General features: G+C 75.3%; 46 protein-coding genes, 5 pseudogenes and 1 riboswitch (1 of these 52 running past the window's edge). Of the genes and pseudogenes, 21 read left to right on the top strand and 30 right to left on the bottom strand.

From position 1 onward, the window contains the following. The 3 genes from ACTMS2_RS19360 to ACTMS2_RS19370 form a co-directional block, all read left to right on the top strand. Positions 1-241: the 3' end of a helix-hairpin-helix domain-containing protein gene (locus ACTMS2_RS19360; protein ID WP_441176641.1), read on the top strand. The gene continues 998 nt to the left of window position 1, outside the view; 241 of the gene's 1,239 nt are visible here — the last part of the coding sequence; its start codon lies beyond the left edge, outside the window; it ends in the stop codon at positions 239-241. Between the two features lie 259 nt (positions 242-500). After that, positions 501-707: a hypothetical protein gene (locus ACTMS2_RS19365; protein ID WP_101410499.1), complete on the top strand. Its 207-nt coding sequence runs from the start codon at positions 501-503 to the stop codon at positions 705-707. 437 nt (positions 708-1,144) lie between these two features. Further along, positions 1,145-2,104 carry a TIGR03557 family F420-dependent LLM class oxidoreductase gene (locus ACTMS2_RS19370; protein ID WP_441176642.1) on the top strand — a complete coding sequence of 320 codons (960 nt, stop codon included), beginning with the start codon at positions 1,145-1,147 and terminating at the stop codon, positions 2,102-2,104. 139 nt (positions 2,105-2,243) lie between these two features. On the opposite strand, the gene ACTMS2_RS19375 is transcribed toward ACTMS2_RS19370, so the two are convergent. The 5 genes from ACTMS2_RS19375 to ACTMS2_RS19395 form a co-directional block, all read right to left on the bottom strand. Next, positions 2,244-3,785, bottom strand: coding sequence for a hypothetical protein (locus ACTMS2_RS19375; RefSeq protein ID WP_441176643.1), 1,542 nt, complete (start codon positions 3,783-3,785; stop codon positions 2,244-2,246). A 194-nt stretch (positions 3,786-3,979) separates the two neighbouring features. Next, positions 3,980-6,073 (bottom strand): amino acid transporter, encoded by a 2,094-nt coding sequence (locus ACTMS2_RS19380; RefSeq protein WP_441176644.1) that lies wholly within the window; start codon positions 6,071-6,073, stop codon positions 3,980-3,982. Positions 6,074-6,158: 85 nt separating this feature from the next. Then, positions 6,159-6,560, bottom strand: a complete 402-nt coding sequence (locus ACTMS2_RS19385; RefSeq protein WP_441176645.1) for a hypothetical protein — start codon at positions 6,558-6,560, stop codon at positions 6,159-6,161. Positions 6,561-7,006: 446 nt separating this feature from the next. Beyond that, on the bottom strand, positions 7,007-7,777 hold the full coding sequence (locus ACTMS2_RS19390; protein WP_441176646.1) for a DUF5995 family protein: 771 nt from the start codon (positions 7,775-7,777) through the stop codon (positions 7,007-7,009). A 109-nt stretch (positions 7,778-7,886) separates the two neighbouring features. Further along, on the bottom strand, positions 7,887-10,781 hold the full coding sequence (locus ACTMS2_RS19395) for a helix-turn-helix transcriptional regulator (RefSeq protein WP_441176647.1): 2,895 nt from the start codon (positions 10,779-10,781) through the stop codon (positions 7,887-7,889). 186 nt (positions 10,782-10,967) lie between these two features. Here ACTMS2_RS19395 and ACTMS2_RS19400 point away from each other — a divergent pair, with 186 nt between their 5' ends. Next, positions 10,968-13,034, top strand: coding sequence for an AAA family ATPase (locus ACTMS2_RS19400; protein WP_441176648.1), 2,067 nt, complete (start codon positions 10,968-10,970; stop codon positions 13,032-13,034). Positions 13,035-13,153: 119 nt separating this feature from the next. Beyond that, positions 13,154-14,047 (top strand): aldo/keto reductase, encoded by an 894-nt coding sequence (locus ACTMS2_RS19405; RefSeq protein ID WP_441176649.1) that lies wholly within the window; start codon positions 13,154-13,156, stop codon positions 14,045-14,047. 67 nt (positions 14,048-14,114) lie between these two features. Here ACTMS2_RS19405 and ACTMS2_RS19410 read toward each other — a convergent pair whose 3' ends face one another. Both ACTMS2_RS19410 and paaI read right to left on the bottom strand, forming a co-directional pair. Beyond that, complete coding sequence (locus ACTMS2_RS19410) at positions 14,115-15,221, bottom strand: nucleotide disphospho-sugar-binding domain-containing protein (RefSeq protein WP_441176650.1); 1,107 nt, start codon at positions 15,219-15,221, stop codon at positions 14,115-14,117. A gap of 94 nt (positions 15,222-15,315) precedes the next feature. After that, entirely contained in the window at positions 15,316-15,759 is a 444-nt protein-coding gene (paaI, locus tag ACTMS2_RS19415; protein WP_441176651.1) for a hydroxyphenylacetyl-CoA thioesterase PaaI, read from the bottom strand. A gap of 181 nt (positions 15,760-15,940) precedes the next feature. Here paaI and ACTMS2_RS19420 point away from each other — a divergent pair, with 181 nt between their 5' ends. The 3 genes from ACTMS2_RS19420 (at position 15,941) to crcB (ending at position 17,635) form a co-directional block, all read left to right on the top strand. Further along, entirely contained in the window at positions 15,941-16,699 is a 759-nt protein-coding gene (locus ACTMS2_RS19420; protein WP_441176652.1) for a class I SAM-dependent methyltransferase, read from the top strand. Positions 16,700-16,778: 79 nt separating this feature from the next. Further along, positions 16,779-17,276, top strand: a complete 498-nt coding sequence (locus ACTMS2_RS19425) for a fluoride efflux transporter FluC (protein WP_441176653.1) — start codon at positions 16,779-16,781, stop codon at positions 17,274-17,276. Then, complete coding sequence (gene crcB, locus ACTMS2_RS19430) at positions 17,273-17,635, top strand: fluoride efflux transporter CrcB (protein ID WP_441176654.1); 363 nt, start codon at positions 17,273-17,275, stop codon at positions 17,633-17,635. Before ACTMS2_RS19425 ends, crcB begins: the two co-directional genes overlap by 4 nt. An 80-nt stretch (positions 17,636-17,715) precedes the next feature. Here the strand turns inward: crcB and cobA are convergent, their stop codons facing one another. The 15 genes and pseudogenes from cobA to ACTMS2_RS19505 all read right to left on the bottom strand — a co-directional run bounded on the left by cobA (position 17,716) and on the right by ACTMS2_RS19505 (position 37,572). Next, positions 17,716-19,473, bottom strand: a complete 1,758-nt coding sequence (gene cobA, locus ACTMS2_RS19435) for a uroporphyrinogen-III C-methyltransferase (protein ID WP_441176655.1) — start codon at positions 19,471-19,473, stop codon at positions 17,716-17,718. Next, positions 19,470-20,060 carry a precorrin-8X methylmutase gene (locus ACTMS2_RS19440; RefSeq protein ID WP_441176656.1) on the bottom strand — a complete coding sequence of 197 codons (591 nt, stop codon included), beginning with the start codon at positions 20,058-20,060 and terminating at the stop codon, positions 19,470-19,472. The genes cobA and ACTMS2_RS19440 overlap by 4 nt, the downstream gene beginning before the upstream one ends. Further along, positions 20,057-21,088 (bottom strand): HoxN/HupN/NixA family nickel/cobalt transporter, encoded by a 1,032-nt coding sequence (locus ACTMS2_RS19445; RefSeq protein ID WP_441176692.1) that lies wholly within the window; start codon positions 21,086-21,088, stop codon positions 20,057-20,059. The genes ACTMS2_RS19440 and ACTMS2_RS19445 overlap by 4 nt, the downstream gene beginning before the upstream one ends. A gap of 30 nt (positions 21,089-21,118) precedes the next feature. Beyond that, positions 21,119-21,342 (bottom strand): annotated as a pseudogene (locus ACTMS2_RS19450) (DUF362 domain-containing protein); the annotation flags it as partial. After that, a complete protein-coding gene (cobJ, locus tag ACTMS2_RS19455; protein ID WP_441176657.1) occupies positions 21,330-23,126 on the bottom strand; it encodes a precorrin-3B C(17)-methyltransferase in 1,797 nt (598 codons plus the stop codon). The pseudogene ACTMS2_RS19450 and the gene cobJ, both read right to left, overlap by 13 nt. Then, complete coding sequence (cbiE, locus tag ACTMS2_RS19460) at positions 23,123-24,364, bottom strand: precorrin-6y C5,15-methyltransferase (decarboxylating) subunit CbiE (RefSeq protein ID WP_441176658.1); 1,242 nt, start codon at positions 24,362-24,364, stop codon at positions 23,123-23,125. The genes cobJ and cbiE overlap by 4 nt, the downstream gene beginning before the upstream one ends. Further along, positions 24,352-25,497: a cobalt-precorrin-5B (C(1))-methyltransferase gene (locus ACTMS2_RS19465; protein ID WP_441176659.1), complete on the bottom strand. Its 1,146-nt coding sequence runs from the start codon at positions 25,495-25,497 to the stop codon at positions 24,352-24,354. The genes cbiE and ACTMS2_RS19465 overlap by 13 nt, the downstream gene beginning before the upstream one ends. Beyond that, positions 25,497-26,375, bottom strand: a complete 879-nt coding sequence (gene cobM, locus ACTMS2_RS19470; protein ID WP_441176660.1) for a precorrin-4 C(11)-methyltransferase — start codon at positions 26,373-26,375, stop codon at positions 25,497-25,499. The genes ACTMS2_RS19465 and cobM overlap by 1 nt, the downstream gene beginning before the upstream one ends. Beyond that, on the bottom strand, positions 26,372-27,115 hold the full coding sequence (gene cobI / locus ACTMS2_RS19475; RefSeq protein WP_441176693.1) for a precorrin-2 C(20)-methyltransferase: 744 nt from the start codon (positions 27,113-27,115) through the stop codon (positions 26,372-26,374). Before cobI ends, cobM begins: the two co-directional genes overlap by 4 nt. Positions 27,116-27,222: 107 nt before the next feature. Next, complete coding sequence (locus ACTMS2_RS19480; protein WP_441176662.1) at positions 27,223-28,686, bottom strand: cobyrinate a,c-diamide synthase; 1,464 nt, start codon at positions 28,684-28,686, stop codon at positions 27,223-27,225. Continuing rightward, positions 28,680-29,291: a cob(I)yrinic acid a,c-diamide adenosyltransferase gene (gene cobO / locus ACTMS2_RS19485; RefSeq protein WP_441176663.1), complete on the bottom strand. Its 612-nt coding sequence runs from the start codon at positions 29,289-29,291 to the stop codon at positions 28,680-28,682. Before cobO ends, ACTMS2_RS19480 begins: the two co-directional genes overlap by 7 nt. Positions 29,292-29,470: 179 nt before the next feature. Then, a pseudogene (locus ACTMS2_RS19490) lies at positions 29,471-31,669 on the bottom strand (VWA domain-containing protein); the annotation flags it as partial. Beyond that, positions 31,666-35,334 (bottom strand): cobaltochelatase subunit CobN, encoded by a 3,669-nt coding sequence (cobN, locus tag ACTMS2_RS19495; protein WP_441176664.1) that lies wholly within the window; start codon positions 35,332-35,334, stop codon positions 31,666-31,668. The pseudogene ACTMS2_RS19490 and the gene cobN, both read right to left, overlap by 4 nt. 130 nt (positions 35,335-35,464) lie before the next feature. After that, the gene (locus tag ACTMS2_RS19500) at positions 35,465-35,641 is read right to left on the bottom strand and encodes a hypothetical protein (protein ID WP_441176665.1); all 177 of its coding nucleotides are present in this window, start codon (positions 35,639-35,641) and stop codon (positions 35,465-35,467) included. 46 nt (positions 35,642-35,687) lie between these two features. Beyond that, a riboswitch (cobalamin riboswitch) is annotated at positions 35,688-35,817 on the bottom strand. 414 nt (positions 35,818-36,231) lie between these two features. Continuing rightward, positions 36,232-37,572, bottom strand: coding sequence for an FAD-binding oxidoreductase (locus ACTMS2_RS19505; protein ID WP_441176666.1), 1,341 nt, complete (start codon positions 37,570-37,572; stop codon positions 36,232-36,234). 196 nt (positions 37,573-37,768) lie between these two features. Between ACTMS2_RS19505 and ACTMS2_RS19510 the strand changes: the two genes are divergently transcribed. Then, positions 37,769-38,665 (top strand): LysR family transcriptional regulator, encoded by an 897-nt coding sequence (locus ACTMS2_RS19510; protein ID WP_441176667.1) that lies wholly within the window; start codon positions 37,769-37,771, stop codon positions 38,663-38,665. A gap of 54 nt (positions 38,666-38,719) precedes the next feature. On the opposite strand, the pseudogene ACTMS2_RS19515 reads toward ACTMS2_RS19510, so the two are convergent. From ACTMS2_RS19515 to ACTMS2_RS19530, 4 genes and pseudogenes are all read right to left on the bottom strand, one after another. Beyond that, positions 38,720-38,917, bottom strand: a pseudogene (locus tag ACTMS2_RS19515) (hypothetical protein); the annotation flags it as partial. An 11-nt stretch (positions 38,918-38,928) separates the two neighbouring features. Continuing rightward, complete coding sequence (locus ACTMS2_RS19520; protein WP_441176668.1) at positions 38,929-40,185, bottom strand: MFS transporter; 1,257 nt, start codon at positions 40,183-40,185, stop codon at positions 38,929-38,931. Between the two features lie 30 nt (positions 40,186-40,215). Next, positions 40,216-40,551, bottom strand: a complete 336-nt coding sequence (locus ACTMS2_RS19525; RefSeq protein WP_441176669.1) for a hypothetical protein — start codon at positions 40,549-40,551, stop codon at positions 40,216-40,218. Between the two features lie 90 nt (positions 40,552-40,641). Then, positions 40,642-41,862 (bottom strand): MFS transporter, encoded by a 1,221-nt coding sequence (locus ACTMS2_RS19530; protein ID WP_441176670.1) that lies wholly within the window; start codon positions 41,860-41,862, stop codon positions 40,642-40,644. 156 nt (positions 41,863-42,018) lie between these two features. Here ACTMS2_RS19530 and ACTMS2_RS19535 point away from each other — a divergent pair, with 156 nt between their 5' ends. The 8 genes and pseudogenes from ACTMS2_RS19535 to ACTMS2_RS19570 form a co-directional block, all read left to right on the top strand. Next, on the top strand, positions 42,019-43,005 hold the full coding sequence (locus tag ACTMS2_RS19535; protein WP_441176671.1) for a LacI family DNA-binding transcriptional regulator: 987 nt from the start codon (positions 42,019-42,021) through the stop codon (positions 43,003-43,005). An 84-nt stretch (positions 43,006-43,089) separates the two neighbouring features. Further along, positions 43,090-43,533, top strand: coding sequence for a hypothetical protein (locus ACTMS2_RS19540; protein WP_441176672.1), 444 nt, complete (start codon positions 43,090-43,092; stop codon positions 43,531-43,533). Between the two features lie 23 nt (positions 43,534-43,556). Then, positions 43,557-43,787 carry an alpha/beta hydrolase gene (locus ACTMS2_RS19545; RefSeq protein ID WP_441176673.1) on the top strand — a complete coding sequence of 77 codons (231 nt, stop codon included), beginning with the start codon at positions 43,557-43,559 and terminating at the stop codon, positions 43,785-43,787. A gap of 256 nt (positions 43,788-44,043) precedes the next feature. Beyond that, a complete protein-coding gene (locus tag ACTMS2_RS19550) occupies positions 44,044-48,243 on the top strand; it encodes a SpoIIE family protein phosphatase (protein WP_441176674.1) in 4,200 nt (1,399 codons plus the stop codon). Positions 48,244-48,273: 30 nt separating this feature from the next. After that, a pseudogene (locus tag ACTMS2_RS19555) lies at positions 48,274-48,414 on the top strand (HD domain-containing protein); the annotation flags it as partial. Between the two features lie 95 nt (positions 48,415-48,509). Continuing rightward, on the top strand, positions 48,510-48,908 hold the full coding sequence (gene tnpA, locus ACTMS2_RS19560) for an IS200/IS605 family transposase (RefSeq protein ID WP_441176675.1): 399 nt from the start codon (positions 48,510-48,512) through the stop codon (positions 48,906-48,908). Further along, positions 48,909-50,126 (top strand): RNA-guided endonuclease InsQ/TnpB family protein, encoded by a 1,218-nt coding sequence (locus tag ACTMS2_RS19565; RefSeq protein WP_441176676.1) that lies wholly within the window; start codon positions 48,909-48,911, stop codon positions 50,124-50,126. A gap of 53 nt (positions 50,127-50,179) precedes the next feature. Beyond that, positions 50,180-50,647, top strand: a pseudogene (locus tag ACTMS2_RS19570) (HD domain-containing protein); the annotation flags it as partial. Between the two features lie 61 nt (positions 50,648-50,708). On the opposite strand, the gene ACTMS2_RS19575 reads toward ACTMS2_RS19570, so the two are convergent. After that, positions 50,709-50,894 carry a hypothetical protein gene (locus tag ACTMS2_RS19575; protein WP_441176677.1) on the bottom strand — a complete coding sequence of 62 codons (186 nt, stop codon included), beginning with the start codon at positions 50,892-50,894 and terminating at the stop codon, positions 50,709-50,711. Positions 50,895-50,932: 38 nt separating this feature from the next. On the opposite strand from ACTMS2_RS19575, the gene ACTMS2_RS19580 reads away from it, so the two are divergent. Both ACTMS2_RS19580 and ACTMS2_RS19585 read left to right on the top strand, forming a co-directional pair. Continuing rightward, positions 50,933-52,090 (top strand): hypothetical protein, encoded by a 1,158-nt coding sequence (locus ACTMS2_RS19580; protein WP_441176678.1) that lies wholly within the window; start codon positions 50,933-50,935, stop codon positions 52,088-52,090. A 30-nt stretch (positions 52,091-52,120) separates the two neighbouring features. Next, positions 52,121-53,311, top strand: coding sequence for a restriction endonuclease (locus ACTMS2_RS19585; protein ID WP_441176679.1), 1,191 nt, complete (start codon positions 52,121-52,123; stop codon positions 53,309-53,311). Between the two features lie 72 nt (positions 53,312-53,383). Here ACTMS2_RS19585 and ACTMS2_RS19590 read toward each other — a convergent pair whose 3' ends face one another. The 3 genes from ACTMS2_RS19590 to ACTMS2_RS19600 form a co-directional block, all read right to left on the bottom strand. Next, positions 53,384-53,707, bottom strand: a complete 324-nt coding sequence (locus ACTMS2_RS19590; protein WP_441176680.1) for a hypothetical protein — start codon at positions 53,705-53,707, stop codon at positions 53,384-53,386. After that, positions 53,704-55,953: an EAL domain-containing protein gene (locus tag ACTMS2_RS19595; RefSeq protein WP_441176681.1), complete on the bottom strand. Its 2,250-nt coding sequence runs from the start codon at positions 55,951-55,953 to the stop codon at positions 53,704-53,706. The genes ACTMS2_RS19590 and ACTMS2_RS19595 overlap by 4 nt, the downstream gene beginning before the upstream one ends. Positions 55,954-56,170: 217 nt before the next feature. Then, positions 56,171-56,749 (bottom strand): DUF6642 family protein, encoded by a 579-nt coding sequence (locus ACTMS2_RS19600; RefSeq protein ID WP_357720543.1) that lies wholly within the window; start codon positions 56,747-56,749, stop codon positions 56,171-56,173. A 201-nt stretch (positions 56,750-56,950) separates the two neighbouring features. On the opposite strand from ACTMS2_RS19600, the gene ACTMS2_RS19605 reads away from it, so the two are divergent. Together ACTMS2_RS19605 and ACTMS2_RS19610 are read left to right on the top strand one after the other, a co-directional pair. Continuing rightward, entirely contained in the window at positions 56,951-57,202 is a 252-nt protein-coding gene (locus ACTMS2_RS19605; protein WP_441176694.1) for a DUF7662 domain-containing protein, read from the top strand. Further along, positions 57,199-57,540, top strand: coding sequence for an 8-oxoguanine DNA glycosylase OGG fold protein (locus ACTMS2_RS19610; protein ID WP_441176682.1), 342 nt, complete (start codon positions 57,199-57,201; stop codon positions 57,538-57,540). The genes ACTMS2_RS19605 and ACTMS2_RS19610 overlap by 4 nt, the downstream gene beginning before the upstream one ends. Positions 57,541-57,666: the final 126 nt, after the last annotated feature.

The following is a 57,666-nucleotide window of genomic DNA, read 5'->3' on the forward strand; positions in this document are numbered from 1 at the left end:
CTTCCGTCGGATCCAGGGCGTGGGCCCGAAGATGGCCGCGGCGTTGCAGGCGGCCGGCATCCGCACGTACCGGCAGCTCGCGGAGCTGGACGAGGCCGCCCTGCGGGAGACGATCCGGGCGGCCGGGCTGCGGGCCGCGCCGAGCCTGGCGACCTGGCCGCAGCAGGCGAAGGTGCTCGCCGGCGCCCCGCAGGAGGCGGCCACCGCCCTGCCGACCCCGGTGGGCGGCACCGACGCCTGACCGGCGTGACCCCGGCCGCCGTACTCGCCGTCGGCGCCGGGGCGGGGGCGCGTACCCCCGCACGATCGAGCCGACATCGCGGCGTCCGTCTCCCGGGCGCCGCGATGTCGTCCTTCCGGCCCGGGGCGCGGGCGGAAGGTGTGCCCGCGTCGGCCGCACGCGTGGTCCCCGGCAGGGCCACCGGCGGGCCGTTAGCCGTTCATCGCGATTGGGTACAACGCCCAGCACCTCGATCCACCACACCCTTGCGGAGGCAGCGATGCGCGGCACGTCGATATTCGGAGTCCTGGTCGTGATCTGGCTGATCATCGGCGCGGTCGCCGCCGGGCAACGCGGCTACTACAACAACGACGACACGAACTGTGCCGAGGCCGGCACGATCCTGGTGACGATCGTGGCCGGGCCGCTCAACTACATCGGCGCCAACCCCAAGGTCGACTGCGAGCTGCCCCAGCCGTCCAAGTAGGACCCACGCCCTCCGGCCCGCGCCCGCTCGGGGCGCGGGCCGCGCCATGTCCGGAGCAGTCCGGGCACTCCCCCCTCCTTTCCGGGCCGTCGTGCCCGCCGCTGTCGTCGCGCTCTCCGCCGCGTCGCGCCGTACCTCGATCCCTCCGCCCGCCCGGCCGCGCTCCTGGCACCTGCCGGGCAGCACGCGTTGGCGTCGCCGTGGCGGCCCACACACCACGTAGAGCGTCCTAGGAGGCTGGGGTTGTCGTCCTCGGCGCGCCGCGTGGAGTGGCGGTGCCGATCGACGGTGGCGGTGTGCGGTGCCTGTCGACGGTGGCGGCGAGGTGTGGAGGCGCCGCCACGTGCGGCCGCCGGCGCGGCGCCGCGACGTTTGCCGGCCCCGGCCACGGGAACCGGCGTTGCGCCACCACTGCCGCACGGGACGGGAGCACCGGGATGAGGATCGGCTACAAGCTCGCCGCCGAGGGGTACGGGCCGCAGGAGATCATCCGGCAGGCCGTCCGGGCCGAGCAGGTGGGCTTCGACTTCGTCGAGATGAGCGACCACTTCCATCCGTGGCTCGACACCCAGGGGCACTCGTCGTTCACCTGGAGCGTGCTCGGGGCGGTCGCGGCGAAGACCGAGCGGATCGGCCTGGCCACCGGGGTCACCTGCCCGACCGTCCGCTACCACCCGGCGATCATCGCGCAGGCGGCGGCGACCATGGCGCTGGTCTCCGAGGGCCGGTTCACCCTCGGCGTCGGGGCCGGGGAACGCCTCAACGAGCACGTGGTGGGGCAGGGTTTCCCCAGCGTACGGGGCCGGCACGAGCGGCTCCGCGAGGCGCTGGAGATCATCCGGCTGCTCTGGCAGGGCGGCTACCGGTCGTACGAGGGCAAGCACCTGCAACTGGAGGACGCCCGGGTCTTCGACCTGCCGGAGACCCCGCCCGTGATCGCGGTGGCCGCCAGCGGCCGCTCCTCGGCGACGATGGCCGCCGAACTCGGCGACGGCCTGTTCGTCACCGAGCCGGAGGCGTCCATCGTCGAGCACTACCGGCAGGCCGGTGGCGACGGCCCCCGCTACGCCGAGGTGCCGATGGCCTGGGCGACCGACGACCAGCAGGCCGTGCAGGCGGTGCTGGAGACCAGCCGGTGGATGGTGACCGGATGGAAGGTGATGAGCGAGCTGCCGAACCCGGTCAACTTCGACGCCGCCAGCGCGTACGTCGAGGAGCGGCACGTGCGGGAGCTGTTCTCCGTCGGGCCGGACGCGGAGGCGCACGTGGCGCACGTGCGTGCCTACGTCGAGGCGGGCTACGACCACGTCGTGCTCCAGAACGCCGGCCCCGACCCGGACGGCTTCCTCGACTTCTTCGCCGGCGACCTCGCCGCCCGGCTGCGCGCCCTCGGCTGAGCCGCCCACGCGCCCCGCCGGCCGGCGCCCCCACGACGCGAGAGGGCGCACCCGGCCGCCGCGATCGCGATGATCGACCGGCGGGGCCGGATGCGCCCCGGGCGGCGGGCCGCCCCTGCCGGGACGGCCCGCCGACGGGTCAGCGGAAGCAGTTGGCGACCGGCACCCTGCTGCCCTCGCAGTTGGTGGGCTCGTTGTCGATGATGTCGGTCTCGTCGTCGACCCTGACGCGGGCCTTGTCGGCGAAGAGGCCGCCCGGCTTCACGGTGGCGACGTTGCCGGCCACCCGGCTGGAGTAGAGGGAGACCTGGCCCAGCGTCGCGAAGATGCCCCCGCCCGTGGACTTCGCGCCGACGGCGTGGTTGCGCTCGACCTCGCTGCGGCGCACCAGGAGGTTCGACTTCTGGGCGTGGATCCCGCCACCGGAGCCCCGCGCCGTGTTCCCCGAGACGACGCTGTCGTCGAGCGGGACCAGGCCCTGGAAGGTGGAGATGCCGCCGCCGTTGCCCGTGGCGGTGTTGTCGCGTACCTCCAGGCCGCGCAGGAAGATCAACGCGTCCGAGTTGGCGATGCCGCCGCCGGTCTGGGCGGTGTTGCCCACCACCTTCGTGTCGGCGACCCGGGTACGCGCCGAGAAGCTGGCGACGCCGCCGCCCTGCGCCGCGTTGTTGTGCGCGAAGGTGCTCGAGTGCACCTCGGCCGCGCCCCGGTAGTTGGCGAGGCCGCCGCCGTACGCCACGGCGCTGTTGCCCCGGAACTGCGAGGTCTCCAGGCTCAGCACGCCACCGTTGAGCAGGCCCCCGCCCTTGCCCGCGGTGCCGGCGGCGTGGTTGTCGACGAACGTGCTGCCGGCGACCGCCAGGTGCCCGTCGTTGAAGATCCCGCCGCCGCCCCCCTCCGCCGAGAGGGAGGTGCTGTCGACGATCGTGGTGCGCTCGACCACGGCGGAGGCGCCGTGCACGACGTGGATGCTGCCGCCCTCGGCGGCGGAGAGGCCGTTGCGCAGCACCACGTCCGACAGCGTCAGCTCCCCGCCGTCGCGGACGGTGAAGAACCGGAACGCCTCGGCGTGCACGTCACGCACGATGGTCGCGCCCTCGCCCCGGATGGAGATCGGGTGGTAGATGACGGGCAGTCCGGCCCGGTCGTGCTGCGGGTTGCGCGGGGGCGCCTCGGCGTCGCCGGGGTTCTCCGCGCTGTCGGCGGCCTCCCGGGCGTCGCGGATCCCGCCGTCGTACTCGTCGGGCTGCTGGAACGCGTGGGTCAGCTCGTACGTGCACTTCGACGCCAACCGCAGGTCGGCGCCGCCCTCGGCGTTGGCCCGGACCAGCGCCGAGATCAGCTTCGCCGAGTCGCACGGCACCGGGACCTCCGGGCGCTGCCCCTGCCCCGGGCGTGCGGGCCGGCCGTCCGGCTTGCCGCCGCGCCGCTCCTCGCGGGCGTGGTCGCGGTCCTCGACGGCGTCGCCGCGGTGGCCCTCGTCGGAGCGGTCGTCGGCCCGCAGCGCCAGCGCGGGCACGTCCGAGGCGGCGGACAGGTCCCGGTCGGCGGCCACGGCGGAGACGCCCGTCAGCCCGGCCGCCCCCGCCACCAGGCCGCCCGCCACGAGGCCGCCGGCTAGGAACCACCGCGACCGTCGTCTGGGTGGTGCTGCCCGTCGGCCCCCTTGATTTGTCGTCATCACGCTTTCCTGCCTCTCGCGCGTGCGTGTCACGGCCGCGTCGAACCGGACGCGGGACGGCTGACGTCGCGACAACCGCCGAAGGCCACGATACGGACGAGAAACGGGCAAGTCCCTCGAACATGAATAAACGTACCATTCGCCTTCACGGGTACGAATGGGCGCGGGCCTCCCGGCGCCGCGGCGGGCGCCGGTCAGCCGCCGACGTGGATGCCGGGTCGACGGGTCGGGTCCGGCTCGGACTTGCGGATGATCTCCCGTACGACGGGCGGGGTGTCGCCACGGCCGAGGATGAGGTAGCGCAACAGGTGCGCCAGCGGGTTGCCCTCCGACCACTCGAAGTGGGCGTGCGGGCGTACGCCGGTGGCGTCGCGCAGCGCCAGCAGGATCGCCGCGATGGCGTTGGGAACCGCCGGGCTGGCGGCCCGCAGCACCCGGAAGCCGCCCACCTGGACGCCGCGCACCCGCAGCACCTGGCTGAACTCCGACGGGTCGACCACGTCGATCTCCAGGAAGAGGATGTCGCCCTCGCCGGGCACCGGGTTCATCCCCCGCTGCGCCCGCTCCTTGACCGTGTACTCCTTGACCGCGCCACCGGCCCGCTTGTGGGCGATGAGGTGCAGCCGGCCGTCGTGCGCCAGCGACTCGGCGATGAACCGGCGGGCCGGCTCGTCGAACTCGATCCGCTCCGTACGCAGCTCGGTGGTGCGGGTCACCCGCGAGACCAGCGAGACGACCACGATGGCGAGGATGAACAGCGCGGAGATGGCGATGCCGTCGGGCTTCGCGACGACGTTCTCGACGAGGGCGTACAGCAGGACCACGGTGAGCACGGCGAAGCCGCCGGCCACGACGCGCTCCCGGCGGCGGGCCGCCGAGATCGTGACCGCCACCGCGGCGGAGACCATCATGGCGAGGATGCCGGTGGCGTACGCCCCCGCCTGGTCGTTGACGTCGGCCCGGAACACCACCGTGATCGCGACGCTGACCAGCGTGTAGACGATCACGACCGGCCGCACGGCCCGGGCCCACTCCGGCGCCATGCCGTAGGTGGGCAGGTAGCGGGGCACGATGTTGATCAGACCGGCCATCGCGGAGGCGCCGGCGAACCAGAGGATCAGCGCGCTGCTGGCGTCGTAGACGGTGCCGAAGCCCTCCCCGAGGCGCTCGTGGGCGAGGTACGCCAGCGCCCGGCCGTTCGCGGCCCCGCCCGGCTCGAACTCCCGGGCGGGGATGAGCACCGTGGTGACGAGGGTGGTCGAGACCAGGTACACCGACATGATCAGCGCGGCGGCGGTGAGCAGCCGGCGGGCGTTGCGGATCCGCGCCGCCAGCCGTGCCTCGCGGTCGGCCCCCGCACCGGCGACCAGCGGCATCATGCTCACCCCCGTCTCGAAGCCGGAGAGCCCGAGCACCAGCAGCGGGAAGGCCAGCACAGCGGTCAGCGCCACCTCGCCGGGGCCGGCACCGGCGGTCAGCGCGGCGGTCCAGTCCGACAACGTCCCCGGGTTCGCCGCGATCCCGGCCAGCCCGTCGGCCACGATCAGCGCGTTCAGGACCAGGAAGACCACGACCAGCGGGACGGCCACCGCGACCGCCTCCCGGAAGCCGAGCAGGAAGACCCCGCCGAGGACGAGCAGCAGCACGACGGTGACCCCGACGGCGACGCCCGTGCCGCCGACGCCCTCGGGCACGTACGGGTTCTCCAGCAGGTGCACGGTGGCGTCGGCCGAGGAGAGGGTGATCGTGATGATCCAGGAGGTCGCCACGAACCCGAGCAGGACCAGCACGAAGATCTTGCCGCGCCAGAACGGCAGCAGCCGCTCCAGCATCGCCACCGAGCCCTGCCCGTGCGGGCTCTCCCGGGCCACCCTGCGGTACATGGGCAGCATGCCGAACAGCGTCAGCGCGACGATGAGCAGGGTGGCCAGCGGGGAGAGCGCCCCGGCGGCCACCGCCGCGATCCCGGGCAGGTACGACAGGGTGGAGAAGTAGTCCACCCCGGTCAGGCACATGACCTGCCACCACGGGTGCGAGCGGGCCTGCCCCTCCGCCGCCTCGGGACCGACCGGCTGCACCCGGTGGGCGAACAGCCAGCGGCGCAGTGGGCTCAGCGGCGCGGCGGGCCGGGTGGGGCTGGCCTGCGCCTCCGGGACGGCGACCGGGCGCCGGGCCCGGCCGTCGGGACGGGTCGGGTCCCGGGCCGCGCGCAGGTCCCGGGGCGGACCGGCGGGCGGCGGGCGGCGACCACGCGTGCGCCGCGACCTCGGCCCGTGCTCGTCACGCATGCCCCGTCCCCACCCTCGGCGGTCCTGACCCGACCGTAGGCGGTCGCCGGCCGCCCGCCCGCCGGAACGGTGAAGCCGGGAGGACTCAGTCGCCGTCGGGCGCGGCCAACGCACGGGCCAGGGCGTCGGGGTCGGCGACGGTCACCGTCGCCCCGGGGTGCCGCAGCCACCCGCCGGGCAGCAGGGCCGGCACCGGCTCGGCGAAGCGGAGGCAGAGCCCGGCGGCGGTGCTGCTGGCGAAGGTGACGCCGGCGTCGGCCAGCGACAGGCGCGTGCCGATCCCCCGCCACCAGCGGTACGGCCCGGTGGGCGCGACGCCGACGACGTTGCGCCGGGCGGTGCGCAGCCGCCACGGGCCGAACCGGATCACCAGCTCGGCCGCGTCGACGTCGACCCAGGCCGTCGCCGGCCGCACGCCGACCAGGGCGAGCGCCGGCCGGAACACCGGATCGAAGCGGAACCCGAACCGGCGGGCGCCGCCGGTCATCGCGGGATCGCCCCCACCGGCGCCAGGTGCCCCGCCGGTCATCTCAGGCCGTCCCGCCCGCGCAGGATCCCCTGTCGGTCATCTCGGGACCGTCCCGCCCGCGCCGGATCCCCCGCCGGTCATCGCGGACCGCCCCGGCCGGCAGGGCGGGCCTCGCCCGGGCGGGCGGGGCGGGACGGGGCGGCGGGCCGGGGGCGGGGTCGGGCGGCGGGTCGCCGGGCCGGATCACTCATGGCGCGGGCGTACCCCGTGCGGGCCGGCCGACACCCCCCGGGCCGGCCGACCCGCGAACCCCCCGCGCCCCGACCCGGCGTACCCCCGGCCGGTCGGACCGCCTGACCACGGGCCCGGCGCCCCCCCGACGGGCGAGCCCTGGTCAGGCGGGGGGACGCGTCCCCGCGCTCCGCCGATTGCCGGATGCGAAGCGCGGGGACCCCCCGTCCCGGCTACTGCAGGAACGCCCCGAGGGGCGAGAGCAGCAGCCGGCCGAGCGCCGCGGCGGTCTCGTCCAACCGCGCGCGCTCGCACTCGTGGGCGGCCGGATCGTGCCGGCACCGCCAGATCTTCTGCGCGTTGCGCCAGGCGACGTCGCGGGTGTACTCGACCAGTTCCCCCTGGTACCAGTCGTCGATGTCGCCGTTGAGCATGTCGATGAGCAGCTGCCACCGCTCCAGGTAGCCGCGCCGCAGACCGGGGATCTTGTCCGCGAAGATGTCGTTGATCTTCAGGTAGTCGCGGTGCTGGTCGGTGCCGTCCACCGGCTCCGACTCCAGGCTGTCGAACGTGGTCACCAGCGCGAACGGCAGATCGAAGTTGATGTGCGCGTTCACCCCGGCGGCCGCCGACGGCAGCGGGCGTGCGTCCGGGCCGCGCATCCGCTGGAACAGGCAGGCCCACGCCTTCGGCGTGCCCGGGCTCGCGTCGGTCCACAGCCGCATGGCGTCGAAGTAGCGGGCGGCGAACTCCACGTCCAGCCGGGACAGGAACACCGGGTCGGCGAAGCGGTCGTCGTAGAGGCCGTTCAGCACGCTCTCGGTGATCGTCAGGTACAGCCGGTTGAAGTCGGCCAGCGGGCAGCTCGCCTCCAGCGGAGGCAGCCGGACCAGCAGGTCCTGGAGCTTGGTGAGATGGTCGACGACCGCCGGCACGTCGGCGGGATGATCGGCGAGCAGGTCGACGATGTCCCGATGCACGGGCCCCCACACCGGTTCCGTCATCTCTCCTCCACAGTGGTCCCCGACAGCCCCGTGCCGTCGGCGACGCAGCACAGCCTGCCAGCCGGCGGCAGCCGGCCGGATCAGTAGAACGACGTATCCCCGCCGCGCGTCAGCCGCGCCGGTTGCGTAGGAAGATCGCGCTGGCCTGCACCCGGGTGCGGACGTGCAGCTTGTCGAAGATGTGCGAGACGTGCACGCCGATGGTGCGTTCGCTGATGAACAGCCGCTGGCCGATCTCCCGGTTGGTCAGCCCCTCGGCGACGGCGGCGAGGACCTCCCGCTCCCGGGCGGTCAGCGCCGCCAGCTCGTCGCCGTCCGCGCCGACGGCCGGGCCGCCCGCGGCCGGGCGGTCCTCCAGCGGCACCCGCGCCCGGCCGGCGAGCGTACGGATCTCCGAGGTCAGCGGCACCGCGCCGAGCCCCTGCGCCACCTCGTACGCCTGCCGCAGCAGCTTGGCCGCCGTGGCGCTGCGCTTGCGCCGGGCCAGCAGCGCCTCGGCCTGCCGCAGCCGCGAGTACGCCGCCGGGTAGGGGTGGTGCCGGCGGTCCCACTGCGCCACCGAGCGGGCCCACAGCTCCGGGTCGCTGCTGTCCAGGCGGCTCACCTCGGCGGCGCACAGCGCCAGGAAGCCGTCCACCACGTCGCGCACCGGCCGGGCGGCGTGCTCGCTCTTGCGGGCGACCCGGTCGGCCACCTCCCGCAGCCGCCGTAGCGCCGTCGGGTCGACGGGCACGGCGCGGCTGACGTGCGCCTCGGCCTCGGCCCGCAGCCCGTGCCAGACCAGCGCCGCGAGGATGCCCACGTCGTCGGAGCGGCTCTCGGTCAGGCCGCGCTGCACCGCCTGCCGGGCCAGGTCGTGCCGGCCCTGCCACATGGCCAGCCCCGCCCGCAGGGTGAGCAGCGGGATCACGTGCCGCGCCCCGCCGCCGGCGAGCACCGTGGCGACCGCGTCCAGGTCGCGGTCGGCGGCCTGGATGTCGCCGTAGCCCACCGACAGCCGGCAGCGCGCCAGCAGCAGTTCCACCGCGTCGGCGCCGGAGGGGCGGTGCCGCAACGCCGCCGCGACGACCTTCTCCGCCTCGGCCCACTGGCCGACCCGGAACAGCCCGTTGGTGGCGATGGCCAGCAGCCGGGTCTCGTACGTGCGGCCCAGGCCGAGCTCGGCCACCCGCTCGGCGCCGCGGCGGGCGACGACGACGCCCTCCTCCAGCACGTTCAGCGGGCCGGTCAGCAGCTCCGCCAGGTGCAGGTACGCGCACGCCACGTCCTCCGGGCGGCCGGCGCGCTCGGCGGTCTCCAACGCGCGGCGCATCACCGCCAGCCCGGCGTCCGGGTCCTCGAGGTAGGCCTCCGAGAAGCCGAGCGCGGCGCTGGCCAGCACCACCTCCGACGCGGAGCCCGGCACCTCGGCGGAGAGCTCCAGCGCCTCCCGGGCCCGCCGGCCCGCGTCGGCGTAGCGGCCGAGGTGCAGCAGCAGCTCGGCCAGGTGCGCCGCGGCGGTGGCCCGTTCCCGAGGGGTGCAGTCGGCGGCCTCCAGGGCCCGCTGGTACTCGGCCTCCGCCAGGGCCGACCGACCGGCGGCGGCCAGGTAGCGGGCCCGGCGGATGTGCAGCGCGCACGCCGACGGGTCGGCGTCGGCGGCGGCCAGCTCCTCCAGCAGCGTCAGCGCCCGGGCGTGCTCGCCGCAGTGGTGGGCGGCCTCGGCGGCGTGCCGCAGCAGGGTGACCCGGTCCACGTCCGGCGCCGCGACGCCCGGCGCGGCGGCCAGCTGCAACGCGACCGACCAGTGCCGGTGCGCCTCGGCCCAGCCGTGCAGCCGCTCGGCCTCGCGGGCGGCGGCCATCGCCGCCGGCAGCGCCCGCGCCGGCTCGCCGGCCAGCCGCCAGTGGTGCGCCAGGCGCGCCTGGTGCAGCTCGGCCGGGGCCGCGGTGAGCGCCTCGGCGTAGCGGCGGTGCAGGGCGGCGCGCTCGGCCGGCAGCAGTTCGTGCTCCAGCACCTCGGCGACCAGCCGGTGCCGCAGCCGGTAGCCGTCGTCCGCGCTCACCAGCAGCCGGTGCGCGACGGCCGCGCGGACCGCCTCGATCACCTCGTCCTCGGGCAGCCGCACCACCCGGGCGAGCAGCCAGTGCTGCACCGGCTCGACGCCGGTCGCCACCGCGTGCACCACGGCGTGCGCGTGCTCCGGCAGCGCGTCCACCCGGGCCAGGAAGATCTCGCGCAGCGTGTCGGAGAGCCCGTGCCTGCCGTCGCGCAGGTCGCGGGCCAGCTCCTCCACCACGAACGGGTTGCCGCCGCTGCGCTGCCACACCAGCTCCGCCGCCTCACCGGCGAGCGGCCGGCCGACCACGGCGGCGGCGAGCTGGTCGGTGCCGGCCCGGTCCAGCGGGGCCAGGTCGAGCACCCGCACCGTACGCAGCCGGCGCAGCTCGGTGAGCACCCGGCGCAGCGGGTGCGCGCCCTGCAACGACTCGGCCCGCACCGCAGCGAGCACGGACAGCTGGAGGTCGCCCAGCCCGGCCAGCAGGTAGAGCAGCAGCTGCCGGGTGCTGCGGTCGACCCACTGGAGGTCGTCCAGGACCAGCACCAGCGGGCGGCCCTCGGCGATCAGGTGCAGCCCCTGCGAGACCCGCTCCAGCAGCGCCCCGGCGCCGTCCGGGCCGGCGGTCTCCTCGGCGAACGTCCGCAGGAGCCCACGGACCGCCGAGGAGGTCTTGGCGTGGGCGCCGGTCAGCTCGACGTCGAGGCGGCGCAACGCCTGCAGCAGCGGGTGCAGGGGCGACGCGTCGCCGATGTCCAGACAGGAGCCGGTGAGCACGAGGGCCCCGGCGTCGCGCAGCCGGTCGCCCACCTCGCGCAGCAGGCGGGTCTTGCCGACGCCGCTCTCGCCGGTGAGGAACACGGCGGCGGTGTGCCCCTGCGTGACGTCGTCGAGCAGCACGGACCGTACCGTCGTCACGAGGTCGGCCCGGCCGACGAGTGGTGCCGTGTCCACGTCGCTGGCCATGGCACGCAGCCTAGTCACAGGTCCCCGCACCGTTCTACGGGTCTTTCGCGCCTGTGGTACTCCTCGCGTCGACTTTACGACCGAAGGTTGCGCACGGTCGACATACGTCGTTCGGCAGATCCCCCACCGGCCGATCGGTGACAGTGTCCGAGGCGTCGTCAGCCACCGCGGGGAAAGGCGGGTGCGATGCCCATACCCACCATCGTCGCTGGTCCGCAGCGGGTCACCTCGGCAGGCTGGCCGGTGCCGGAGGAGAGACGCCTGGTCACCGTGCTGTTCGTCGACATCGTCGGGTCGACCACGCTCGTCGACCGGCTCGACCCGGAGGACGTGCGGGCCCTGCAACGGGCGTACTTCCACACCGTCGGCGGGGTGCTGCGCCGCTGGCAGGGGGTGGTCGAGAAGTACGTCGGCGACGCGGTGCTGGCCCTGTTCGGGGCCCGCCGCTCCGACGGCTTCGACGCGTACCGGGCCGTGCGGGCGGCACTGGAGATCCAGGGCGCCCTCGACCGGCGGCCGCCGCCCGGGGCGCCGCGCCTGCGGGTCCGGGCCGGGGTGGCCACCGGCGAGGCGCTGGTGGACCTCGCCGCCGCGCGCGACGGCTGGCACGGCGTGGCCAGCGGCGCGGTGATCACCACCGCCGCCCGGTTGCAGGAGTACGCCCCGCCGGGCGGGGTGGCGCTCTGCGCGGCCACCCACCGCGCCACCGTGGGCCTCGTCGCGCAGCGCCGGGTGCCGCCGGTGGCCCTGGCCGGCAAGGCGCTGCCGGTCGACGTGTGGCACGCCACCGGCGCGATCCGGCCGGCCCCGGCCCGGCACGAGGGACCCCTGGTCGGGCGGCGGCGCGAGCTGGCCGCCGCCCGGGACCTCATCGTCCGGGCCGTGCGGGACCGCAGCCCGCGCTGGCTGTCGCTGGCCGGTCCGGCCGGCAGCGGACGCAGCCGGCTGCTGCACGAGCTGACCCGGGCGGTACCGACCGTGGACGGGGCGCCGGTGCGGTGGTGCGTCGCGCACTGCCCCCCGTACCCGCAGCCCCTGGCGCCCGTCGCGGACCTGGTGCGCGGGCTCGCCGACCTGCGCGACGACGACGCGCCGGCGACGGTCCGGCGCCGGCTCACCGCCGCCCTCACCGACCTGGTGCCGCCCACCGGCCTGACCGGGGCGGTGTCCGCGCTGGAGGCGCTGCTGGCCGCGCCGGACGAGTCCCGCGCGGCGGTCCGGGGCGCCGAGGTGGCCCGGGAGGTGCTCCTGGGGCTCGCCGCCCGGCAGCCGGTGCTGGTGGCGGTGGACGACCTCGACCGGGCCGCGGTGGCGCTGAGCCACTTCCTGCGCCGGCTCTTCGCGGCGGCCAGCGCGCGGTCGCTGCCGCTGGCGGTGGTGACGCTGCACCGTCCGGAGTGGGCGGACGTCCTGCCCGAGCCCCGGGACCGGTGGCACCGGTTGACGGTGCCGCCGTTGCGCCCGGTGGAGACCGGACGGCTGCTGCGCCACCTGCTCCAGCGGGCCGGGCGGCCGACCACGGCGGTGGCCCGGCTGCTGCCGCTGGTCGGGGGCAATCCGGGGCGGGCCGCCGCGTACGTCGCGTCGCTCGGCGCGGCGCAGTCCGTGCCGGAGGAGGTACGCCGGGAGGTCGACGCCCGGCTGGACCGCCTCGACGGGGCGCGCCGGGCCGTGCTGATGGCCGCCGCGACGGTCGGCGCGGGGCTTCCCGCCGCGACGGTGGCGCGCCTGCTCGACTGGGCGCCCGGGCGGGCCGCCCCGGTGCTGCGCGCCCTGGTCTCGGCGGGTCTGCTGGTCACCCGCCCGGACGGCCGGTACGCCGTCGCCGACGCGGTGGTCCGCGAGGTCGCGTACGCCCGGCTGCCGAGGGCGGCGCGGGCCGCGTTCGCCCGCCGGGCCGGACGGTCGGCGGAGGCGGGCGCACCGCCGGTGCCCGCGGTCGTCGCCGACCCCACCGGCCGGCCGCCCGGTCCGGCGGGGCGTCCCGCGCCCGCGCCGGTGGTGGCCGCTACCGGGCAGCGCGGCGGGGCGGAGCGGGTGGTGCGGCTGCGCGGTTGGACCCCGATCCGGGGTCGCAGCCTGTCGTCCGACCCCGACCGGGTCGTCGTCCCGGGTCGCGCGGCCCCGCCGGACGGTGCGGCGGATGGTCGGGGCGTCGCGGCCGCCGCCCGGCCAGGCGGCTCGGCGCGGCGACAGGGTCGCTGGCGACGGCGCAGCTGGATCCTGCCGCGCGGTACGCCGATCGCGGCGTGAGCGGGCACGCGCCGGACGGGCGCACCTCCCCCACGATCCAAGCTAACAGGGGCCGGAACCGGGCGGTATCGGGCGCCCGGCCGAGTGCGCGGGGCACGCCGGCTGGCTAGGTTCGCCCGATGCCTGTCAAAGAAGTCACCGCCTCCGCCGCCGGCACCTGGACGCTCGGGGACCGGACCGTGCGCCGGATGGGGTTCGGTTCCATGCGGCTCACCGTCCACCCGGACCGGGCGCGCGCCGTGCGCGTCCTGCGCCGGGCCGTCGAGCTGGGCGTCAACCACATCGACACCGCCGCCTTCTACGTCTCGCCGGGCGGACCGCTCGGCGTCGGCACCGGCTCGCCCCGCTACGCCACCGAACTGATCCGCGAGGCCCTCGCGCCGTACCCGGACGACCTGGTCATCACCACCAAGGTGGGGCCGTCCTTCGACGAGGCGAGCCGGCACCGCGAACTGACCCCGTCCGAGCTGCGCCGGGAGGTGGAGGAGAACCTGCGCCGGCTCGGCCGGGACCACCTGGACGTGGTGAACCTGCGGATCGTCCGCAAGCCCGGGCGGGACTCGGTGGCGGAGCGCCTCGCCGCCCTCGCCGAGCTGCGCGACGCCGGCCTGATCCGGCATCTCGGACTGTCCAACGTGCGGGTGGACCACCTGGACGAGGCACGCGACATCGCGCCGGTGGTGTGCGTGCAGAACGCGTACGCCCTCGACGTGAACCGGTGGGCCGACGAGCTGCTGCGGGTCTGCGGCGAGCGGGGCGTCGCCTTCGTGCCGTTCTTCGCGATCGCGGGCGCCAGGCGGGAGGCGGGCACCGGCGACGACCACGACGAGGCCCTCCGGGCGGTGGCGCGCGCGCACGGCGCGACCCCGCAGCAGATCCGCCTGGCCTGGACGCTGCACCAGGGGCCGCACGTGCTGGCCATCCCCGGCACCGGCGACCCCGCGCACCTGGCGCAGAACGTGGCGGCCGGGGCGATCCGGCTCACCCCCGAGGACCTGGCCCGCCTCCGCTGACGCCCGGCCGGCTGGCGTGGCGGGGTGGCGGGATGACGGCGGTGACGGGGGTGGCGGCGGCGCCGGGTCAGCGCAGCGACTCCAGGCACCGCACCAGCTCGTCGGGACCCGGCATGGCGGCGATCTCGGCGCCGACCTGCCGCGCCGCGTCGCGCAGCCCGGTGTCGGTGACGAGCCGGGCCAGGGTGTCGGCGGTGATGTCGCGGGCCCGGGCCGCGATGCCGGCGCCGCGCGCGGCCACCAGCTCGGCGTTGTGCCGCCGGTCGCCCGCCCCGACGGTGGCCAGCTGCGGCACCCCGGCGATCAGCGCGCTGAGGACGCTGCCCGCGCCGCCGTGGTGCACCAGCGCCGCGCTCGCCGGCAGGGCCGCGGGGATCGGGATCCAGTCGACCGTACGCACGTTGCCGGGCAGTCTCCGGCGGGCCAGCCGCGCGTCCGGGCGGACCAGCACGAACTCGGCGTCGACCCGGTCGGCGACGGCGACGACGGCCGGCATCGGCCCGGCGCTGCCGGGGCCGGCGAGGGTGCTGCGGCTGACCAGCACGCGTGGCCGCTCGCCCGGCTCGCGCAGCCAGTCGGGCAGCTCGCCGCCCGCTTCGGTGGCGTAGCGCATCGGCCAGCCGTGCTGACGCAGCACGCTGGGCGGGGCGACGGCGATCGCGGCGGCCGGGGGCGGCAGCTCGGCGAGGCCGTGTCGGCGCAGGGCCGGGCCCAGCCGCGCGAGGGTGGCCCGGGCCAGCTCGCGGCCGTCGAAGAGGGCGTTCTCCTGGCGTACGGCGGGCACGTCGAGCGTCGCGGCGGCGAGGGCCCCGGCCACCGCGAACGGCTCGTGGACCACCAGATCGGGCCGCCACTGCCCGGCGAGGGCGACCACCGCGTCGGCGAGCTGGTCGTTGACCGCGCCGAAGAGCAGCCCGGCGCCCCGGGTGCCGGCGGTGCCGGCCAGCTCGGCCCGGGCGATCAGCGGGTGGCGCAGCAGCACGCGGCGGGCGATCCGGCCGAAGTCGAACCCCGGCGCGACGTCGCGCGACGCCAGGCCGGGCCGCACCGCCCGCAGGCCGTCGGCGGCGGTGGCGACGAGCACCTCGTGCCCGGCGTCGCGCAGCGCGGCGGCCAGCGGCAGCAGCGGGGCGACGTGCCCGATCAACGGCGCGGACACCACCAGCACTCGCACGGCGCCGATGCTAGCGGCGGCGCGGCCCGTCGTGGGGGCACGCGGTGCGGCCCGTCGTGGGGACACGCGGTGCGGCCCGGCCGGCGGCGAGGGTTCAGCGCGCGGTCGGGGGCAGGGTGCGGCTGCGGCCCCGGAACTCGGCCACCACCTCGCCGTCGTCGCGGGTGACGGTGACGTCGTAGATGCCGCTGCGGCCGTAGCGGGTGCGCTCGGTGGCGTGGGCCGTGAGCAGGTCACCCTCGCGGGCGGGACGCACGAAGGTGATCTCGCCGCCGGCGGCGACGGTGGCCGGCCCGTGGCTGTTGCAGGCGAGCGCGAAGGCGGTGTCGGCGAGCAGGAACAGGAAGCCGCCGTGGGCGATGGCGTGGCCGTTGACCATCGCGCCGGTCACCCGCATGCGGGCCACCGCCGCGCCGGCGGCGGCGTCCACCAACTCGATGCCGAGGCCGCGGGAGGCGACGTCGGCGGCGAACATGTCGTACGCGGCGTTGCGCCCGGCCACCTCAGCCGTCCCGCCGCTGCTCGACGATCCGCCCATCGGCCCGCCGCACCCCCGTCCACAGGCGGTCCCCGCGACCGCCGACCCCGTACCGTACGCCAGCCCCGGGCCGTCGCGGGGCGCACCGGTCACGGACGTGCGGACCACCGGGCGCAGCTTGTTGCAAATTCTTGGCAACAAGGGCTGGACGCGCGTCGGCTCCGTAACTAGCCTGACCCACATGAGTCCTTACATCACGGATGCGGCGGCCTGGCAGGAGAGCTGGGACCGCCAGCAGGAGGCCTACCTGCCGGACCGGGAGCACCGGTTCACGGCGATGCTCGACGCCGTCGACGCGGTCCGCGACGACGACCGGCCGCGGCTGCTCGACCTGGCCGGCGGCACCGGCACCATCTCCGAGCGGGCGCTGCGCCGCTTCCCCCACGCCCAGGTGACCCTGGTGGACCTCGACCCGGCGCTGCTCGCCCTCGCCCGTGCCTCGCTCGGGGACCGGGTCACCGTCGTCACCGCCGACCTGGGCCGTCCCGACTGGCACGCCGCGCTCCCCCACCGCGACTACGACGCCGTCCTCACCGCCACCGCGCTGCACTGGCTGCCGGCCGAACGGCTCGAACGGCTCTACGCCGAACTGCGCGACCTGCTGCGGCCCGGCGGCATCCTGGTCAACGCCGACCACATGCCCGACGACGCGCTGCCGCAGCTCACCAAGCGCCTGCTCGACCGGGCCCGGGACCGGCGGGCGGCCCGGTACGCCGCCGGCGCCGCGCTGTCCTGGTCGGAGTGGTGGGACCGGGCGGAGGCCGACCCGGCGCTGCGGCCGCTCGTCGCGCAGCGGCGCGACATCTACCCGAGCGGGCACAGCCCGGAGTGGACCCCGCCGGTCTCCTGGCACCTGTCCGCGCTGAGCGCCGCCGGCTTCGCCGAGGTGGGCACGGTGTGGCGGGGCGGGCCCGACGCCGCCGTCGCCGGCGTGCGCTGACGCCGCCGGACGCCCCGCCGGGCGCTAGGCTGACGGGCGCGCACCGGGTCCCCGCCGAGGCACCGGTGGGGAGGACGAGGTGACCGGACCGGATCCGCGGGTCGACCCCGACGTCGACCTGCGCGTACCCGCCGACCGGGGCGAGCTGGCCGCCCGCCCCGGCGCGGTGCTCGGCTCCGTCGCGGCCGGCGGCGCGCTCGGCGCCCTGGCCAGGGCCGGCCTCCAGCACGCCGTCCCACACGCCCCGGCGGGCTTCGCGTGGGCAACCTTCGCCGTCAACCTGACCGGGTGCCTGCTGATCGGCGTCCTGATGGCGGCGCTCGAGCGCTCCGGTGGTGGCCGACCGCTGCTGCGCCCGTTCCTCGGGGTGGGGGTGCTCGGCGGCTACACCACCTTCGCCACGTACGCGGTGGACATCCGGCTCGCCGTCGGCGCCGGCGCACCGCAGGTGGCCCTCGGCTACCTGGCGGCGACCCTGCTCGGCGCGCTGGTCGCCGTCTGGCTCGGCGACGCCGTGACCGGCCGGCTGCTCGACGCCGCCCGCCACCGCCGGCCGGGACCGGGGGCCGGGCGGTGACCGTCCTGCTGATCGCCCTCGGCGCGGCCGTCGGCGCGCCCCTGCGCTACCTCACCGACCGGACCGTCCAGGCCCGGCTCGGCGGCGTCTTCCCGTGGGGCACGCTGACGGTCAACGTGGCCGGATCGCTCCTGCTCGGCCTCCTGGCCGGGCTTCCCGTCGGTCCGACCGCCGGCGCGCTGCTGGGCACCGGTTTCTGCGGCGCGCTGAGCACCTACTCCACCTTCGGGTACGAGACGCTGCGGCTGGCGCGCCGGGGCCGGCGGTTCCTCGCGCTGGTCAACGTGCTCGCCAGCGTGGCCGCCGGCCTCACCGCCGCCGCCGTCGGCTTCGCCCTGGCCCGGGCCGCCACCGGCTGAGCCGCCAGCCACGGCGGCACCCCAGACGGACCGGCGGCCGCCCCACCGCCGGCGTCCGGTGGCGGGCCGATCCGGGCGGGTCAGCGGTCCGGGTCCGGCGGCGCGGCCGGGAGGCGCACGTCGACCACCGGGCCGAGGACGAAGACGGCCGGCGGGGCGATCCGCTCCCGGACGGCCACCGCGCCGATCTCGTCCAGCCGGGCGGTCACGGCGCGCTGGTCGGGATGCCCCGCGTCCTGCACCGCGAGGACCGGGGTGTCCGGGGCCCGGCCGTGCTCGACCAGCACCGCGGCGATCTTGTCGACGGTGTCCACGGCCATCAGCAGGACCAGGGTGCCCCGGGCCCGCCCGAGCGCCGCCCAGTCGACCAGCGAGTCGGGGTGCCCGGGCGGCAGGTGCCCGGAGACGACGGTGACGTCGTGCGCCACGCCCCGGTGGGTGACCGGCACCCCGGCCAGGGCCGCCGCGGCGACCGCGCTGGTCACTCCGGGAACCACCGTCACGTCCACCCCGGCCGCCACGCAGGCCTGCACCTCCTCGTGGCCGCGCCCGAAGACGTACGGGTCGCCGCCCTTGAGCCGGACCACCCGCCGCCCGGCGCGGGCGTGCGCGACGAGGGTGGCGTTGATCGCGTCCTGCCCCATCGACGGCCCCCGGGGCACCTTCGCCGCGTCGACCACCTCGACACCCGGGCGCAGCCCGGCGAGCAGCCCACGCGGGGCGAGCCGGTCTACCACCACCACGTCCGCCGCCTCCAGCAGCGCCCGGCCCCGTACGGTGATCAGATCGTCCGGCCCGGGACCGCCGCCGACGACGGCGACCTGGCCGGGGCGCGGACCGTGCTCGTGGTGCTCCCCCGGCCCGTGCCGATGCTCGTGCCCGCCGTGCCCGTGACCGCCATGCTCGTGCCCGCCGTGCCCGTGGCCGCCGTGCCCGTGCGCATGACCGCCGTGTCCGTGGTCGTGGTCGTGGTGGTGGCCGCCGACCGGGTCGTCGGGGTGGTCGTGCGGGGTCTGCGGCCGGCCGACCTTGTCGGCGAAGCCCGGCATCAGCACCCGGTACGCGCAGGTGTCGCAGTTCATCCGGATGTCCCCGCGACGCGCCTCGGCGTGCCGTTCGAGGACCAGGTCGGCGAGGGCGTCGCAGTCGCCGATCAGGTCGGCCACCCGCACGTCCAGGTCGGGGTGGGCGGCGGCGAACGCGGCCGACTGGGCGACGATCCGGTCCGGCAGCACCCCGGCGAAGAGGAAGTACGGCGCGACGACGATCCGCCGGGCGCCGAGCCGGCGCAGCCGCTCCAGCACCGCCGGCACCGACGGCTCGGCCAGCGAGACGAAGCCCGGCTCGACGCCGGCGTAGCCGCGCCCCTCCCAGAGCAGCCGGGCCACCTTGGCGACCTCGGCGTTGGCGTCCGGGTCGGTCGAGCCGCGCCCGATCAGCGCCACCCAGGTGCCGGCCCGGTCGGCGCCGGCCAGCGCGGCGTCGACGCGCTGCTCCAGCGCGGTGTGCAGCAGCGGGTGCGGGCCCAGCGGCCGGCCGTAGACGTAGCTGAGGCCGGGATGGCGCTCCCGCTCGCGGGCCAGCGCGGCGGGGATGTCGCCCTTGCCGTGCCCGGCGGCGGTCAGCACCAGCGGCAGCGCCACCAGCGAGCGGTGCCCCCGCTCGACGAGCGCGCCGACCGCGTCGGTGAGCGGCGGGCGGGACAGCTCGATGAAGCCGCCCTCGACGTCGCCGAGGGTGCCGGCGGCGCGGCGGCGTACCCGCTCGACGAACGCGATGAACTGCTCGACCCCGGCCGCGCTGCGCGTGCCGTGCCCGACGATGACCAGAGCGCTCACTGCTCCTCCTCCACGTACAGCAGGGCGTTGAGGGCGGCGGCGGCGACCGCCGAGCCGCCCTTCTCGCCCCGGTTGGACACCCCGGGCAGGCCGCTGGCCCGCAGGGCCGCCTTCGACTCGGCGGCGCCGACGAAGCCGACCGGCAGCCCGACGACCAGCGCCGGTCGGGCGTCCAGGGTGATCAGTTCCTCCAGTGCGGTCGGCGCGCAGCCGACCACCCACACCGCGCCCGGGCCGACCCGCTCCAGGGCGATCCGCACCGCCGCCGCCGACCGGGTGATGCCGGCCGCGCGGGCCAGCTCGGCGGCGGCGGGCTCGGCGACCGGGCAGACCGTCTCCCGGCCGGTGATGCCCGCGGCGACCATCGCCACGTCGGTGACCACCGGCGCGCCGGCGCGCAGGGCGGCCAGCCCGCCGGCCAGGGCCGCCTCGTCGCAGACCAGGTCGGCGACGTAGTCGAGGTCGGCGCTGGCGTGCACCACCCGCTCGGTGACGGCCCGGGTCAGCGGCGGCAGGTGCGCCAGGTCGACCCGGGAGCGCAGGATGCGGTACGACTCCCGCTCGATGGGGTGCACGACCCGGCTCACGCCCGCACCTCCGTCGCGGCCACGCCGTAGCGCTCGTCGTAGCGGCGCAGCTTCCACAGCGCCACGGCCCCGGCCCAGGCGAGCACGAACAGGGCCACGACGGCGTACCCGAGCTGCTCGAAGTGCCCGGCGATGCCCGCGTACCCGGACAGCACCGACACGCCGAGATGGTCGACCAGCAGGCCGGCGGCGTAGACGCTGGCGACGAGGGCGCCGACGAGCACCGTGACGGCGGTGGTCGCCAGGTTGTAGTAGAGCCGGCGGGCCGGCTGCCGGTACGCCCACGAGTAGGCGCGGCTCATCAGCAGGCTGTCGGCGGTGTCCATGGCCGACATCCCGGCGGCGAAGAGCAGCGGCAGGGTGAGCAGGGCGAGCACCGGCAGGCCGCCGGCGGCGGCCGTGCTCGCCGACAGGGCGAGCAGGGTCACCTCACTGGCGGTCTCCAGGCCCAGGCCGAAGAGGAACCCGACGGGCGCCATGTGCCAGGAGGAGCGCACCAGCGCCCGGGCCCGGGAGCCGAGGACCCGCTGCACCAGCCCCCGGTTGAGCAGGTGCATGTCCAGCTCCCGCTCGTCCAGGTCGCCGTGGCGCAGCCGCCGCCAGAGCCGGGCCAGGCCGGCCAGCACCGCCGCGTTCAGGGCCGCGACCAGGGCGAGGAAGACGGTGGCGGTGAGGATCGCCACCGTGGCGCCCACCTCGCGCGCCTCGGCCAGCCCCGGCCCGGCGAGATTGGCCGAGGCGAGGCCGACGACCAGGGCCAGCAGCAGCACCACCGCGCTGTGCCCGAGCGCGAAGAAGAAGCCGACGCCGACCGGGCGCCGCCCGCGCAGCAGCATCAGCCGGGTGGTGTCGTCGATCGCCGCGATGTGGTCGGCGTCGAAGGCGTGCCGCACCCCGAGCAGGTACGCCAGCGTGCCGGCCCCGGCAAGGCCGCCGGCCGCGGCGGGCTGGTCGTTCCAGTACAGGTAGAGGCTCCAGCCGGCGACGTGCAGCACGGCGACGGCGAGCACGATGCCGCCGAGGCGCACCCGTTCGGCGCGGCTCCACGGGCCGGCCGGTGGTGCGGTGCTGAGCGCGGTCGAACTCATCGGGTCCCTCCACGTTCGTCGGTGTCCGTGGCGCGGATCGCGTCCACCGGGCAGATCTCCAGGCATTCCAGGCAGCCCGTGCAGCGGTCGGCGCGTACGGCGAGGCCGCCGGGCACCGGCCGGATCGCGTGCGTCGGGCAGGTGAGCAGGCAGGCGCCGCAGCCCTGGCAGGCGCCGATGGTCACGGCCGCCACCGGTACCCCCTCGGGGTGACCATCCGGCCGGCGACGATGCGGGTCTGGCTGCTGCCCACCACCACGACGCTGTACATGTCGACCAGTGCCGCGTCGAGGGTCGCCAGGGTGGCCAGGTGCACCCGCTCGCCGGCCCGGCTGGCGTTGCGCACCACCCCGACCGGGGTGTCCGGCGGCCGGTGCGCGGCGAAGACCTCCAGCGCCGCGCCGAGCTGCCAGTCCCGGGCCCGGCTGCGCGGGTTGTAGAGCAGCGCCACGAAGTCGCCCTCGGCCGCGGCGGCCACCCGGCGGGCGATGACCTCCCACGGCGTGTGCAGGTCGGACAGGCTCAGGTAGGCGTGGTCGTGGCCCAGCGGCGCGCCGAGCAGCGCCCCGGCGGCCAGCGCGGCGGTCACCCCGGGCACGCCGAGCACGTCGATCCGCTCGTCGGCGTACTCGAGGGCGGGGCTGGCCATCGCGTACACGCCGGCATCGCCGGAGCCGACCAGCGCCACGGCGTGACCGGCGGTGGCCTCGGCGACGGCGGCGCGGGCCCGTTCCTCCTCGGCGCCGAGCCCGCTGGCGAGCACCCGGGTGCCGGGGCGCAGCAGGTCGCGGACCTGGTCGACGTACTGGTCGAGGCCGACGACCACGGCGGCGCGGCGCAGCTCGGTCACCGCGCGGACGGTGCGCAGGTCCGGCGCGCCGGGCCCGAGGCCGACGATCGCCAGCCGGCCGCGCGGGGCGTGCCGGGCGACGGCGACGGTGGCCATCGCCGTCGCGGTCTTCGGCACCAGCAGCTCGGCGCCGCCGCCGAGCAGCGCCGCCGCCTCGGCGACGCTGGGGGTGCCGACGGCGGCGCGGACCACCTCGCTGGGGTGCGGCACGTCGACCGCCGCCAGCGCCGCCGCCGGATGCGTCACCAGCGGTACGCCGAGCGCGTCGGCGGTCGCCCGGATGCCCGCCTCGTCGGCCTTGATGTCGGCGCTGGCCAGGTGCCGCAGGCTGGCCGGGCTGAGGCCGGCCTCGGCGAGCACCCGCGCCAGCAGGCCGCGCACCTCGTCGGCGGGTACGCCCCGGCTGGCGCCGACGCCGACGACCAGCGACGGGGGCCGCAGCACGGCGGTCCGGTCGTCGAGCGGCACCACCCGGTCGGTGACCAGCAGCCGGTACCCGCCGCCGTCCCCGGGCGGCCCGTCGGGGGCGGGCCGCCCCTCGGAAGCGGACACCCCGGACGCCCCGGGTGCCCCGGCGGGAGCGGGCGGCCCGGCGGGGCGCACGTTGTCGGGCAGGGCGGGCAGCGGCCAGGTGGCGTCGGCGACGAGGGTCACCGGCTCGCCGTCGAGGATGGCACGGCTGACGGCCGCGACGGCGCCCTCGACGGGCCAGCCGAGGGTGTCCAGCCCCGGCAGGCCGGCGGCGTCGGTGGCGGTGGTGACCACCGGGGCGGCGTCGAGCAGCGCGCCGACCTGCCCGGCGAGGTCGTTGGCGCCCCCGGCGTGGCCGCCGAGCAGCGCGATCGCGTGCCGGGCCGCCTCGTCGACCACCACCACGGCCGGGTCCGTGCGCTTGTCGCCGAGCAGGGGCGCGAGGACGCGTACGACCGCCCCGGTGGCCAGGAACGCCACCACGGCGTCGTACCCGGCCCAGGCGGCGCGCAGCGCGTCCGCGACGGTGTCCGCCGTGACGACGCGGGCGTGCGGCCAGGCGTCGGCGAGGGTGCGGGCGTGCCGCCGGCCGGCGGCGGTGGCGGCGACGAGCCCGATCCGGGTCGGCTGGTCCGTGGCGGCGGGCGGGTGGTTCACGGGCGCTCCCCGGTGAGGACGACCACCGGGTTGGTGGCCGCGAGTCGGATGGAACCGCCGGGCAGGTCGGCGAGGCGGGCGGCGGAGAGCTGGACGCCCTGCACCGCGTAGCCGGCGGCGCGCAGCAGCCCGAGGGCGGGGGCGACCCGGTCGACGGCGGCGAGGGCGGCCACCACCCGGTCGGGCCGGCGGTGCGTCACGGCGGCGAGCACGTCGGTGCCGCCGCCCCCGACGAAGACGGCGTCGGGATCGGGCAGCCCGTGCAGCGCCCCGGGGGCGGCGCCGACGACCACCCGCACGTCGACGCCGTGCCGGGCGGCGTTGGCGCGCACCGGTGCCGCCGGGTCACGCTCCACCGCGATCACCGCCGCGCCGAGCAGGGCGCACTCGATGCCGACCGAGCCGCTGCCCGCGCCGACGTCCCAGACCAGCCGGCCGAGGCGGGGACGCAGCCGGGCCACGGCGAGGGCGCGTACCTCCGACTTGGTGATCATGGAATCGCGGTGCGCGTAGGCGGACTCGGGCAGCGCCCACCCGCCGGGCGGCGCGGCGGCCGGCTGGTTGTCCGCCCGCATCCCGGCCGCGCCGGGCTCGCCGGCGAGGCTGAGCAGCACGTGCGGGTCGGCCCAGTCGCGCCCGGCGGCCTGCTCGGGGGTGGTCTCGGTGAGCCGTTCGGCGTCGGTGCCGAGGTGTTCGGCGACGACCAGGCGGCGGGTCCAGCCGACCAGCCCGGCGCCCAGCTCGGCGGCCCCGGCGCCCGGGGCGGTGAGCACCGCGACGGCGGGCAGCGCCCGGCAGGCGTTCAGCGCGGGTCGCGGGTCGCGGCCGTGCGCGGTGACCACGGCTGCCCCGTCCCAGGGCAGGCCGGCGCGGGCGAACGCGGCGGCCACGCTGGACACGGCCGGCAGCACCCGCAACGGCAGCCCGGCCGCCCGCAACGCCCGGACCACCCCGAACAGCCCGGGATCGCCGCTGGCCAGGACGACGGCGGGACTCCCGGCGGCGACGGTGTCGGCCAGCCGCCCCAGCGCGGGCGCCAGCGGCCCGAGGGCGACGGTGTCGGCATCGGCCGGCAGGCGTACGGCGGCCAGGTGCCGCGCCGCGCCGACCACCAGCCGGGCCGCGGCGAGCGCGGGCGCGGCGGCGGGATGCGCGGGCCCGCCCGCGGCGTCGATCCCCACCACGGTCACCGCCGGACCCGTGGCACCGCCCGGCCGGTCGCCGGTCACGCCGCCCACCGCCCCGACGAGGCGACCACCCGGTCCCCGGCGAAGTCGACCATGGCGACGTCGACGGAGACGGCGTCGCCGGCGAAGCGCAGCAGCACCTGCCGCACCCGGCGGCAGAGCAGGTCGCCGGTGGCGCCGAGCAGCCCGGCGGCCTCCCACAGCTCGTACGCGTGCCGCCCGGTGTTCGCCGCGGTGACCGCCGCCACCAGTTCGGGGTCGCCGCCCGCCTCGGCGGTGACCGCCCCGAGCAGCGACAGGTCCACCTTGGACCGGGTGTAGTGGGTCATCAGGATGCCGGCCGCGAGCTTGGCCAGCTTGCCGGCCATCCCGACGAAGACCACGCCGGTCATCCCGTCGCCCACGGCGGCGGTGACGGCCGCGCCGGTGAAGTCGCCGACCTCCACGAAGCACACCTCGGGCAGCTCCGGCAGCAGCGCGCGGGCGGCCCGCTCGGTGCGCCCGCCGGTGCAGAGCACCACGGTCCGCTCCCCCTGGGCGGCCATCACGTGCACCGCCTGCACCACGCTGGCCCGCCAGGAGGCGGTGGAGAACGGGCGGACGACGCCGGTGGTGCCGAGGATGGAGATGCCGCCCAGGATGCCGAGCCGGCGGTTGGTGGTCTTGCGGGCCATGATCTCGCCGCGCGGCACGCTGACCACCACCCGGACGCCCACCTCGCTCAGGTCGACGACCTCGGCGACGGCCTGGCCGATCATGCGGCGCGGGGTCTCGTTGATGGCCGGCCCGCCGACGGGCAGGCCGAGGCCAGGCCTGGTGACCGTGCCGACGCCCGGCCCGCCGTCGAGGCGCAGCCCGGGCGCGTCGTGCCAGCTCACGGTGGCGGTCAGCTCGGCGCCGTGCGTGACGTCCGGGTCGTCGCCGGCGTCCTTGACCACCACCGCCTCCGCCCACGAGCGGCCGTCGACCTCGCAGCGGGCCACCGGGAAGCTGACCCGCCGCCCGGCGGGCAGCCCGATCTCCACCTCCCGCTGCGGCACGCCGGTGACCAGGGCGGTCAGCGCCGCCTTGGTCGCCGCCGTCGCGCAGGCACCGGTGGTCCACCCGGTGCGCAGCGCGGTGGGCCGGACCTTCGCCGTACGCGGCAGGTCCGGCTCACGCAGCGGCGGCTCGGCGTACGTCATCAGGCGCGCCCGTCCCCCGGTGTCCCGCCGCCCGCGCGGGCGCGGCGCAGGTCGGCGCGGGCGGCCGGCTCGGCCCGGCGGAAGGTGTGGAAGTGCCCGGGGTGGTAGAGGTGCGAGCGGGTGCCGACGGCGGCGAGCGCCGGGCCGACCAGGAAGAGAGTGTGCTTCCAGAGCTTGTGCTCCTTGACGGTGGCCTCCAGGTCGCCGAGCGCGCACCGCACCACCAGCTCGTCGGGCCAGGTCGCCTGGTACGCCACCACGACCGGGGTGTCGGCCGGGTACCCGCCGGCCAGCAGCTCGGCCTGCGCCTGGCCGGAACGGGCGGCGGAGAGGAACAGCGCCATGGTGGTGCCGTGCCGGGCGAACTCGCGGACCCGCTCCCCCGGCGGCATCGGGGTCTTCCCGCCCTCCAGCCGGGTGAGGATCACCGACTGGGCGACCTCGGGGATGGTGAGCTCCCGGCCGACGATCGCCGCGACGGCGGTGAACGACGACACGCCGGGGACGATCTCCACGGCCAGGCCGAGCGCCCGGCACAGGTCGAGCTGCTCCTGCACCGCGCCCCACAGCGCCGGGTCGCCGGAGTGGATCCGCGCCACGGTCAGCCCGTCGGCGGCGGCCCGCTGGTAGAGCGGCAGCACGCCCTCGATCGGCAGCCGCGACGAGTCGACGATCTCCGCGTCACCGCGGGCGTGGGCGAGCACGTCGGCGTGCACCAGGCTGGCGGCCCAGACCACCACGTCGGCCGCGCCGATAACCCGGGCGGCGCGCAGGGTCAGCAGGTCCGCCGCGCCGGGGCCGGCCCCGACGAACCACACCTTGCCCGTGCTGGTCGGCGTGCCCTCGTCGGCGTGCCCCGCGATCGGCGTGGTGCTCAAAGCTTTCCTCCCCTACGGTCCCGGCGGGCCGGGACGAGCAGCGTCGACAGGTACGGCAGGTCGTCGGCCGGGTCGGTGACCGGGCCGATCCGCTCGCCGGGCAGCCCGAGGCCCCGGCCCAGCACGGCGTCGCCGAGGCGGCCCTGCCGGCGCAGCTCGGCGACCAGCTCGGCGTGCCGCCGCCAGCCCTTGTAGGCCACGACGGTGCCCGGGCCGGCGAGCGCGTCGGCGAAGAGCGCCAGCCCGGCGGTGGCCGGCAGCAGGGTCAGCGGCTCCCGGCCCTCGCACAGCGGCACGCCGCTGCGCGCCGCGAGGTCCTGCATGGCGGTGATGCCGGGGACCGTGCGCACCCCGACCCCGGGGCGCAGGGCGCGCACGCCCTGCGCGAGGTAGCCGAAGGTGGAGTAGACGTTCGGGTCGCCGATGGTGGCGAAGACGATCGCGCGGGCGCCCCCGTCGACCGCGTCGGCCACCGCCCGGGCGGCGTCGTCCCAGGCGCGTTCCCGGCGGGCGGTCACCCCGCCCCGGTCGTCGAGGGCGAACGGCAGCCGGCGCAGCCGCCCCGGCGCGACGTGCGCGGCCACGGTGACCTCGGCCCGGCCCGGGGGCGCGTCGCCGTCCGCGGCGAGCCGGTCCATCACCGGTACGAACACCACGTCGGCCTCGGCCAGCAACCGGGCCGCCCGCAGGGTGAGCAGTTCGGGGTCGCCGGGACCGACGCCGATCCCGGTCAACGTCACGCCACCGTCGCCACCGTCGGGCACGGCCACCGGCGCACCGCCGTCGGGCGTCCTCCCCGGCACGCCGCCCTCGGGCACGGCCACCAGCGCGCGGTTGTCGTGCGCGGTCACCGGCTGGCCGCCTCGACCAGGCGGCGGGCGGCGTGCGGGTGGCCGGCCCAGTGGGTGTGCAGGTAGGAGGCGTGCACCCCGCCGGCCACGAAGCCGTGCTCGGCGCCGTCCCAGCGCCAGGCCGGCCGGTCGCCGTGCCCGGGGTCGGTGACGGTGCGGTGGAACTCGTGGCCGCGTACGGGGTCGCCGGGGCGGTGCAGCGGGGAGCCGGTGACGGCGACGGCGTCGCGGTAGCCGAGGGTGAGCCGGTCGGTCATCCGGGCGGTCAGGTCGAGCCGGCCGCACATGGGCACCCCGTCGAGCTGCCGGCCGAGGTAGAGCAGGCCGGCGCACTCGGCGACGACCGGGCCGTCGAAGTCGGCCAGCTCGGCGCGGAGCGTGGCGTTGTCGGCGAGCTGCGGCGCGTACGCCTCGGGGAAGCCGCCGCCGACCACCACCGCCCGGGTGCCGGCGGGCAGGCCGGGGTCGCGCAGCGGGTCGAAGGAGACCACCGTGGCGCCGGCCGCGGCGAGCAGTTCGGCGGTCTCGGCGTACGAGAAGGTGAAGGCCGGCCCGCCCGCGACCGCGACCACGGGACGCCCGGTGCCGGCGGGGCCGCCGACGGCGGCGACCGGATCCCAGGCCGGCGCGTGCAGGGGGCCGGCGGTACGCGCCAGGTCGAGCACGGCGTCCAGGTCCACGGTGGCCGCCACGAGGTCGGCGAGGGCGGCCACGATCGCCACGGACTCCGGTGCCCGCTCGGCGACCGGCACCAACCCGAGGTGGCGCGCCGGGGCGGCGACCTCGGCGGCGCGGGCGACCGCCCCGAGCACCGGTACGCCCACCTCGGCGAGCGCGTCGCGCAGCAGCGACTCGTGCCGGGGCGAGCCGACCCGGTTGAGGATCGCGCCGCCGATGCGCACGTCGGGGTCGAACGCGGCCATCCCCAGGGCGAGCGCGGCGGCGGAGCGGCCCTGCGCGGTGGTGTCGAGCACCAGCAGGACCGGGGCGTCGACCAGGCGGGCGACGTGCGCGGTGGAGGCGTAACCCCGACGGCCGACCGCGCCGTCGTGCAGCCCCATCACGCCCTCGATCACGGCGACGTCGGCGGGCGTCGGGCTGGCGGCGCCGTGGCGCAGCAGCGGCGCGACCCGCTCCTCGCCGACCAGCCACGGGTCGAGGTTGCGCCCGGGGCGACCGGCGGCGAGGGCGTGGTAACCGGGGTCGATGTAGTCGGGGCCGACCTTGTGCGGGCTGACCACCAGGCCGCGGCGGCGCAGCGCGGCGAGCAGCCCGGTGGCGACGGTGGTCTTGCCGTGCCCGCTGGCGGGCGCGGCGACCACCACGCGCGGCAGCGCCCACGGCGCGGCCGGGTCGAGGGGAGGCGCGGCGGCGGCCGGACCGGCGGGCGGGTGCCCGGCGGGCGCGGCGGGCCCCGAGGGGCGCCGCTGGTCGGCGCGCCGGCCGGGGGCGGTCACCATTCGATGCCCTTCTGACCCTTCTGGCCGGCGTCCATCGGGTGCTTGACCTTGGTCATCTCCGCGACCAGGTCGGCGGCGTCGACCAGGCGCGCGTCGGCGTCCCGGCCCGTGATGACGACGTGCTGGAAGCCGGGACGGTTCGCCAGGGTGTCGACGACCTCGTCCACGTCCACCCAGCCCCACTTCATCGGGTAGGTGAACTCGTCGAGCACGTACAGGCCGTAGCGCTCAGCGGCCAGGTCGCGCTGGATCTGCCGCCAGCCCTCCAGGGCGTCGGCGGCGTGGTCGGCCTCGCCGCCGCGCTGGATCCAGGACCAGCCCTCGCCCATCTTGTGCCAGGCGACCGGGGCGCCCTGTCCGGTGCGCTCGTGCACCTCGCCGAGGGCGCGGAAGGCGTTCTCCTCCCCCACCCGCCACTTGGCGCTCTTGACGAACTGGAACACCCCGATCGGCAGCCCGGCCGTCCAGGCCCGCAGCGCCAGCCCGAACGCGGCGGTCGACTTTCCCTTCATCTGTCCGGTGTGCACCATCAGCAGCGGCCGGTGGCGCCGCTGCCGGGTGGTCAGCCCGTCGGCGGGCACGTGGGACGGCTTGCCCTGCGGCATCAGGCAACGCTCCTGTTCTCCCCGCCGCCGACGCCAACGACGGCGGTGGTGGTGGTCGCGGCGGTCGAGGTCGCGGCGATCTTGGTAGGAAAGGGCCCCTCTGGGGGCCGTTTCTCGCCAAGATCTGCGGCGGACCGCCCGTGCGGGGCTCGGCGGGACGCCGGCGCGGGGGTGGGGCGGGCGGCGGCGAGGGTGGTGAGGGGGGCGGTGGTCACCTCGTCGAGGCGGTGGTGGGCGGCGTCCAGTTGGGCGGCGAGGCGACGGGCCAGGCCGAGGCGCACGGGACCGCTCTCGCAGTCCACGACGACGCAGGGCGCCCCGGTCGCGGCCAGCACACCCGCCGCGCGGGCCGCCCGGTCGAGCGGGCGGTCGCCGGCGGTGGCCCGGCCGTCGGTGACGACCAGCACCAGGGGACGGCGGCGCGGGTCGCGCAGCCGCTCGACCCGCAACAGCCCGGCGGCGGCCAGCAGGCCTTCGGCCAGCGGGGTGCGCCCGCCGGTGGGCAGCTCGGCCAGCCGTGCGGAGGCGGCGAGCACCGACGAGGTGGCCGGCAGCAGGGTCTGCGCGGCGGCGCCCCGGAAGGCGACCACCGCGACCTTGTCCCGGCGCTGGTAGGCGTCGGTGAGCAGCGCCAGCACGGCGCCCTTGACGGCGGCCATCCGCGTGCGGGCGCCCATCGAGCCGCTGGCGTCGACCACGAAGAGCACCAGGTTGCCCTCGCGTCCCTCGCGGACGGCCTCGCGGACGTCGTCGGGGCGCAGCCGCAGCGGCCCGCCGACCCGACCCCGGGCGGCCTGGTGCGGGGCGGCGGCCCGGACCGTCGCCGGCAGGTGCAGCGCGCCGGACCGGCCGGTCGGCACCCGCGCCCCGGTGGTGCGGCCCCGCCCGGTGCGGGCCCGGGAGCGGCGGCCGGGCACCCCGTCACCGATCCCGGGCGCGGTGAGCAGCCGCGCCTTCAGCCCCTGCCGGGGTACGGCCACGGCCTGTCCGGCGGCACCTGGCCGGGCGGGGACGTCCTCGACCGTGTCGCCCCCGCCGGCGCCGGGTGGGCCGGCCGAGGTGTCCCGCCCGGGCGCGGGGTCGCCGCCGGGCCGGTCCGGCCAGTCGCCCTCGCCCGGCCGGTCCGGCCACGTGTTGTCGCCGCCGTCCCGACCCGGGTCGCCGTCGCGGCCGAGGCCCGGCCCGTGGGCGGCCTCGCCGTGCCCGCCGGCACCCGCGCCCCCACCGGCCGGCGCGGAGCCATCCGCGTCGCCGTCGTCCGGGGCGCCGCCGCCCGCACCCGGGCCACCGGATCCGCCGCCCTCCGGGCCGGAGTCCGGACGGCCGCCGGGGCCGCCGGAACCGCCCGGGTCGTCGTCGGGGTCGTCGTCGCGGACCCGGTCCAGGGCCTCGTCGAGTCGCTTCTCGTCCAGGCCGGGCGTGTCGAACGGGTCCCGGCGGCGTCGGTGCGGCAGCGCCAGCCGGGCGGCGACCCGCACGTCCTCCACCGTGACCGCGTCCCGGCCGTGCCAGGCGGCGTGCGCCAGCGCGGTACGGGCGGTGACGATGTCGGCGCGCATGCCGTCCACATCGAACGCGGCACACACCTCGGCGATCTGGCGCAGCGCGGCGTCGGGCAGCAGCACGTGCGCCAGCCGCTGCCGGGCGACCGCCACCCGGTGGGCCACCTGCGCGTCCGCCTCGGCCCAGCGGGCGGCGAAACCGGCCGGATCGGCGTCGGCGGCCAGCCGTCGGCGGACCACCTCGACGCGTACGGCCGGGTCGCGGCTGGCGCCGACCTCGACGGTGAGTCCGAACCGGTCCAGCAGCTGGGGGCGCAGCTCCCCCTCCTCCGGGTTCATCGTGCCGACCAGCAGGAACCGCGACGCGTGGCTGACCGAGACGCCCTCGCGCTCCACGTGGCAACGGCCCATGGCGGCGGCGTCGAGGAGGAGGTCGACCAGGTGGTCGTGGAGCAGGTTGACCTCGTCGACGTAGAGCAGCCCGCGGTGGGCGGCGGCGAGCAGGCCCGGCTCGAAGGCACGTACGCCCTCGCCGAGGGCCTTCTCCAGGTCGAGCGAGCCGACCACCCGGTCCTCGGCCGCGCCGACGGGCAGCTCCACCAGCCGGGCGGGACACCGCTCGGCGGCCGGGGCGCCCGGGTGCGGGCCGTCCGGGCAGGACGGGTCGGGCGCGGCCGGGTCGCAGGCGAAGCGGCAGCCGGCCACCCGGTCGACCGGCGGCAGCAGCGCCGCCAGGGCCCGTACGGCCGTGGACTTGGCGGTGCCCTTCTCGCCGCGCACGAGCACCCCGCCGATCGCCGGGGAGACGGCGTTGAGCAGCAGGGCCAGCCGCATGTCGTCCATGCCCAGCACCGCGCTGAACGGGTAGGTGGTCATGAGCGTTCCTCCAGGTCGCCCTCGCTGGCCAGGTACGTCTCCCGGAGCCGGTCCAGGGTGGCCGGCTCGGGCTCGGCCCACAGGCCCCGGTCGGCCGCCTCCAGCAGCCGCTCGGTGATGCCGCGCAGCGCCCACGGGTTCGACCGCTCCAGGAACTCCCGGGTGGTGTCGTCGAAGACGTACGCGGCGGCCAGGTGCTCGTACATCCAGTCGTCGACGACGCCGGCGGTGGCGTCGTAGCCGAACAGGTAGTCGACGGTGGCGGCCAGCTCGAAGGCGCCCTTGTAGCCGTGCCGGCGCATCGCGGCGATCCACTTCGGGTTGACCACCCGCGCCCGGAACACCCGCCGGGTCTCCTCGCCGAGCGTGCGGGTGCGTACGTCGTGCGGCATGGCCGAGTCCCCCACGTACGCGGCCGGAGCGGCCCCGGTGAGGTGGCGGACCATCGCCACCATCCCGCCGTGGTACTGGAAGTAGTCGTCGGAGTCGACGATGTCGTGCTCGCGGGTGTCCTGGTTCTTCACCGCCACGGCGATCCGGGCGAAGGAGCGTTCCATGTCGGCGCGCGCCTCCCGCCCGTCCAGCCCCCGGCCGTAGGCGTAGCCGCCCCAGACGGCGTACACCTCGGCGAGGTCGGCGTCGCTGCGCCAGTTGCGGGCGTCGATCAGCGGCAGCAGCCCGGCCCCGTACGCGCCCGGCTTGGAGCCGAAGACGCGGGCGGTGGCCCGCCGCTCGTCGCCGTGCTCGGCGAGGTCGGCGGCGACGTGGGCGCGCACGAAGTTCTCCTCGGCGGGCTCGTCGAGCGCGGCCACCAGCCGCACCGCGTCGTCGATGAGCGCGACCACGTGCGGGAAGGCGTCGCGGAAGAAGCCGGAGATGCGTACGGTCACGTCGACGCGGGGGCGGCCCAGCTCCGCCGTCGGCACCACCTCGACGCCGGTGACCCGCCGGGACCGGTCGTCCCAGGTGGGGCGGCAGCCGAGCAGGGCCAGCACCTCGGCGATGTCGTCGCCCTGGGTGCGCATGGCGCTGGTGCCCCAGACGGTGAGCCCGACCGAGCGGGGGTACTCGCCGGTGTCGGCGAGGTGCCGGGCGAGCAGCGAGTCGGCCAGGGCCACGCCGACGTCCCAGGCGTTGCGGCTCGGGACGGCCTTCGGGTCGACGGAGTAGAAGTTGCGGCCGGTGGGAAGCACGTTGACCAGCCCCCGGGTGGGCGAGCCCGACGGGCCGGGCGGCACGAACCGCCCGTCCAGCGCGCCCACCACCCGCTCGATCTCGTCGGTCGTACGGTCCAGGCGCGGCACCAGCTCGGTGGCGGCGAAGCGGAGCACCGCGGCGGCGTCCGGCACGGCCCGCCCGGCCACCTCCTCGACCACCGCGTCGACGGCGTCGGCGTCCCAGCCGAGGGTCTCCATCCCGACGACCAGCCGGCGGGCCAGCGCCTCGATCAGGTCGACCGCGTCGGCGGCGGTGACGCCCGGCCCGTCCACGGTCTCGGTCAGCGCCTCGGGCACGGCCAGCCGCTCCCCCGGGGCGGCGAGCAGCGCCTGCTCGTCCAGCCCGTACGCGGCGGCCAGGGCCTGCCGCAGCCCGGGCAGCGCGCGGGCGCCGCCCCACACCTGCGGGGCGCGCAGCACGGCGAGCACGAGGTTGACCCGGGCCTCGCCGGTGGGCGCGGCGGCGAGGACGTGCAGGCCGTCGCGGATCTGCACGTCCTTGACCTCGCACAGGTAGCCGTCGAGGTGCAGCACGAAGTCGTCGAAGTCGTCGGCGTCGGGCATGGCCTCGGCGTGCAGGTCGTGGTGCAGCTCGGCGGCGCGCACCAGGTCCCAGATCTGGGCCCGCACGGTCGGCACCTTGGCCGGGTCGAGGGCCTGCACGGTGGCGTACTCGTCGAGCAGCTGCTCCAGCTTCGCCAGGTCGCCGTACGTCTCGGCGCGGGCCATCGGCGGCACGAGGTGGTCGACGACCACGGCGTGCGCGCGCCGCTTGGCCTGGGTGCCCTCGCCGGGATCGTTGACGATGAACGGGTACACCAGCGGCAGGTCGCCGAGGACGGCGTCCGGGGCGCAGCCGGCGGCCAGCCCGAGGCCCTTGCCGGGCAGCCACTCCAGGGTGCCGTGCTTGCCCAGGTGCACCACGGCGTCCGCGCCGAACCCGCCGTCCGCGACGGGCGCGGCCAGCCAGCGGTACGCGGCCAGGTAGTGGTGGCTGGGCGGCAGGTCCGGGTCGTGGTAGATGGCGATCGGGTTCTCCCCGAAGCCGCGCGGCGGCTGGATCAGCAGCACCACGTTGCCGAAGCGCAGCCCGGCGAGCACGATGTCGCCGCCGTCGGTGTAGAGCGCGCCGGGCGGCTCACCCCAGTGGGCGAGCATCCGTTCCCGCAGCTCCGCCGGCACCTGCGCGAACCAGCGCCGGTAGACCTCCCCCGGCACCCGTGCCTCGGCGGCGCCGAGCTGCTCCGGGGTGAGCCACTCGACGTCGTGGCCGCCGGCGGCGATGAGGGCGTGGATGAGCGCGTCGCCGTCGTCGGGTGCCGGGGCGTCGCCGAGGTCGTAGCCGGCCTCGGCCAGGGCGGCGAGCAGCCGCACCGCCGAGGCGGGGGTGTCCAGGCCGACGGCGTTGCCGACCCGGGAGTGCTTCGTCGGGTACGAGCTGAGCACGACCGCGAGCCGCTTGTCGGCCTGGGGCACGTGCCGCAGCCGGGCGTGCCGCACGGCGATGCCGGCCACCCGGGCGGCCCGCTCCGGGTCGGCCGCGTAGGTGGAGAGCCCGTCGGCGTCGATCTTCTTGAACGAGAACGGCACGGTCACGATCCGGCCGTCGAACTCGGGGATCGCCACCTGCATGGCGGCGTCCAGCGGGGACAGCCCGGCGTCGCTGTCGGCCCACTGCTCGCGGGTGCTGGTCAGGCAGAGCGCCTGGATCACCGGCACGTCGAGGGCGGCGAGCGCGCCCACGTCCCAGGCGTCCTCGTCGCCCCCGCCGGAGGCGTCGGCGGCGACCGCGCCGCCGGCGGCGAGCACGGTGACCAGCAGGGCGTCGCAGCGGGCGAAGAGCCCGAGCGGGCCCGCGCCGGCGGTGAGGCCGCGCAGCGAGCCGCAGTAGATGGGCAGCGGGTCCCCACCGGCCGCGTCGACGGCGTCGGCGAGGACGTCGACGAACCCGGTGTTCGCGGCGAGGGCGTGCGCCCGGTAGAAGACGATCCCGACGGTCGGCCGGTCCGGCCGCGCGGGCCGCTCGCCGTGGATGCCGTACGTCGGGGTGGGCGAAGGCGGCGCGAACCCCTCGCCGGTGAGCAGCACCGTGTCGGAGAGGAAGCGGGCGAGCTGCGCGAGGTTCTCCGGCCCGCCCTCGACCAGGTAGGCCAGGGCCTGGGTGGCCACCCCGGAGGCCACCGTGGACGCCGCCATCAGCTCCGCGTCCGGCACGTTCTCGCCGCCGAGCACGACCGTCGGCACGCCGGAGGCCAGCACCGCCGCGAGCCCGTCCGGCCACGCCTGCCGGCCGCCGAGCAGGCGTACGACGGCGAGGTCCACGCCGTCGAGCAGCGCGGGCACGGCGTCGGCGGCGACCCGGGCGGGGTTGGCGAGCCGGTAGTCGGCGCCGCTGGCGCGGGCGGCGAGCAGGTCGGTGTCGGCGGTGGACAGCAGCAGGATGCGCACGCGTGGCTCCGGAGAGTGACGCCCGGGTCGGCGCGGGGACGACCGGGCGGGGCGAGGGGTGGGCGCGGTTCAGCGGGTACGGCGCGCCGGCGGCCGACTCACGGGCGGGTCGGGCGACGCGGCGCGGGCGTCAGCGGCAGGTGGCGGGGGCGCGCGGGGGAACGGCGGCGGGCTGGCCGGGGGCGGTGCGGACCGGCTGCGCGGCACGGCGACCTGCCTGCCACACGTAGGTGTGGCCGCCTGCGGCGCTGCCACGGCCGGGCACGATGCGACGATGATCGTCGATGGCGGAGACGCGGTGCGTCATCGGGTCCTCCTCGGGTGTCCACGCCCTGGGGTCACTCCGACGGCCGAAGTATCCTGGCTCCCGGATCGACGCTCACCCCCGGCCTTCCAACCGCGCACGCACGGCCGTGACTCACGAGGGGGGATCGCTCCCCGGTGACAGTGGCGGGACCGCGCCGGAATCGCACCGGCTTCCTTCACTGCCGTCAGGCCGCGAATGCTGCCACACCCCCCGGCCGCCGGTCAACGCCGCCCCACCCGGCCGCGACGGGGCAACGATCGATCGACAGGTGACGATCAACCTTCCGGCGGCGTCCGTTCCCGCAATGTCGCCGGTCGATGGGCCGACGATTTCCGTCGGGCCGGTTCCGGTCCCCGGAAAAGGCGCCCCGGCGGCCCGCGCGCGGGCCGGGGCGCCCCCCGCACGCGCCCAGCGTGGCGGGGACCGTTCCGTCTCCCACCAGGCGCGGCGCGACGTTCGGGGACGGCCCCGCGCCGCCGCCGAGACGTCGCGGCATTTCACGGCGGCCGATGTCGCCGCTCACCGGTCGGCGAGCCCCGATCCGTAGCCGGCGATCACCAGTTGCGCCCGGTCGTGGGCGGCCAACTTCGTCAGCAACCGGCCGGTGCGCCTCCTGACCGCGCCCCGGCTGAGAGCACCGGGAAGTTGGCGCGGAAGGTGTCGTGCGGGTCGTGGCGGCGCTTGATGTCGCCGAGGCGGTCCAGTACGTCGGAATTGAACGCGTCGGCGACGGTCTCGTTCGGATTGAGGAAGGTCAGGGGTTTGCGCCCGCTGGTGGGCAGCGCGTCGGCGAGGGCGCGTTGTCTGGCGGTGACGGCTTCGGTACGGCCTGGGTCGGCGGGCAGTCCGAACATGTACAGCGCGTAGGGCTCGGTGAGCGGACCGTGTGGGCTGTCCGACGGGCCGGCGAGCGCGCCGCCCAGGTGCCGTAGCTGCGCGCTGAGCAGCGGCTCAATCGGATCGTCCAGCAATGTCCTGACCGCCTTGTCGTCCAGCACGGTCAGCAGCTCGGTGTGGGACAGCCCGGCGCTCGGGTCGGTTGGTTCCGCGGTGATGGCGCCGAGTTCGGCCACCGACATGGGGCGTCGGCTGTCGGACAGCGGCGATGGCAGGCGGTCCAGCGGGGCCAGCAGGCTGTGGGCCTCGGCGGGGTCGCCGAGGTAGGTGGCGTCGACGGCGACCATCGGCTCGGCGCCGGGGAAGTGCAGGAGGTCCAGCCAGACGGTCAGTTCGTCCGGTGCGGTGGTGGTGATCGTGCGGTACGCGTCCATCACCGCCCAGGCGTGCCGGACGGGCCACAGCATCCTGCCTCCGTACAGGCTCGGTGCGGGGTGCAGGGCGAGTTCGAGGGCGGTGACGATGGCGAAGCTGCCGCCGCCGCCGCGCAGCGCCCAGTACAGCTCTGGTTCGGTGTCGGCGGTGACATGTCGTTCGTGGCCTTCGGCGTCGACGATGTCGAAGGCGGTGACGCTGTCGGCGACCCAGCCGTGTGCCCGACCGAACCAGCTCAGTCCGCCGCCGAGCGCGACGCCGGCGACGCTGACCACCGGCGAGCTGCCGGGTAGGCCGGTCAGGCCGTAGGGTGCGGCGGCTGCCTGGAGCAGGCCGGACGCCACGCCCGCGCCGACGCGGGCACGGCGGGTGGCGGGGCCGACCTGGAGGGTGTCCAGGCGTCGGGTGCGCAGCAGGATCGTGCCGGCGGTACGGCCGGAGGCGCCGTGCCCGTTGGGTTGGGTGGTGATGCTCAGCCCGGCGGCGCGGGCGTGACGGACGAGCGCGACGACGTCGGCGGCGTCGGCGGCCTCGACCACGGCGTCGACCTGCTGTTCGATGGCGAGGTTCCAGGGTCGGCGGGCGGTGTCGAATGCGGGCTCGCCGGGCAGCCACACTTGGCCGCGGAGGACGGCGCGCAGACCGTGCAGGGCGTTCATGCGTTCCTTCTCTCGTGGGTTCAGACGGCGACGCGCGCGAACGCGGCCAGGGCGTGGCTGTCGGTGACGTACATGGCTGCTCCCGCAGTTTGATCGGGTGTTTCGGTGCCTCAACCCTGCGGCTGGCCCGGACGACGAACAATGCCGACCTGTGCCACGATCGTGAAGCTGCGGTTAACGATGCAGGGAGATGGGGATGCTGGAGCGGAACGAGTTGGAGGCGTTTCTCGCCGTCGCCGAGGAACTGCACTTCGGCCGCGCCGCCGAACGGCTACGGGTCTCCACCGCGAGGGTCAGCCAGACCATCCGCAAGGTGGAACGGCGGGTCGGCGTCGCACTGTTCAACCGGACCAGCCGCCGGGTCGAACTGTCCCCGGTCGGGCGCGCGCTCTACGACGAGCTCCGACCGGCCTGGGATCAGATTGCCGCGGCAGTCGGCCGAGCGGTCGAGGCCGGCCGCGGATTCACCGAAACCCTGCGGGTCTGCTTCACCGGCGCGGCCGGTGGCCAGCTGCTGGTCAGCATCACCGAGGTGTTCCGGCGGCGGCATCCCGAGTGCCAGACCCAGATCCGCGAAGCGCAGATGGGTGAACTGATGCCCTGGCTGCGCGGCGGCGAGGTCGACCTCGCCCTGGCCACCTTCCCCGTGGACGAGCCCGGCATCGTCACGGGTCCGGTCCTGGTGTCCGAGGCCCGGTTTTTGGCCGTGCCGGTCGGGCATCCCTTCGCCCGTCGCGACGCTGTCTCGGTCGAAGACCTGGCCGATGTCGCCATGCTGCAACTGCCCGACACACTGCCACGGTCTCTGCGCGCCGACCGCACCCCACACGTCACCCCGGCCGGACGACCCATTAGGGCCGGTATCTCCGCCGCGACGTTCCACGAGGTTCTCACACACGTCGGCGCCGGTCTCGGCGTCTTCCCTGTCGGCGCCAACGCCAGGCGCTACTACGCCCGCCCCGACGTCGCTTATGTGCACCTCGGCGACGCGCCACCCCTGCAGTGGGGCCTGCTCTGGCGCGCCGACGGCGCCACTGCCCGCGTCCGCGCCTTTGCGGAGGCCGCCCACACGCTCACCTTGAAAGACCGGTAAGAGGACAACACCGGCGGTGACCGACGCGGGGCGGGCCGGCGGGCGGCGGACCCGTCAACGGGCGTGGCGCTCCGGGTGGGCCCGGTTCCACACCCGCATCCGCTCCGGGTAGCCGGTGCGGGTGGCCCCGTACAGCGGCACCGCGTGCTTGCGGGCGACGGACCCGGCGGCGCGCGGCGAGCCGGTGCGACGGCGGATCCACTCGCCGTCGTGGGCGATGGCGACCACGGTGGTGTCGGTCGCCGTGGCCTCAGCGGGCCCCGTCAGGCCGGGTCGCCCGGCGCGGTAGGGCGGGACGCGACACGCCAGGCAGCGGTCGCGGCGACCGCCACCGTCGCGCTGAACAGGAAGGGTGCCCGCATGCCCAGGCCGGCGGCCAGCGCGCCGCCGGCGAGCGCCCCGAGCGCGGCGCAGCCGTAGGAGAGCATCCGGGAGGCGGCGACCACCCGGCCGAGCAGGTCGCCAGGCACGAGGCGTTGCCGCAGCGACAGCGCGGCCACGTTGAGGACGGCGAACGCCGCGCTGGTGCCGACGACGACGGCCACGGCGGCGAGGCGGTGCGGCGCGACGACCAGGAGTGCCGGCGCTCCGGCGGTGACCGCCATCGACCAGGTCAGCACGTGCCGGTGCCGGAAGCGGGCGATCAGCCGGTCGGCGACGAGGGAGCCGCCGAGGCCACCGCCCGCGCCGGTGGCCAGCAGCAGGCCGAAGCCGAGCGCGCCGAGGCCGAGGCTGTCCCGCGCGTACAGCACGAAGATCGCGAACCAGGCGCTGTCGGCGGCGGCGACGGCCGCGCCGACGAGCACGAGCGTACGGAGCACGGGTTGCCGGGCCAGCCACCGCAACCCGGCGAGCGCCCCACCCCGCGCGGGGGCGGCCGCCCCGACGGGCGGCTCGCCGGGAGCCGACCGTCCCGGGGCCGGGCGGGCGAGGGTCAGCGGCAGGGACAGCACGAGCATGACGGCCAGCGCGAGCGAGGCCCCGTTGACGGCGAAGGGCAGCGCCGCGCCGACGACGAACAGCAGCGCGCCGACGGGCGGGCCGACGAACTCGTTGCCCACGATCTCGCCCGCCACCAGCCGCCCGTTGGCCCTCTCCAGCTGCGCGTCGTCCACCAGCCGGGGGATCGCGGTCTGCGCGGCGGTGTCGCGCAGGGTCTCGCCGACACCGAGCAGGAAGGCGGCGGCGACCACGAGCCCGACCGAGGCCACTCCCGTCGCGACGGTCGCGGCCACCGCCGCCAGCACCACGACCCGGCCGGCGTCGGCGGCGGCGATCAGCGTGCGCGCCGCCCGGCGGTCGGCCAGCGCGCCGGCCAGCAGGCCGGTGACCAGCCACGGCAGGAACTGCGCCGCGGCCACCGCGGCGACCGCCACCGGATCGTCGCTCAGGGCGGCGGCGAGCAGGGGAAAGGCGGCCACCCGGATGCCGTCGCCCAGGTTGGCCAACGCCGCGGCGGTCCAGAACGTCCAGAAGGGCCGGCCGAGGGACCGGGACCGATCAGCCACGCAGGGCACCATATCGCCCTCGGTCGGCGGGCGGCGGACCCGTCAGCGGGCGTGGCGCTCCGGGTGGGCCCGGTTCCACACCCGCATCCGCTCCGGGTAGCCGGTGCGGGCGGCCTCGTACAGCGGCACCGCGTGCTTTCGCGCGATGGAGCCGGCGGCGCGCGGCGAGCCGGTGCGACGGCGGATCCACTCGCCGTCGTGGGCGATGGCGACCACGGTGGTGTCGGTCGCGGTGGTCTCCGGTTCCAGGTAGAACTCCACGCCCTGGCGGCTGGTCACGAACGCCTCCAGCGCGGCCAGGTCCTCCCGGGTCGCCTCCCGGTCGAGCTTCGTCGGGGTCGGGTCGGCGGCCCGCGACCGCCGGTTGAACCAGCCCATGTCCCGCTCCTCTCCTCCGGGTCCTCCCAGTGCAGCACCCTTACCTGCGAGGCGGCTGCGAGCGGGGTGTGAGTGCCCTGCCAGGCGACCTCAGCGCACCGGCGGGCGGGTGGCCGGCACCAGGGCGAGGGTGGGCAGCAGCAACAGCGGCACGACGAGCAGTGCCCGCAGGGTGCCGACCCGGTCGCCGAGCAGGCCCAGCAGCGGCGGGCCGGCGAGGAAGGCGGTGTAGCCGATCACGGCGACCACGCTGACGCGGGCCGGCGCCCGCCGCTCGTCGTCGGCCGCCGCGCTCATCCCGACCGGGAAGCCCAGCGACGCGCCGATGCCCCAGAGCGCGACGCCGGCGATCGCCACCGGCCCGGAGCCGGCGAGCACCGCCACGGCCGCGCCGACCGTGGCGAGCACGATGGTGCCGGACAGCACGGGTACCCGGCCCCACCGGTCCAGCGCGACGGTGCCCAGCGTGCGCCCCAGGGTCATGCCGACGACGAAGACGCCGAAGACCGCCGCCCCGGCCGCCTCGCCGAGGTCGTGGCCGTCGATGAAGGCGACCGCCAGCCAGTCGTTGGCGCTGCCCTCGGCGAACGCCGCCACCAGCACCAGCAGTCCGATGAGCAGGGTACGCGGCTCCCGCCAGGCGGCCAGCAGCTCGCGGCGACGCTCGGCCGGGGCGGCCGACGCGGAGGCGGTGCCGCTCTCGGCCGCCGGCAGGAACGACCGCACGGCCAGCAGCGTGCCGAGCAGCACCACCGCGGCCAGCGCGGCCAGGTGCGCGGCGACCGGAACGCCGAGGCGGGCCGCCCCGGCGCCCAGGCCGGCGCCGGCCACGGAGCCGAGGCTCCACGCCGCGTGGAAGCGGGGCATGACCGTACGCCCCAGCCGCCGCTCGACCGCCGCGCCCTCGACGTTCATCGCCACGTCGCAGATGCCGGAGCCGTAGCCGAGGGCGCACAGCCCCACCGCGACCCCGACCGGGGAGCCGGCCAGTGCCCCGACCCCCGTCACGGTCAGCCCGGTCGCGACGACCAGGGTGGAGAGGGCGACAGTGCGGGCCGCCCCGAGCCGCTGGGTCACCAGGCCGGCGGTGGGCATCGCGAGGAGCGCGCCGACGGACATGGCGAGCAGCAGCAGCCCGAGCCGGCCCGCGCTGAGCCCCAGCGCGTCCCGGGCGGCGGGCACCCGGGAGAACCAGGTGGCCACGGCCAGGCCGTTCAGCGCGAACACCACGGCCACGCCGGTACGGGCGGCGAGCACCGGGCGCGGTACGACCGGCGGCGGCGCGGCGGGCGGGGCGACGGTACGGCTCACGGGGGCGTCCTCTCGCCTCGGGTGCTCTCCCGCCCGATCCCACACCTGAGAGCGCTTTCAGGACAACCTGGCCGCGCCCCTTACCGTGGACACGTTCCAGGGGCATGATTCGGTCGACCGTCCACGCCGCGACGGCCGACCACGGGGAGGACCGGGATGACGACGACGCACCGACCACCGACCCTGGAGGACGTCGCCCGGGCGGCGGGGGTCTCCCGGGCCACCGCCTCGCGGGTGATCGCCGGCACCGGCTACGCCTCCGCCGCCGCTCGCGAGCGGGTGACCGTCGCCGCCGACCTGCTCGGCTACGCGCCGAACCCGGCCGCCCGCGCGCTGGTCCGGGGCACCGGTGTCCGGCTGGTGGTGGCGGTGACCGGCACCGCCCCCGCGGTCCTCGACGACCCGTACGTCCACCGGGTCCTCGGCGCGTGCGCCCGGGTCTGCGCGCCGTACGGGCTCGGGGTGGCGCTGCACTGGCTGCCCACCCGTGCGCCGGGCGTGGTGCGCCGGCTGGCCGAGGACCGCAGCGTCGGCGGGATCATCCTGATCAACACCACCGAGACGGTGCTGGACGCCGTCCCGGTGGGACTGCGCGGCCGGGTGGCCTCGATCGGCATCGGCTCCGCCCTCGTACCGGCCTTCGACGTGGACAACGGCGGCGGCACCGAGGCCGTGGTCCGGCACCTGTACGCCAGCGGGCGCCGCCGCATCGCCATGGTGACCGGGCCCCGCTGGCTGTCGTGCGCCGGCCGCTCCGTCGGCGCGTACCGGCGGGTGGTGCGCGACGCCGCCCTGCCGGTGCGCCTGGTCCCGGGGGACTTCAGCGCCGACCGGGGCCGGGCGGCGGCCCGGGAGGTCCTGGCGCGCTGGCCGGACACGGACGCGATCGTCGGCAGCAGCGACGCCACCGCCCTCGGGGTGATCGACGGGCTGCGCGGCGACGGCGTCCAGGTGCCCGGGGACGTCGCGGTGACCGGTTTCGACGACATCCCGCTCGCCGCGATGACCACCCCCGCGCTGACCACGGCCACCCACCCGGTCACGCAGATCGCCTCGGCGGCGGCGACGGCCGTACTGGGCGGGCGGCCGGTGCCGCCGGCGACGATGTTCCCGTCCCGGCTGGTCCGCCGGGTGAGCGGCTGAGTCGTCGGGCAGCCGGTGGGATTGACCGTCGGGCAGGCGGGTAACCGCCGGCGCACGCCCGCCGAGGACGAGGAGCGGTAACCCGTGGTCGAACCCGCGCCGCCGCACCGGCAGCCGGAGGAGAACCCTCGGCACGGCCGGCTGGCCGCGCGGCCGGCGCCGCCGACCGCCCTGGCCGCCGCCGGGCTGACGTCGCTGACCGACCCCGGGGGCGCCCCGCTGGCGCTGGCGTACGCCCCGGAGCCCGTCGGCGGCCCGCCGTACCGGCTGGTGCTGCTCCTGCACGGGGCCGGCGGCTCGGCCCGGCAGGGGCTCGACCTGCTGCTGCCGGTGGCCGACGCGCACCGGCTGCTGCTGGTCGCCCCGCAGGCGGTGGCGAGCAGCTGGGACCTGGTCGGTGAGGGCTTCGGGGCGGACGTACGGCGCATCGACGCCCTGCTGGCCATGGCCTTCGCCGGTCACCCCGTCGCCCGGGTGGCGTTCGGCGGGTTCTCCGACGGCGCCTGTACGCCCTCTCCCTGGGCCTGACCAACGGCGACCTGGTCGACGCGGTGGTGGCCTTCTCCCCCGGTTTCGCCGCGCCGCTGGTCACCCACGGCCGGCCCCGGATCTACGTCTCGCACGGCACCCGGGACCCCGTCCTGCCGGTCGACGTGTGCAGCCGCCGCCTGGTCCCCCGCCTGCGCTCCCTCGGCTACGACGTCACCTACGACGAGTTCCCCGGCCACCACGAGATCCCCCCGACCATCCGCACCCGCGCCACCACCTGGCTGGCCCCCTGACCCACCCCCTCTCCGCGCCCCACCCTCTCCCGCGGAGATCAGGGAGTCCTGGTGGGCGTCATCGCGCCCTTCCCGACTTTCGCGGGACACCCCACCTGCATGCTCGACGCCGACTCGGGGGGTGCGGGTCGGGTCACGTCGATGGACGGTTCAAGCCGTGGCCGGTTGGGGAAAGTCACCCCGGCGGGACGATGAGGGGCAGGGCTCGACGGCTGCCTGCGACCCGGACACCAGGGCGGCGACAGGGGGCCGGGACGTGGAATCGAAGCAGCGCGCCGAACCGGCGGGCGCCGGCGTGGCCGTCGACCTCTTCGCCGGCGACGATCCGACCAGCGCCGCGCACCGGGCCACCGACTGGGCGGCCACTCCCCTGGGTCCGGTGGAGACCTGGCCGCCGGAGCTGTGCGCGGCGGTGCGCACCGTGCTGCCGTCGAAGATCCCGATGCTGCTGTGGTGGGGCCCCGAGCTGGTGCAGATCTTCAACCACGCGTACACGCCGGTCCTCGGCGACAAGTACCCGGCCGCGATCGGTCAGCCGGGCGCGCGGTGCTGGCAGGAGGTCTGGGCCGAGTTGGGTCCGCTGACCGACCAGGTGCTCGCCGGCCACGGCGCCACGTACGCGGAGAACCAACTGCTGATGCTCGACCGGCACGGCTACCTGGAGGAGACGTACTGGACCTTCTCCTACAGCCCGGTGCGCGCCGACGCCGGCCGGATCCCCGGCATCTTCGTGGCCACCACGGACGTCACCGCGCGGGTGCTGGGTGACCGGCGGCTGGAGACGCTGCGCGAGCTGGGTTCGGTCTCGATCGCGGCGGCGGACACCACCCGCGACGCCGTGCGGGCGTCGGCCCGGGTCCTGACCGGCAGCCCGGCCGACCTGCCCGCCGTGATGATCTACCTGCGCCGCGAGGGGACGACGCCGCACGAGGGGCCGGCCGCAGCCGGCGACCGTGGAGAAGCCGGCCCCGGACCGGACGGCGGCGCGTCGGAGGACGCGGACGAACTGGTCCTGGCCGCCTCGGTCGGCGTGGCCGACGACGCCGCCGCGAGCGCCGGGTGGCTGGCGCAGATCGGCGAGGTCGCGCGGACCGGCCGCCCCGCGCGGGTCCGGGGCGTGGCCCTGCCCGGCGACCCCCGCGCACACGCCGGGGCGGTCGTCGGGGTGCCCGTGGACGAGGTGGTGGTGCTGCCCCTGCCGGCCACCGGACAGGCCCGCCCGACCGGCGTGCTGGTCGCCGGCGTCAGCCCCTTCCGCAGGCTGGACGAGGCGTACGCCGGCTTCCTCGACCTGGTGTCCAGCCGGGTCTCGACGGCGCTGGGCGACGTGCTGGCGTACGAGGCGCAGCGCCGCCGGGCCGCGGCCCTGGCCGAGCTGGACGCGGCGAAGACGGAGTTCTTCACCGACGTCAGCCACGAGCTGCGCACCCCGCTGACACTGATCGCCGGGCCGGTGCGCGAGAGCCTCGCCGACCGCCGCGAGCCGCTCCCGCCGGGCCAGCGCGAACGCCTGGAGCTGGTGCACCGCAACACCGGCCGACTGCGCAAGCTCGTCAACGACATGCTCGACTTCGCCCGCATGGAGGGCGGCCGGCTGGACCCGGAACGCGTGGAGACCGACCTTCCGGCGCTCACCGCCGGCGTCGCCGAGTCCTTCGCGTACGCCATGCGCGAGGCCGGGCTGACCTACCGGGTCGAGGTGGAGGCGCTGCCGCGCACCGCGTACGTGGACCGCGACATGTGGGAGAAGGTGGTCGTCAACCTGCTCTCCAACGCCCTGAAGTACACCCTGGCCGGCACGGTGCGCCTGCGGCTGCGCGGCGACGGCGAACGCGTCACGCTGTCCGTCGACGACACCGGCGTCGGTGTCCCCGCCGACCAGCAGCCGCTGCTGTTCCGCCGCTTCCACCGCGTACGCGGCGCCGGCGGCCGGTCGCAGGAGGGCACCGGCATCGGGTTGGCGCTGGTGCAGGAGATGGCCAGTCTGCACGGCGGCGAGGTCAGCGTGCGCTCGGTCGAGGGCGAGGGCTCGACGTTCACCGTCCGCCTGCCGTACGGCCGGGCCACCGCCACCGCCACCGCCACGCGCCGCGAGCGGGCCCACGAGCCGGCACACGAGGCGTACGTCGCCGAGGCCCTGCGCTGGCTGCCGGAGGCCGCGCCCGCCCCCACGGACCGGGCCGACGACGACGCCCGGGACGCCGCCACGGTGCTGGTGGTCGACGACAACGCCGACCTGCGCGCCTTCCTGGCGAGCCTGCTCGCGCCCCACCACCGGGTCGTCGTCGCGGCCGACGGCCGGGAGGCGCTCGACCGCATCGCCGATCGGGTGCCGGACCTGGTGCTGACCGACGTGATGATGCCCCGCCTCGACGGTTTCGGGCTGGTCCGGGCGCTGCGCGCCGACCGGCGTACGGCCGGGTTGCCGATCATCGTGCTCTCCGCCCGCGCCGGCGAGGAGGCGGCGGTGGAGGGACTGCGGACCGGGGCCGACGACTACCTGGCCAAGCCGTTCTCCTCCGAGGAACTGCTGGCCCGGGTGGGCGCGCACCTGGAGCTGGCCCGGTTACGCAACGAGGAGGCGACCTGGCGGGCGGCGCTCATCGAGTCGTTGCAGGACGCGTTCGCCGTGGTCGACGCCGACGGGGCGCTGATCGAGGCGAACGAGGCGTTCTGCCGCCTGGTCGGCGCCGACCGGCTGGCGACACCGGTCGCGCCGCCGCACGCCTGGTGGCCGGAGGCCGACGCCGCGCCCGCCGACCGACTGCTGCTGCTCGACGTGCTGCGTGCCGCGCGGGACTCCGACCGGGGGCGGGTCACCGTGCCGCTGCGGCACGCCGACGGGCAGCGGATCTGGGCCGAGGCGGTCTACAACTCGCTGCGCGAGCCGCGAACCGGCCGCCGCCTCTACGTCGCCACGCTGCGTGAGGTGACCGCCGAGGTCCGGGCCGCCGCGCGACAGTCCGCCCTGGCCGCGCTCTCCGGCCGGCTCGCCCGCGCCACCGACGTGGCCGAGGTGCTCGACGCCGGCCTCTCCGAGCTGTGCACCCTGCTGGACGGCACGCGCGGCCTGGCGGTCTGCGCCGACGCCGCCGGCACGCCGCTGGTGGTGACCCAGGGACTGACGCTGACCCGGCAGGTGCAGCGGGCCCTCGACGGGCTGCCCGCGGACGGCGACCCGCAGCTGGCCGTCGACGACGCGGGTCGGGTCACCGCGATCGGGGCCCGCATCGAGCCGGGCGGGGCACCCGGCGGGGTGTGGCTGGAACTGGATCCGCCCCGGTCGGTACCGACGGTGGACCGGCCGCTGGTGCGGCAGCTCTGCGCCGCGCTGGCCCAGGCGCTGGTCCGCGCGCGGGCCTTCGAGACCCAGCGGACGGTCGCCCTGGCCATGCAGCGGGCGATGCTCGGCCCGGTCGACCTGCCGGCCGGGTTCGCGACCCGCTACCAGCCGGCGGTGGCGCCGCTCGAGGTCGGCGGAGACTGGTACGACGTGGTGCAGCTTCCCAGCGACCTCGTCGGCGTGGTGGTGGGCGACGTGGTGGGGCGGGGCCTGCCCGCCGCCACCGTGATGGGTCAGCTGCGCAGCGCCTCACGCGCCCTGCTCCTGCAGGCCAAGAGCCCCGCCGAGGTGCTCAGCGCGCTGGACGACTTCGCCCGCATGGTGCCCGGCGGCGCCTGCACCACCGTCTTCTGCGCCATCATCGACCGCTCGCTGGGCCTGCTCCGCTACTCGTCGGCGGGCCACCCGCCGGGCATCCTGGTGCACCCGGACGGCTCCGCCGAGCTGCTGACCCGCGCCGGTTCGGTGCCGCTGGCCAGCGTCGCGGTGCCCGGCCGGCCGGAGGCCGGGGCGCGACTGCGGCCCGGGTCGACGCTGCTGCTCTACACCGACGGGCTCATCGAGCGCCGCCGGGAACTGATCGACGCCGGCATCTCCCGGGCCGTCGCCGCGCTCACCCAGGGCCGCGAGCTGCCCGAGGGGGCACTGGCCGACCGGATGGTCCGGGACCTGCTGCCCGACACCCGCAACGACGACGTGGCGGTGCTGGTCTACCGGCACCGCGAGCCGGCGGCCTTCGACGCGACGCTGACTGCCGACCCGGGGCAGCTCGCGCCGACCCGCGAGGCGCTGCGGGAGTGGCTCACCGGCCTCGGCATCGGCGAGGCCGACGTCGACGCGGCGCTGATCGCGGCCGGCGAGGCGTGCGCCAACGCGATCGAGCACGGCTACCGGTTCGCCCCGGACGTGTCCGTCACCGTACGGGGGCGGCTGCGCGCCGACCGGCTGGAGATGGTGGTCACCGACACCGGCGGCTGGCGGGAGGCGACCCCCGACGACGGAGAGCGCGGCCGAGGTCAGCTGATCATGACCCGGCTGATGGACGAGGCCACCGTGGACGGCAGCGCCGACGGCACCACCGTACGCCTGGTCAAGCGCGTCTCCGGCGCGTGACCGCCGGCCCGGCCTGCTGGCCGGTTCCGGCTGAAGCTGCACGCGTTCGACGAGGCCGCCCTGGGGCGGCTCACCGACGCCCTCGGCCTGGCCGCCGAGGTGCACCGTGACGACCGGCGGGTACGCGAGCCCTACCTGAACCACCTGCTGCAGGTGGCGATCCGATTGATCGAGATGCGTAGCGCGCAGACCTCCGGCCTTAGCCATGGGGATAGTGCGTCGACCGCAGGCGGACAGTATATAGCGGTGGGCTGTATGCTGTCGGGGTGTCCGTCACGCTGCGGTCGAACAGCAACGTCGTCTTCCAGTGCGCCTTCCATGTGGTGTGGTGCTCGAAGTATCGGCGCGGGGTGCTCGACGGCCAGATCGAGAAACGCCTCAAGCAGCTCATCCGGGAGGTTGTTGAGGAGAAAGGGGCGTGGCTGGCGGCCCTGGAGGTCATGCCGGACCATGTCCATCTGCTGGTGGAGGTGGACCCGCAGTATGGCGTTCATAAGCTTGTCAAGGCGATCAAGGCAAGGACCTCGCGGGTGCTGCGGGAGGAGTTTGCGTCGCTGCGTTCGCGGCTGCCGACTTTGTGGACCAACTCGTACTTCGTGGCGACCACGGGCGGCGACCCGCTGGCGGCCGTGCAGCGGTATGTCGAGCAGCAGAAGGGCCGCTGAGTGCTGACCGGCCGCCGTTACCTGCTCGCGTTCACCGCCGAGCAGGTCGCCTACGCCGAGCGGGTGGGAGCGGCGTGTCGGGCGGTGTGGAACACCGCGTTGGAGCAGCGCCGTGAGTACCGTCGTCGTGGCGGATTCATCGGCTACGTCGAGCAGGCTCGGCAAATGGCCGAGGCCAAGAAGGACCCGCACTGCGCGTGGTTGGCCGATGCTCCGTCCCACACGTTGCAGCAGACGTTGCGGGACCTGGAACGGGCCTGCAAGACGCACGGCACGTGGAAGGTGCGGTGGCGGTCCAAGTCGCGTACCGCGCCGTCGTTCCGGTTTCCCGACCCGAACCACATCACTGTGCGCCGGCTCAACAGGCGGTGGGGTGAGGTGCGCCTGCCGAAGTTCGGTCCAGTGCGGTTCCGCTGGACCCGGCCGCTCGGCGGCACCATCCGTAACGCTACGGTCAGCCGGTCCGGTGCGGGCTGGCACATTTCGTTCTGCGTCGAGGACAGCGTGAGCGAGGCGGCGCCGAACGGTATGCCGCCGGTCGGAGTCGATCGGGGTGTGGCCGTGGCGGTCGCCACCTCCGACGACGAAGTGTGGAACCAGGAATTCGTCACGCCGGGCGAGGCGGTGAGGCTCAAGCGGTTGCAGCGACAGTTGTCCCGGTCGTTGCGCGTGCACGGCCGTAACCGCCGGTCGGGCCGCCGCGACGCGGCGCGTGCAGCACTTGCCCGTCTCCACGCCCGTATCCATGACCGGCGTGCGGACTTCGCCGCGCGCACCGCCGTGCGGCTTGTCCGTACCCACGGCACGGTCGTCGTGGAGGACCTGCGGATCAGGAACATGACCGCCAGCGTCAAGGGCACCATCGAGGAACCCGGCCGCAACGTTCGGCAGAAGGCTGGCCTCAATCGGGCCATCCTCGCCAAGGGCTGGGGCGGGTTTCTGCTCAGGCTGGAGCACACCGCCCGGTACCACGGGGCGCAGATTGTCAAGGTCAACCCCGCGTACACGTCGCAGGCCTGTCACGCCTGCAAGCATGTCGCCCGGGAGTCCCGCGAGAGCCAAGCGGTCTTCCGGTGCGTCGCCTGCGGGCACCAGGACAACGCCGACGTGAACGCGGCCAAGAACATTCTCGCCGCCGGGCTGGCGGTGACAGGGCGTGGAGACCTCGCCATTGGGCGGTCTGCGAAGCGTCAACCGCCCGAACGGCCAGCGGCGTGAACACACCCTAGCCACGGGAATCCCCCGGCTTCAGCCGAGGGGAGGAGGTCAAGCACCACTACCAGGTCCGACGACGTCGACGTGATCGCCGCCGGCCTGTTGCACGACGCCGTGGAGGACCACCCCGACGAGCTGGCAGGCGAGCACGCCGGCGAGGACGCCACCGCCGCCGCCCTGGCCGTGCTCGCGCAGCGGTTCGGCCCGCGGGTGGCCCGCCTGGTCGGCGCGGTCACCAATCCGGCGTACGACCCGGGCCGGGACAAGCACGTCCAGTACCGGGAGCACGTGGCGGCCAGCCTCGACCGGGAGCCATGGGCGCGGGTCATCAAGATCTCCGACTTCACGGACAACGGGGTGGGTGTCATCCACACCGTCGGGCCGAAGGTGACCTCGTCGGCGCGCAAGTACCGCCCGCTCGTACCGGTCTACCGGGACCTCGTCACCAGGGCGGACACTCCCCTGTCGGCGCCGAGGAGCACATCATCGGCCAGCTCGACCTGGCCGAGGAACGCTTCAGCGCCTCCTCGACGAACCACCCCACCCGAACTGACCGCGTCAGCGGTACTTCGGTCCCGGTCCGGATCAGTCCGGGAGGTGCACGGTCCGGGTGGGTTCGGCGAGCACCGCGCGCGCCGCCGGCAGGTCGGCCAGCCGCGCGGCCAGGGTCGCCACCGCCAGCCGTTCGGGCAGCGCGGCGCTGAACTTGAGCCCGGCGAGGGCCTTCTCGGTGACGTCCGGAAGGCAGAGCCGCTCGGCGGCGTCGGCCATGGCCGACCGGCGACACGGAGCTCGAGCGAGGCTGGGAGGTGGTCAAGCGCGGTCTTCGGCGGTTGATTCCGCTGCTGCAGACGCATCTCGGTCTGACCAGATCCGACCCGCTGCCCTCCATGATCGTGTTGATCCCGTTGGTGGTGCTTCTCGGCGAGCGCACGGACGACACGGTCGACAAGGAAACGTCCAACGGCATCGTCTACTGGCTTCTGCTCGCCACCATCCGGACCAGCTACAGCGGCTCCACCGACACCAGGCTGAGCCAGGACATCCGTGCCGCTCGGCAGGCAGATCCCGTCCGCGCGCTGCTGGAAGGCCTCAACGTCGAGAACTCCCGCGCCGAGGTCACCGAGCGGGCGTTGCGGGGCCGGACGAAGGAGAGTCCCTACTTCTTCCTCAGCCTGCTCGTGGCCATGGCCCGGGACGCACGCGACTGGTGGTACGACGCCGACATCCTTCCCGGCACGAAGGACGCGCCCAAGCTCGAGCACCACCACGTTCACCCGCCGTCGACCCTCGACGACCCACGGTTCGACAAGGGCATGGTCAACGATCTCGCCAACCTGGTGTTCATCTCCGCCCAGGCCAACAAGAAGATCAACGGTCGGAGCCCGGCTGAGTACTTCCCCGAGCTGAACGAGGACGACCTGCGGGCACACCTCGTGCCGCTCGACGAGTCGCTACGGGACGCGAACGGCTACCAGCGGTTCCCGAACACGCGTCGGTCTCTCCTGGCAGAGGCGATGAACGCGCTCCTGGACCGCTTCCGGCCGTCCTTCCTGGACGAGGTGCCCATCGAGAACGCCGACCCGAGTGCCGGTCTCTCGCTCGATCTGGCGCTCTACGGCAGCGTCCGCGACGGTGGCCGAATCGTCTTCACGGCGTCCGGTGACGGCATCTCCTGGGCTGGCTGGGCCAGCATGGCCGAGTTGGACAACGCGATCGAGTCCGCGCGCATCGCGGGCATCGACAGCGACGTGACGATCGGGGGCGAGTCCGTCCCAGTCGAGATGATCGAGGATTCGTTGCAGGTGCACATCGGCCCGTTCCTCGTCACGGGCACGCCGGAGGAGTGGCGGACGGTCTTCGACCGGGAGCTCGACACGTCCCAGCCACTTTCCGCGTTGCCCCGGGTCGAAGCGAAGCAGTGGGACGGAGAGCCCATCAAGTTCCCCATCACCAGCACGGACTGACCGGCACATCCACTCTGAGAAGGAGGCCTCATGACGACAGCATGGATCGTGCGGGCCGGCCGTGACGACAGCTACGACGAACTAGCCCTCGACAAGAGTCTCATCGCGGTCGGCTGGTCGGCTGCGGGAGATCTCACGGAAACCGCGTCCGCCACGGAGATCCGCGAGCGTGTCCGGGCCGCCTACCCGGATGTCGAGCGGCGCACGGTGGAGAACTACGCCATCCAACTGGTCGCGTTTCGAACGAAGATGTCCGAGGGTGACATCGTGCTCTTCCTCCGACGGGCCAGCCCCGACGTCGCTGTCGGCCGGGTGACCGGGCCCTACGAGTACCGGACCGACCTTCCCTCGGGAATCCGCCACGCGCGGGCCGTGCGGTGGTCCCGCACCGACATTCCTCGGGCGTCGGTGGAACGGGAAGTGCTCGCTCTACCGTCGCTGACCACCGTCTACCGGATCAACCAGGCCGACAGCGTCGCTCGACTCGATCGGCTTCTGGGGTTCGACGCACCGGCGACGGTGCTCGCCGACGAGCCTGTCACCGCCGCCCCACTCGGCCACGATGACGACTCCGCGCCGTTCAAGAACCTGCGGCGGAACCTGGACTACGCACGTAGCCTCGCCACCGCAGGCCAGCACCTGGACCAGCTCAAGGTGGGGGCGTTCGAGGTCTCTGACGTGTTCCGGGCAGCCTGGGTGCAGAGCGTCGCCGCACTGGACCACTGGGTCCGACAGGAGATCCGGGCACGGATGTTGGAGCTGGTCGCGCAGCCCACGGCCCAGAAGCCCAGAGCGTTCTTGGCCTTTCAAATCTCGCTCGGCCTGGTCGAGCAGGTCCAGCTCGGCACGAAGACGCTCGTGGAAGCCCTCGACCAGCAGTTGCGCGATCAGGGCCACCTCGTCTACCAGAACCCGGACAAGATCCGCGAAGGCTTCGGTCTCGTCCACGATGTCAAGGGCTTCTGGGACCGGGTGGCGCGGGTGCTCACCGAGCAGAGCGGTGACGGCGTCACCTGCACCGGCAAGGACGTGCAGGAGCAGCTCCGGCAGATCGTGCAACGCCGCCACAAGATCGCCCACGAGTACGACGAGGATCCTGAGGGTCCCAATCAGAAGCGCCCGATCGACGGGGCCGGCGCCACGCAGACGATCGACTACATCGAGCAGGTCGCCGCCGCGATCCTCGAGGTCCTCAACACCCCCGAGCCCGCCGCTGGGTGAGGCGCACCGTCGTCATGCGCTGCCGGGGTCTGCCGGCCTTCGCCACGCCGCTCCGCACGCCTCGGGCTGTGGTCAGTCCTCGCCGTCGAGAAGCGGGCGAAGCTGATCGAGCAGGTGTGCCCGGCTGACGTTGCGCGGCAGGTCGATCTTCAGGTCGATGTCCGGCCCTTTGACTGTCAGGACGACTGAGGGCCGAGGATCCCGCAATCGCCAGTTGCGGATCGCGGCGGCCAGGGCTCCCAACTGCGGCTGAAGCGCCGCGAGGGTGGCGAGGTTCGCCAGTACGGCGACGCCCTCGATGGCGAGGGTCACCGCCGACACGTCCCGGACGCCCTCGTAGGGCAGGTCGAGTTCGTCGATGACCTCGGCCGGCAACAGCAGTTTGATGCTCGTCACTTCTCACCTCTCACCAGGCTGGCGATCTGCTCACGGATTGGCTCCTCCAGGTCATGCAGCGACGTCGACGCCGAGTTCCCGCAGAAGAAGCCCTGCACATGGTGGATTCCCAGGTCGTAGATCTGCTTGAGGCTGATCGGCGCCGCGTCGTCGTAGCCCTCGACGATGACAGGCCGTGGGGTGTGCGCGTGCCCGAGGTCGGTAGCGTGCCGGGCCACCCGCGCCACCAGCGCGAGTTCCTCCATGGCCAGGGGGTGGTGGAGCACCGCGCGGTCGACTTTGATCTGGGTCAGCGGCAGCTCCGCCATCCGGGCCAGCGAGGCGTACCCGACGCCGAAGTCGTCGACGGCGAAGGTGATCCGGAGGTCCCGCGCCAGGGTGGTCAGCCGACGGTGGAAGTAGGCAAGCGGTTCCTGCAGCCACCGCTCACCCGGCCCGGGCTCGATGGCATCCTGTTCGGAAATCTCCAGCGTGAGGGTCCGCGGGTTCATGTCGGCCTCGATGAGGGCCTTGCTCACCTGGGCCAGGTATGCGTCGCTGAGCAGCGAGCGGACGGCGACGTTGACCGATAACGGCTTCGTGCCCTGGTACGAGGCGGCGGCGTCCGCGGCGTCGTAGGAGTGGATCGCCTTGGTGAGCAGAAGGGCGTCCCGTTCGATGATGAAGCGGTCGCCCCAGGCGTACGCCATCTGCAGGGCGCTGAGCGGAGCGCGGGTCTCGTGGTCTCCGCGGCGCGCAAGTGCCTCGAAGCTCTGGATGCTCACGCCCGTCCGCCGCAGGGCCAGCTCGACGACGGGCTGGAACACCATGAACATGGAGCCGACCAGCTTCTGGTAGAGGCTGAAGGCGTACTCGTAGAGGTTCAGCGGCAGCCGGCCGAAGGCGGTCCGTAGCGCGGTCATCACCCGCATCTCGGCGTGGAGCGGGTCGCCCAGGAAGTTGGCGTCGCACATCGCCCGCAGCATCACGGCGAGCGGCTCCCCCATGTCGAGCAGCGCAGGAGCTGGATCGACCACGGTCAACGCCAGGACCTTGTCGTCCTCGTGGAGGAGCGGGACGCAGAGAATCCGACGACCCGCGTCGTTCGAGACGATGTGGCCGGGCATCCCAGTCCGATACTTGATGGCATCGGCGGAGCTGAGCTCCAACAACGGCCGCAGCTCCTCCTTGTCAAAGCGCGGAGTCGCGTTGACCACACGAATGGCGGTGCCGGAGAACTCCACCACCGCTACCGACTCGGCCCCCAGGGCGTACCGCATGATCTCCACCCGGTCGGCGTATCCGGTCTGCTGCGGCGACTGCACCGGGCGGGTCTCCGACCGGAACACCCGGCCGAGAAGCTGCAGGATGGAGCTGGACTGGTCTTCGAGCGGGCTCTTGCAGGGCCGCGTGGTGCCCGGGTTGGCCGGTGAACTGAGCGACTGGCGGTCGTGTCGGGATACCGGCGGCTGCGCCAGCACGGTGGTCGGACCCCACATTTGCACGAGCTGGACCGGCGGCGGTTCGATCCCCTGCTCGGCCACGAATGTCGCCATCTGCCCGAACGACACGCGCCCGCCGTCGTCAGCGGCCTCACCGCGCAGCGCGCGCAGCAGATGGTGGGTCAGGACCCCGTGGCCGTACTCCTCGCTCTCCCTGGCGGCGGAGCCGCTCCGGCAGGCGAGCAGGGCGCTGTGCCGGTCGATCTGGGTGCGGTAGGTCTGCATCGCCTCCGCGTGGCGAAGGTCTGCGTCGAGGTAGACCCCCGCCTGGCAGCAGTCGAGAATGAGGAAGGACGCGCCGGCGAAGGTCTCGAAGACGTCCCGTTTGAGGTAGGTCATCCGCAGGCCGTTGTCCGGCTCGCGTCGGAGGCCGTCCGGGTCGAGGTCCGCCGTGACGAGGTATGCGTCGAGCTGGTTGCTCCACTCGGGCACCAGTGCGTGACCGGCGAAGTACACCAGCAGCACGTCGGAGGGACCCGAGTCCAGCGCCAGTTCGCGAAGCTTGGTCTTGATGCCGTGCCAGTCGGCGTCTGCGCCGATGTACATGGTGACGTCGCCGTCGTCGAAGGTCCCGATCGTCTCGTCGAGCAGCATGCCCCGGATCGCCTGGGCGTCGGCCTCCGCGTAGCGCAGCGCCGGCAGGTGTACGTCGCGCCCGCCCTGGTTCACCCCGATCAGGACCGCCCGCCGTCTGCTCGGTGCCATCCGTAACCCCCATACGATGATCCGTCCGCGCTTACGTCGCGAAATCAGAGCAGCGCTCACAGTGACACTATCGACTCTCCCAGGGATGTTGATCTGACCGCCGAGTCAGATACCCGTCGTTGTCGATCAGCCGTCGTCGTGCCTCGACACGGCAGGATGAGTCAATGCGAGCTTGGGGGGCCGGAGTTCGGACCCAGTGCAGCGCTCGACCGGCGATCAGCCGTTCAGGTGCTCTCCCTGTCGGAGGTGCCGGCACGGGCCCGCGCCGTAGGCGTGACTACGTCGACCGGCCGTTCGGGTAGACGATGCGGAACCCGAGGTGCTGCGCCAACGGCGCCCATCGCGGTGACTTTACGAGCCGTTCGACGCTGTCAATCCTGACGCCGTTGACCATGTTGTTCAGGACGACCGTTTCGAACGCCGCAGACTCGATCCAGTCGATGTCCTTCGTAAACCCGCACAGCATCGCCGCTTTGGTCTCTCGCAGGAACTCGCCGAGGGTCGTAGCGGAGGCCCGCAGTGCCGAGCAGCTTCCGAAGTAGAGGCGCTTGCCATCACACTGGCCCGACACCCAGCTGGCGATCTCCGACAGCCCGACGGTGTGTGAGTCGGAGAGCTGCAAACGGGTTGGCGCCCCGTGCAGCGCGAAGAAACCTACCCGGTAGGCGGAGTACTTGCGAGACAGCCACCGCTCCAGGTAGTAGCGGAGCTCCTGGGGGGTGGCGGTGTCGCGGTGAATAAACCGGATGCTGCCCAGCCGGTCGAGCAATTCGAGGGTCGGCAGCACCGAGCCTCGCTCCGCGAGGTCGTCGGCCCATTGGCCCTCAAAGCAGAAGACACCACCCGGCTTCGCCACGTCTTCTCCCCTCGTTGGTACCAGGTGCTGACCTTAGCGAAGCCGATCAGCTTTCGTGTACCGCTGACGGTCACGGTTCGGACGCCGGCGGCGGCACTGGTCGAACCAATCGGACGAAGCCTGCAGGCGCTGCTTTCAATACGCTCCATCTTCATCCGCGCGTGCAGAGCAGCGATCTCGACACAGTTTGATGGAGACCACGTGTCCAAGTACGACGCTCTGCGAGATCACCTTCGGCGGCGGACAAGCGAGGTACGGTACCCGCTCGACGAAGTTTCAGAACTGGTGCCGGGTGGGCTACCCCAATCGGCCTACCGGTACGAGGCGTGGTGGGCCAACGGCGACCAGACACATCCGCACAGCCGGGCCTGGGGAGACGCCGGCTTCACCGCTCATCCCGACCTCACCCGCCGAGCAGTGAGATTCGTGCCGAAGCCGAGGGCGTCGCGGTGACAAGCGAGCCAGCGTGTGCGCCGTTTGCGGGAGAACCTCCCTCGCGTGAGACGTACATCCTCAACCACGGGTTCCAGTTCAATCCTGAGGCCTGGCGGCGACGGTTGCCGGACTCGATCGACCTGCCGGCCTGGTTAGAGGACCGCCCTCGGCTCGGCCGCTGGCCACGCATCACACGCGGGGACCTGCTGCAGGCGGGCACCGCCGCACACACCGGCCGCGCGGCCATCGACATTCTGATCGGGGCGTACGTATGGGGTAGCGGGCTGCCCGGCGGGCGAGGGCCGGCCCGCCTGCGCAAAGTGTTCGATCTCAACAACGGTGACACGGAGCGGTGAGTTCCCCCCGCTTTGATGGAGCGGTGGTTACCTGCTCCGGCTGGTGCCGGGATGGCGATAGGTGGCTCAGCTGGTTGCGTCTGGCGGCTGTGCCAGGCGGTCTCGTACTCGTTCGGGCTGAGGTAG

This window comes from Micromonospora sp. SD12, from assembly GCF_052068495.1.
Classification (GTDB): Bacteria; Actinomycetota; Actinomycetes; order Mycobacteriales; family Micromonosporaceae; genus Micromonospora; species Micromonospora echinofusca.

Excerpts from the sequence above, each read along its gene's own strand:
- ACTMS2_RS19480 (WP_441176662.1), bottom strand. The coding sequence starts at position 28,686 with ATGGTGACCGCCCCCGGCCGGCGCGCCGACCAGCGGCGCCCCTCGGGG.
- ACTMS2_RS19420 (WP_441176652.1), top strand. The coding sequence starts at position 15,941 with ATGAGTCCTTACATCACGGATGCGGCGGCCTGGCAGGAGAGCTGGGAC.
- ACTMS2_RS19575 (WP_441176677.1), bottom strand. The coding sequence starts at position 50,894 with ATGGCCGACGCCGCCGAGCGGCTCTGCCTTCCGGACGTCACCGAGAAG.
- ACTMS2_RS19465 (WP_441176659.1), bottom strand. The coding sequence starts at position 25,497 with ATGACGTACGCCGAGCCGCCGCTGCGTGAGCCGGACCTGCCGCGTACG.
- ACTMS2_RS19370 (WP_441176642.1), top strand. The coding sequence starts at position 1,145 with ATGAGGATCGGCTACAAGCTCGCCGCCGAGGGGTACGGGCCGCAGGAG.
- paaI (WP_441176651.1), bottom strand. The coding sequence starts at position 15,759 with ATGGGCGGATCGTCGAGCAGCGGCGGGACGGCTGAGGTGGCCGGGCGC.
- ACTMS2_RS19365 (WP_101410499.1), top strand. The coding sequence starts at position 501 with ATGCGCGGCACGTCGATATTCGGAGTCCTGGTCGTGATCTGGCTGATC.
- ACTMS2_RS19405 (WP_441176649.1), top strand. The coding sequence starts at position 13,154 with ATGCCTGTCAAAGAAGTCACCGCCTCCGCCGCCGGCACCTGGACGCTC.
- ACTMS2_RS19585 (WP_441176679.1), top strand. The coding sequence starts at position 52,121 with ATGACGACAGCATGGATCGTGCGGGCCGGCCGTGACGACAGCTACGAC.
- ACTMS2_RS19380 (WP_441176644.1), bottom strand. The coding sequence starts at position 6,073 with ATGCGTGACGAGCACGGGCCGAGGTCGCGGCGCACGCGTGGTCGCCGC.
- ACTMS2_RS19395 (WP_441176647.1), bottom strand. The coding sequence starts at position 10,781 with ATGGCCAGCGACGTGGACACGGCACCACTCGTCGGCCGGGCCGACCTC.
- cobO (WP_441176663.1), bottom strand. The coding sequence starts at position 29,291 with ATGCCGCAGGGCAAGCCGTCCCACGTGCCCGCCGACGGGCTGACCACC.
- ACTMS2_RS19500 (WP_441176665.1), bottom strand. The coding sequence starts at position 35,641 with ATGACGCACCGCGTCTCCGCCATCGACGATCATCGTCGCATCGTGCCC.
- ACTMS2_RS19510 (WP_441176667.1), top strand. The coding sequence starts at position 37,769 with ATGCTGGAGCGGAACGAGTTGGAGGCGTTTCTCGCCGTCGCCGAGGAA.
- ACTMS2_RS19525 (WP_441176669.1), bottom strand. The coding sequence starts at position 40,551 with ATGGGCTGGTTCAACCGGCGGTCGCGGGCCGCCGACCCGACCCCGACG.
- ACTMS2_RS19505 (WP_441176666.1), bottom strand. The coding sequence starts at position 37,572 with ATGAACGCCCTGCACGGTCTGCGCGCCGTCCTCCGCGGCCAAGTGTGG.
- ACTMS2_RS19520 (WP_441176668.1), bottom strand. The coding sequence starts at position 40,185 with ATGGTGCCCTGCGTGGCTGATCGGTCCCGGTCCCTCGGCCGGCCCTTC.
- ACTMS2_RS19535 (WP_441176671.1), top strand. The coding sequence starts at position 42,019 with ATGACGACGACGCACCGACCACCGACCCTGGAGGACGTCGCCCGGGCG.
- ACTMS2_RS19400 (WP_441176648.1), top strand. The coding sequence starts at position 10,968 with ATGCCCATACCCACCATCGTCGCTGGTCCGCAGCGGGTCACCTCGGCA.
- ACTMS2_RS19385 (WP_441176645.1), bottom strand. The coding sequence starts at position 6,560 with ATGACCGGCGGCGCCCGCCGGTTCGGGTTCCGCTTCGATCCGGTGTTC.
- ACTMS2_RS19390 (WP_441176646.1), bottom strand. The coding sequence starts at position 7,777 with ATGACGGAACCGGTGTGGGGGCCCGTGCATCGGGACATCGTCGACCTG.
- ACTMS2_RS19375 (WP_441176643.1), bottom strand. The coding sequence starts at position 3,785 with ATGACGACAAATCAAGGGGGCCGACGGGCAGCACCACCCAGACGACGG.